Source organism: Candidatus Dormiibacterota bacterium (genome assembly GCA_035544955.1).
In the GTDB taxonomy this organism is placed as follows: Bacteria; Chloroflexota; Dormibacteria; order CF-121; family CF-121; genus CF-13.
On the sequence record DASZZN010000029.1, the window covers coordinates 111,867 to 169,041 of the forward strand.

The following is a 57,175-nucleotide window of genomic DNA, read 5'->3' on the forward strand; positions in this document are numbered from 1 at the left end:
TTGAGCGCCGCCGCGATCAGGTAGGAAAGGAGCTCCGGCTCCGTCGGTGGTTCGGCGTCGTCGGGCTGGCGGCCGACGAGCTCACGCAATAGGTTCGAATACTCGCGAAATGTGACGGCGGTTGTCTCGGTGAGTCGGACGCACGCGTCCAGGTCGTCGCCCGCCTCCGGAATGATGCGGATCTGGCCGCGCAGGTAGGGGCGATCGTTCGCGGTCTGCACGATCTCGAAGCGCGACGCTCCCGTGACGAGCAGGTTCATGCGGCCGTCATCCAGGCGATCGATGCGCACGATCTTTGCCAGGGTGCCCACGTCATACGGCGCTGCAGGGCCGGTCTCACTCCCCTCGCGGATCGCCACCACGCCGAAGCTATGCCCTTCTTCGAGGCAATCCCCGATCATCTGCCGGTAGCGCGGCTCGAAAACGTGGAGCGGCAGCGCCATGTGCGGGAACAGCACGACGTTCAAGGGGAACAGGGGCAACCACTGCGTGGGCATGGATCTAGCCCGGAGCGGGGGCGGGCGCGGGGGCCCGCTGGGCGGATGGGGTGCGACGGCCGATGATGGCGCTCGTCAGCACTGCGCCGAAGAGCAATACGCCGATCGGCACGGCGAGCGATGGTCGCATGGCGTTGATGAAGGCCTGGGCGAAGACCTCATGGGCGAGCTGCTGGACCTGATTGGCCTCGGCAGCCGGAATGCCGGCCGGGAGCGGCACACCGGACTGGCCGCGTCCCACCTCCAGCACCCCGCCGGCGGCTTTGGCAAAGCCCTGCAAGAACGGCAGTCGAAACGCGGGAGGCAAGCTGCCGGCTTGTGCCTGTGCCTGGCTGACCAGTTCGTTGGCGAGCCGGGTTTGCAAGATCGCGCCAACGACTGCGCTGCCGAACGCGCCCCCCAGCTGACGCGTGGTGTTGAGCAGGCCTGATGCGGCGCCGGCAAGCCGCGGATTCACCCGCTGCATGGTCACGGTTGTCATCGGGGCGAAGGTACAGCCGAGACCGACGCCGGCGAGGATCAGTGGCAACGTGAAGGTTGTCGGTCCGGCGTTGAGCGACGAGACCAACACCACGAGGCCCATGCCCGCGGCAAAGCACGTCAGACCGAACATCAGGATGTATTTGCCGCCGATGCGATCCGTCGCGCGACCCGACAGGGGAGCCATCACCATCGAGGTCAGCGGCATGGGAGCGAGCGTCAGTCCGGCCTTGAGCGCGCTGAAGCCGAGGACAGACTGCAGAAAGATCGTCAGGGGGAGGAAGAGCCCCATCATCCCGAACATGACAATGGCCGCCAGGCCGTTGCCGACGGTGAAGTTGCGGTCGCTGAAGAGCGACAGCGGCACCAGTGGTTGCTCCTGCGCCCGGTCCCAGAGCACGAAGAGCACCAGCAGGATCGCGCTGGCGATGAAAAGGCTCGGGATGCTGAACAGGCCCCAGTGGCCGCCGGCCGCATCGATCGACGCAACGTCCGTAAAGGTCCCCCAGTGGTAACGCTGCCCTTCGATTAGCCCAAAGACGACGGCGAACAGCGAGCCGCTGGCCAGTAGGACGCCAACCGGATCCAGGCTCTGCTCGCGGCCGAGGCGGATTCCGGGGAGCAACCAGATGCCCAGGACGAAGGCGACGATGCCGACCGGAACGTTGACCCAGAATACGGCTTGCCAGCTGAAGTTCGTCACGAGGAAGCCGCCCAGCGTCGGGCCCGTCACGGACGCCACCCCGGCGACCGCGCCCCAGATGCCGAACGCGGCGCCGCGCTTGTCGGCAGGAAAGATGTTGGTGAGAATGCTCAGCGTCTGCGGCGTCAGGATCGCGCCGCCGACGCCCTGGATCACGCGGGCAATAATCAGCTGGGCAGGGCTCTGCGCCAGGCTGCAGGCGATCGAGGCGAACGTGAAGACGGCGAGCCCGATGAGAAAGAGCCGCTTGGCCCCGAACATGTCGCCCAGCCGGCCGGCCGTGATCAGCAGGACGGCGTACGCCAGGATGTAGGCGTTCAGAACCCAGAGGATCTCGTCGAGGCCCGCGTGCAGGCCGTCGATGATGCTCGGGATCGCCACATTCACGATCGTCAGATCGAGCAGGATCATGAAAAAGCCAAGGCAGAGCACGAGCAGGATGACCCACGGACTCCGCTTGGTCTGGACCGCCGCCTGCATCTCGGTAAAAGTCTAGGGAAGCGCTCGCTGCATCGCTACTTGCAACGGGCTTAGCAGGCGGCCGCGATAAAGCGGGACGCGCGATGGGCCATCGCCATGATCGTGATCATGGGGTTGACGCCCGACGCACTGGGGAACGCGCTGCCATCGGCGACGAACAGGCCCTTGACCACGTGCGCCTGGTGATCGGGACCGACGACGGAGGTGGCCGGGTCAGTGCCCATCCGACAGGAGCCCATCTGGTGGAAGCTGAAGTAGCCCATCTGGCCCGGGCCGTAGCCGCCGCGGTCGACCTCGCTCATGAACGCCTCGATGCCGCCACGCTGGCCCGGCTTGAATGCGATATAGGCGCTCTGACCCGTAAAGATCTCCCGCGCGCCCCCGGCCTCCATGATCTGGACGGCCGCCTGGATGCCGCGTCGAATGTCCGCCAGGTCGTTGGCCCCCAGTCGATAATCGACGCGGGCGGCTCCGTCTTTCGCCGTGACGCGCCCACCGCCGTGGTCGCGGACCAGCGGCGCGAGCACGGACATGTTGGGCAGCAACCGCATCAGGCGGCGGTACTGGGTCGGATCCCGCCACGGAATCGCGTGCGCCAGGATCGCGGGGTGCATCGGACCGGACTCGAGCTTTACGCCGTGGTACCGACCATCGAGGTTGATCCACTCATCCGAATAGACCGCCTGGAGGCTGCCTTCCCACGGTCGCAGCGTCTCGTCGAACACACCCAGGACCGCGATGCCCGGATGGAGGCGGAGCCATCGCCCGATCGCGGGCGATCGCACGCCGGAGCGCTGCAGTAGGGCAGGGGTCTCGATCGCGCCCGCGGCCGCGACCACGGCGCGACTGCGCACGATCAAGGTCCAGGCCGGCATCTCGGGCTGGCGCACCGTTGCGCGCACGCCGACGGCCCGCCCGTCTTCGATCAAAACTCGGTCGACCTTGCAGTTGACGATGATGCGGGCCCTCCGCCGGTAAGCGTCGAGCAGATAGGTCTTGAGCGTCGATTGCTTGGCACCGCTCTGGCAGCCGTAGCCGCAGAAACCGCAGTTGGCATCCTGCGTGCACCCCTGGACATTGCGCGGCATGTAGGCAGCGTGCCAGCCGAGTTTCCGCATGCCGCGTTCCAGCACTCGCTCGCGCGCACTGACCCGGTTGTGCGCGGCGTTGACCCCGAGCCGCTCGAACACGGCGTCCATCGAGGCCGTGTACTCATCGGTGGCAAAAGCGGTGAGCCCATAGTGATTCGCCCATTCCTCACGTAGCCAGTCGGGACTGCGGAAGCTCGTCGTGTAATTGACGACGGTGCCACCGCCGAGGCAGCCGCCGGCGATCAGCGCGATCGCCGCGTCCGAGGTGGCGGCGAACCCGCCCTGGTAATAGAGCTTGCGCATCATGTCGAGTTCGAGCTGGTTGAAATCGGCCTCGTTGTAGTAGCCGCCCTCCTCCAACACGATCACGTCCTTCCCGGCCGCCGAGAGCTCCGCCGCCACCACGCCGCCCCCGGCACCGGATCCGATCACTACCGCATCGCAGTTGAGTGTCGTGTCGCCGTCGAGCGTGGTCGTCCGAATGCTCTTGGGCGTTGCGGGCGGCGCCGAGACCGGCCCCGGGTAGCCGATCTCCGGCCAGACCGGATTGGTGCCGTCGTCTTCCGTGTCGCCAAGGAAGGCCAGCAGCGAGAGGCGCTTGAAGACCTGAAAGAGCTGCCGGCGAAAGGCCAGCCGGCTGGTCGACCAGGCCGACATGACGCTAACGCGCTGCTCTCGCGACCAGTGATGAAACGGCACCGGGCGCCCGGTCAGAAGGAACGTGCCAGACCGACGGCCGAGGACGCCGACAATGAAGCGAAGCCGGCGCCGGTCGGATTCAGAGGGGAGGCGGCGGAAGGTCTCGTCCATCGAGGCGGCGACCCGGATGGGGGAACCCGGATGACCCATGCCTCCGATGAAGGTGTCGGCCATGGCGACGAGCACGGGCGACTGGCTGTCGCGGGCGGTGGTCGTCGGCGGCGCCTTGACGGCGGTGGACATCCTGTTACCCCCCAGGCGAACTGATCAGTCCTTCCATCATAAATCGAATTCGCACTCTCGTTTTATGGCGGGTTCAGCCGAGGCCCCTAGGCTCAAAACCGAGGCTCGACGGAGCCGGAAAGGCACCAGGAGGTGAATACACATGATGCTCAACAATCTCAAGCGAAAGCTGCTGCCAGTTCGACGGGGGCGAGTAAGGCGTTCCCCTCCCCAGGGACCGGGCGCGACGCGCGCCCGGTCTCCTCGTCCAGATCTCAGGGAGCCCGGTCCAGAGCGTGTCTCAGGCCGCAGAAGACTTGGTCACCAGGTTCGCCGCGACCTGACGCGTCTGGCTGAGTAGCCATGGGCCCGCAGTCCCTGGGGGCAATCCATCCGCGGCTGTCGGCCGGACGCGACCAAAGGTCCAGTCCTCGATGGTTTCTCGAACCAGTCGAGACGCTTCGATGGCCGCGCTCCGCGCCGAGTCCTCCACCGATGCCGAGCGGACGGTGATGACGTCCTGGTTCGGCTCGCACCGCGCATTGAGGACCTCAACGGATCGTACGGCCGTCGTGGGAACCACACGCTCTCGCCATACACCCGCCTGCCCGACCTGACGGCTCAGCTGTAGCCACGCCGCATCGGTCAGGCGTTCGCGTACCAGCTCGGGCGTCAGCTCGGTGCGGGCGCGCTGTACCTGGACAATGGTCTGGCTGGCCTGCTGGAGGAATCCGTCCCTCGTAAACGAGGCGTCGCGCTGGCGGATCTGCTCGAGGGCGGCCGCGACCGCATCAAGGGGTGGGCTCACCGACCGGGCGCTCGCCGCCTTCCCCCTGGCGATAAGCTCCCAGATGAACCCGGCGCCGTCGAGCAGGGCCTCCCGGAACGCCAATACGATGCCGATCAGGACGACGACCGTGACGGAGGCGATCAAGCGCGGTCCCGGAATAAAGACCAGATCGAGCGTCGCCGCGATCCGAGCGGTCAGCACGGGCGGTATGACGCGCCCGATCCGCGCTTCCCTTCACGTTCGATGACGACGCGGCAGCACACCGGGGCGGCACAATGGTCGCTATGTGCTACACAGACGAGGCCAGACCTCCGCTCCCACCGATCATGGGTGGCTTAACCGACGAAGGCGACCTGGTGCTGACCGCCGCCGATGGCAATCGCTTCAACGCCTATGCGGCCCGAGCCGCGACACCCGCCGGGGCCGGCGTCGTCGTCGTCCCCGATCCGCGCGGTGTGCACCCGTTTTACAAAGACCTGGTGCGCCGCTTCGCGCAGGCTGGCGTCGATGCGGTCGCTATCGATTACCTCGGCCGGACCGCCGGCATGTCCGATCGAGGGGACGATTTCGACTATCGCGCCCACATCGGCCAGACGAAGCCCGAAACGATCGCCGCCGACGTGGCCGCCGGCATCGACTATTTGCGCTCGAAGGCCGGGGGTTCGGTCGAGTCGGTGTTCACGGTCGGCTTTTGTTTTGGCGGCGCCCAGTCGTGGCGACAATCCGCGGCGCAGCCCGGACTTGCGGGTGCGATCGGCTTCTACGGGATCCCGTCCCGTGCCCGCGATGCCATCCCGCAAATGCGCGCGCCACTCTTGCTGCTCCTTGCCGGCAACGACCAGGCCACCACCCAGGAGGATTTCGCCCAGTTCGACCGAGAGCTCACCGATGCCGGCGTTCCTCACCAGATGGTGGTCTACGAGGGCGCGCCGCATTCGTTCTTCGACCGCAGCTTCGAACAGCACAAGGATGCCTCGGCAGACGCTTGGCGCAAGGTGCTGGCCTTCATCAAGGAGCACACACGACAACCGGCGCGGGCGTAGACGTCGGCCGCGCCGGCGCCTGGCTTGGCTCGATGGCGTTCCTGCGGGCGCCTGACCTACGACGCGCCGTGGCCGAGGTCGAAGAGATGGGTTTCGGCGCCATCTGGGTCGGCGAATCCTTCGCCCGTGAGGCCTTTGCGGCCTCGGCCATCATCCTCGCGGCGACCAGCCGAATCAAGGTTGCGACCGGCATCGCCAACATTTGGGCGCGCGACCCGACCGCCATGATGAATGGCGCCCGGGCGCTGGCTGAAGCCTGGCCGAATCGATTCGTGCTGGGTATCGGGGTCAGCCACGCTGGGCTCGTAACCGATCGCGGCCATCACTACCAACGGCCCTTGACGGCGATGCGGGCCAATCTCGACAAGATGGAGCAGGCCGCATACCGAGCGCCAGAACCAAATTCGCCCGTACCCATCGTGCTGGGCGCCCTGGGACCGAAAATGCTGCAGCTCGCGGGTGAGCGAACCGCCGGAGCGCATCCGTATTTCGTTCCGGTCGAGCACACGGGCCAGGCGCGCGGAATCCTCGGGCCGGACCCGTTGCTGGCTCCCGAACAGGCCGTCGTCTTCGCCAAAACCCGCGAGGCGGCCCGACCGACGGGTGACATCTATATGCGCACCTACCTGCTGCTTCCCAACTACCGCAACAACCTGGTTCGGTTGGGCTGGTCCGACGACGAGCTGACCCCGCCCGGCAGCGACCGGCTCTTCGACGCGATGGTCGCATGGGGCGACGACGAGGAAATCGCCCGCAAACTGCGGCGGCACCGCGACGCCGGCGCCGACCACGTCGCGTTGAGCGTCCTCATGCCGACGGTTAACCGCGCTCCCACCGCGGATCTTCGGCGTCTTGCACCCTTGCTTCTCTCCTGACGAGGGGCCGTGATAGACTCGGGGCCTCCAAATTTCGATCGGGAGGTGAGGTCTAAGTGGCTGCGATCCCTGTGCGTCGCGCCTGCGTGGCGCCCACCTTCCCGGGGCTGCTCTAGCCAAACCCGCGAATAGCCTCCCCGGCGAAGGGCTGACGCCGTTTGCCGTTACCCACACATTAGGGAGGTTCTCAGCTTGAATTCAGACGACCGCGCCGAGCTGGACGAGCTCGGCTGGAACGAACGATTCGCGTCGGCATTCGATGTCCTCGATGACGAGGGCATTGAGCCTGGGCGGCTGGCGGCCGATTACGGCACCAAATTCCTCGTGCAACTCGCCGGGTCCGCGCCGCTGGCCACGCTGGGGAGCGCACTCCGCGAGGCCCGCCTGGTCGCGGTTGGCGATTGGGTGGCTCTTCGAAACACACCCGACGCGGCCGAGATTCGTGCCGTGCTGCCGCGGCAGTCCGCGATCACCCGGGAGGCGCCCGGCTCAGAGACGGCCGCGCAGGTCATCGCCGCGAATGTGGACCTGGTCTTCATCGCCACCTCCGCGGACACCGATTTCAACCTGCGCCGCATCGAGCGGCTCTTGACCGTCGCCTACCAGAGCGGGGCGGCGCCGGTGATCGTGCTGACCAAGGTCGATATCAACAACCCTGACCCGTTCGAAGCGGAGCTCGAAACGATCGCGGCCGGAGTGCCCGTGGTCGCCGTCAGCGGGCTGACCGGCGCGGGGATCGAGGCCGTCCGCCTGTATCTGTCGCGAGGAAAGACGGCGGTGCTGGTGGGCTCGTCCGGCGTCGGCAAATCCACCCTGATCAACCGCCTGCTCGGCGAGGAGGTGCTGCGCACCGCCGATGTGCACAAAAGCGGCCAGGGGCGCCACACGACCAGTCATCGTCAACTACTGAAGGTGCCGGGCGGTGGCCTCGTCATCGACACGCCCGGCTTGCGAGAGATCCAGCTTTGGGCCGGGGCGGAGGCCCTCGCCGAGGTCTTCCTCGACATCGAGGAGCTGGCACTCCGCTGCCGGTTCACCGATTGCCGGCACGAGACCGAACCGGACTGTGCCGTTCTCGCGGCGCTGGAGGGAGGCACGCTCGACGCGAGCCGCTTTCGAAGTTACCGCAAGCTGCAGCGTGAGCTCCGCGCGATCGAGGTCAAGGCCGACGTGCGCTTACAGATCGAGGAGCGCCGGAAGTGGAAGCTGATCCACAAGAGCGTGAAACAGCACATGCAGGTCAAGCGCCGCTGGGACTAGTTCTTTCGTTTGGGACGCTCGAGCTGTCCGGAGCGATCGGGACCCGCGTAGCCGGCCCAGGGGTCATAGTCCACCTCGAGCGCTTCCTGTGGCGGCCGCTCGGACTCGGGGACGTTGCGCAGGTTGATCCGGATGCGCGTCCAGGTCGTGTTCCGCCCCCGCATCGAGTCAACCATGACGTCGGAGGGCGCGAGATGCGACCAGATTTCGCCGTGGCGCGCGCGCCAGCGCTGCAGCCCGGCGCGTGCTTCGGCCTCCGAGGCCGCGCGGGCGATCTCGATCAGCGGCATCGTCGTGCGGCGACGGCCGGTAGGGCCCACGGTTTTGCCGGGGGCCGGTGGCGGGACCTCGCCCTTATGAGTTTTCGGCCGATCCTCACGCCGGCGTCTGGACAGCTGGACACGCGCGGGCTCGCCCTCCTGCTTGGCGAAGTGCGGCGGCCAGGGCGCGTCGCCGAAGCCGGCTGCCTCGTGCCGCGCGGCGAGCTCGAGTAATGCCTCGAGCGACCCGACCGCTTCGTCGATGCCGTTCGAGGGATCGCCCAAGTCCGTAAACCGCCGCGGAACGGTCGCCAGCGTAAAGGCCTCGGGCTCGCAGGTGGGCACCTCGTCCCACCTCAATGGCGTGGACACGCGCGCGTCGGCCAGCGGGCGGACGGAGTAGGCGGAGGCGACGGTCCGGTCCTTGGCGTTCTGGTTGTAATCGAGGAACACGCCATGGCGTTCTTCTTTCCACCAGCGGCTGGTGGCGATCTTGGGGGCGCGCCGCTCGACCTCGCGCGCCAGCGCCACCGCCGCGCGGCGAACCTCGGGAAAAGTCCAGCGCGGCTCGATCCGGCAATAGATGTGGATGCCTCGCGACCCTGATGTTTTGGGCCAGCCGACGAGCCCGAAATCCTTGAGCACGTCGCGCGTCACCATCGCCACGTCGCGAATCTGGGCCCACGGCACGCCGGGCACCGGATCCAGGTCGACCCTCAGTTCGTCGGGGTGATCGAGGTCGCCGGCACGGACCGGGTGCGGATTGAGGTCGATGCATCCCAGGTTGATGATCCAGGCGAGCTGGGCGGCGTCGCGTACCACGATCTCTTCCGCCGTTCGGCCGGACGGAAACGAGAGCTCCACGGTCTCGATCCACTCGGGACGCGATGTCGGAGCGCGTTTCTGAAAGAAGGCCTCCCCCCCGGCCCCGTTGACGAACCGCTTGAGGGCCATGGGGCGGCCGCCAACGCCGCGAAGCGCCCCTTCGGCGACCGCCATGTAATAGCGAACGAGGTCGAGCTTCGTGTGACCCGTCTTCGGGAAGAAGATCTTGTCCGGATTGCTGATCGTGACCTCACGCCCGGCGACTTCGAGGATCTCTTCCTTCGGCGCTGACATACGGTCAGCCTACACAGGCCGCCGCCTCGGAAGGACGCCGCCGGCATCGCCGCGCCGCCAGAGCCAGATGAACGGGACCAGCCCGATAACCGACACGACGGCAACGCCCCAAATGCTGGTGAACGAGTCGAACGCGCCGTGGAGCGCGGACACGAAGAGGTAGGTTCCAAGGATTGCCCAGGTGAGGCGCAGCCCGCCGCGACGGGCGGCGGCGAAGATCGCGCCGCCAAGGATCGCCGACCACATTCCATGGCCAAACGGCGCCAGCACGCCGCGAACCAGTTCGGTGAAGATCACCGAGTTCAGGGACAGGATCAGCTGATTCCCCTGGACGACGAAGAGCGAGGCGAGTGCGTAGCCACTACTTTCGAGTGCGGCGAAACCAAAGCCAACAGTCGCCCCGAGGACCATGCCGTCACGGATATGAAACCGGCTGATGCCGAGGGCCACGACCACGATGAACACGCCTTTGACGAACTCCTCGATCAAGCCGACCTCGAACGCGCCGATGAGGCCAACCTTGACCAGCCAGTATTCGAGCAAGGATGCGCCAAGCACACCCATGGTGCCCCCGATGAGGAAGGCGGTGACGATCCGTCGAGGCGAAAGGGCTGGACTCGGATCGTGATCCAGGTACCAGACGACCGCGGTGATGGGCACCAGAAAGCTGCCGAGGAGGACGATCGTGGGAAGCAAAATGATGTTGTGGGTCGCGCGACCGACGGCGACGGTCGCGCCCCAGAGCAGGAGCCCCACCACGAAGACCGCCCACCATGGTGGTGCCCAACGCTCAGCGCTTTCTTCTGCTTGGATGCTCATGGCTCTTCCTTCACGCACCCGGCGCGGGTGACGCCTCCAGCCAGCGCGTCTCGCCGACGTTAACCACAATATGAGCCATCGGGCCGCTCCAGCCTGCCCCGTGCCAGTGCTCCTCGCGTGGCCCGGTTACGACCGCGTCGCCAACCCCGATCTGCTGGGCGGCCGTTCCTCGGGCCTGCACCCAGCCTTCCCCCTCGATGACGTAGATGAGTTGGCCACCCTCGTGCGAGTGCCAGTAGTTGCGGACGCCGGGATCGAATCGCACAACGTTGGCCGAGGTTGGCAGCGCTGGGCGCGGAGGCGGCAGCAGGTCGCGTGCACCCGCCGTACCCGTGAAGTGGCCAGCATCCAACGGCTTCAGGTCACCTAGCATCTGAGCTCGCGGCGTAATATTCATGCTTCAACGCTAGCGGGATCCACCGTCGGCGTGCCGAGGCGAACGATGCCGTCCGGCAAGCTGCGATATGATCGTCGCGACCTGAGGGAATGGCGGAATGATCCACAGAGGTCCCGCTGTCAATATCCCGGATAGCCCCCTCGTTCCGTTCGTCCTGCACCGGGCACACGACCTGAGCACCAAACCGGCACTGATCGACGGCCTGACCGGACGCGAACTCACGTACGGCGCTCTTGAGGACGGCGTCAAGCGGGTTGCCTCCGCGTTGCGGCGGCGCGGCTTCAAGAAGGGCGAGGTGTTCGCGATCTTCAGCCCGAACCTGATCGAGTACCCAATCGCATTCTTCGCCGTGGCCTCGTTGGGCGGTGCTGTCACGACCGTCAACTCCCTGTATACCGCGCGCGAGCTGGGCGATCAGCTCAAGAGCTCCGGTGCCCGCTTCCTGCTGACCGTGCCGGCCTTCATGGATCGGGCGAAAGAAGCGGTCAAGGACTTGGCCATCGAGGAGATCTTTGTCTTCGGCACCGCCGACGGGGCGACGCCATTCAGCGAGCTGCTGGCGCAGCCGGCCGACGACTTCACCGTCGAGATCAACCCGGCCGAAGACCTGGTCGCGCTTCCCTACTCGAGCGGCACGACCGGCGTCGCCAAGGGCGTCATGCTGACGCACCGCAACCTGGTGGCCAATGTCACCCAGTCCCAACAATGCTTTCACCTGCGCGAAGGCGAGCGGGTGCTGGGTGTCATGCCCTTCTACCACATCTATGGGATGACCGTGATCATGAACCTGGCCCTTTACGCGGGAGCCACGGTCGTCACCATGCCGCGCTTCGAGCTCGAGGCCTTCCTGCGGGTCCTCCAGGACCATCGCGTTTCGCGCGCGTACATCGCGCCGCCGATCGTGGTGGCGCTTGCCAAGCATCCCATGGTCGACCAGTTCGACCTCTCATCCGTGACGACCGTGTTCTCCGGCGCCGCGCCGCTCGACGAGGCGCTGGCCGCAGCTTGCGGCCGGCGTCTGAACTGCAAGGTCAACCAGGGCTACGGCATGACCGAAGCCAGCCCGGTCACCCACGCGGTGAGGCACGACGTGGAGTGGACAAAGGTCGGTTCCATCGGACCCGTGATTCCGGGCACCGAATGCCAGGTGGTCGACATCACGACTGGCGCGGCGCTCGGTCCCGGCGCGGACGGTGAGATCTGGATCCGGGGACCGCAGGTCATGAAGGGCTATCTGAACAATCGTGCCGCCACCGAGCAGATCCTCGACCGGGACGGCTGGCTGCACACGGGCGACATCGGCCATGCCGACCAGGACGGCGACTTCTACATCGTCGACCGCCTGAAGGAACTGATCAAGTACAAGGGCTACCAGGTCCCACCGGCTGAGCTGGAGGCCATCCTGCTGACGCACCCGGCGGTCTCCGACGCGGCCGTGATTCCCAGCCCGAATGAAGAGGCGGGTGAGGTGCCAAAGGCCTTCGTCGTGCTCAAGAGCCAGATCACGCCGGAAGCCCTGATGGCGTATGTCGCCGACCGGGTCGCGCCGTACAAGAAAATCCGGCTGGTCGAGATGATCGACGAGATCCCCAAGTCGGCCTCTGGGAAGATCCTCCGCCGCAAGCTCGTCGAACGGGAGCGCGCGAGAGCGACGGCCGACTCAGCGAAACCGGGCTGAGTTAGCCGCCGGCCATCGCCCCGACGATCAGAAACGGCTCATTGCCGGTTGCCACCGCCTCCGGCAGGGGGCGGTCGGGCGGGTCGAGCGAGAGATCCTGCTCGCAGGCGAAGAACCGCACCAGCGCTCGGCGCTGTTGCGTGGTCTGGTCGCGGATCGTCCCGCGCAGCACGGGGTAGCGCGATTCCAGGGCATCGAGGACGGATTTGGGCGTCGCCTCGCCCGGGACCTCGAGCTCCACCTCACCCTTGACCTGGGCGAGATTCCGCAGGTGAGGCGGCAGCACGACGCGAATCACTTCAGCGTTTGGACCTCGACCGATAAGACGGCGGGAAGATCACGCACGATGGGTTGCCAGCTGTCGCCGGCGTCCGCGGACGCATAGACCTGCCCACCGGTGGTGCCGAAGTACACGCCGCTCGAGTCGAGCGAGTCGACCGCCATCGCATCGCGCAACACGTTGACATAGCAATTGCTCTGCGGCAGGCCGTTCGTCAGCGCCTCCCACTCATTCCCGCCCGTCCGGCTCCGATAGACCCGCAATTTACCGTCGGGCGGAACGTGCTCGGAGTCGCTCTTGATCGGCACCACGTAGATCGTCTCGGGCTCGTGCGCGTGCACGTCGATCGGGAAGCCGAAGTCGCTCGGTAGGTTCCCGCTGACCTCGCGCCATGAGTCGCCGGCGTCGTCAGTGCGCAGCACATCCCAGTGCTTCTGCATGAAGAGCACGTTCGGGCGCGACGGGTGCATCGCGATGCGGTGCACGCAATGGCCGACCTCGGCGTTCGGGTCGGGGATGCCTTGCGACGTCAGACCCCGGTTGATCGGCCGCCAGCTCTTGCCGGCATCGTCACTGCGGAATGCGCCGGCCGCCGAGATCGCGACGAAGATTCGGTCCGCATTCTTGGGATCGAGGATGATCGTGTGGAGACACATGCCCCCGGCGCCCGGCATCCACTTAGGCGCGGTGGTGTGCTGGCGTAGGGCGGGGAGCTCGTGCCAGTTCTGGCCGCCGTCGGTCGAGCGGAAGAGGGCGGCATCTTCGGCGCCGGCATAGACCGTGTCCGGATCGGTGAGCGACGGCTCGAGGTGCCAGATTCGCTTGAACTCGAAGGGACGCGACGTTCCGTCGTACCACAGATGGGTGCCGGGTTCGCCGTCGTAAGCGAATTTGCCCTCCATCGCCTGCCAGGTCTTCCCGCCGTCGTTCGAGCGCTGGATCACTTGCCCGAACCAGCCGGTATTCTGCGACGCATACAGCCGGTTCGGATCGGCCGGCGATCCCTTGACGTGGTAGACCTCCCAGCCGGTGAAGTGCGGGCCGCTGATATCCCACTGCCTGCGCTTCGCGTCCGATGTCATGACGAACGCGCCCTTGTGCGTGCCGACCAGTACCCGAACCCCGCTCATCCCGTCCTCCTGTTGCGCTGCTAAACCACGCCACCCCTGAAAGCCGGCTGATGCCGACGCCACCCACGATAACTTATGCGGCTGACGGGAGCCTGTCCGAACGGCGGTTCTCTGGCTGCAGCCGGTGAGCGAGATAGTGCCCAGCGGCAATGCATGGAACCTCGATCACTCGGTACGTGACCGCTGAGACCAGCAGGGTCGCACCCAGCGCCAACAGCCAGATCTGCCAGATGGCCACGTGACCGTAGAGAACATGCGCGAGCGTGAGTAGGACCACAAAGTGATAGAGGTAGAAGCTGTAGGCGCCTTTGCCCAGCCGGCGCAGCGCCGTGGGGAGCAGGATCGAGGCCCTGGGGGAGGCTAGCGCCAGCACGATGAGAATCGCGGCGCCGATCGCCGTCGCCATGTCGTCGAGCGGCGGGACGTGCAGGCGCGACGCGGGGAGCAGCCAAAAGATCTGTGTGTACAGCAGAACAGCCGCCGCCAGCAGGCTCAGTTGAACCGCACCATCAAGCGACCGGCATCGACGGATCAGCGTCGCCCGGTGCTGAGCCAGGATGGCACCGGCGACAAAGAAGACCCCGTACTGCAGCGTGGCGTAGAGGTTGGTTTGCCCGTCGGATGGAATGGCGGCCACGAATCCCAACACGACGGCGCCCGCAAGCCCGCGCCGCCAGCCGAAGCGGAGCAGGAGAAACATGATGATCGGAAAGAGCAGCGAGGCGCGCATCTCGATGATGAGCGACCATGCCGTCGGGTTGAGCTGCGGGCCCTGCGTGTCGGCGAGCATGGTGACGGCCGGCCATAGCTGACTCGCCTTGAGCGGAGCCAACCAGAAGCCGTTGATCCAATAGCTCAATTCCCCGAGGAGCTGCATCGGCACCAACCAGCGCAGAATCACGACCACCACCAGGGCGCAGAGGTAGGGAGGGTACAGGCGAAATATCCGATTGACGAGGAACGGTGCCGCGCTGGTCCTGCCTTTGTAGAACCCTAGCGACAGGACGAAGCCGCTCAAGACAAAGAAGAAGATCACCGCCTGGTGGCCGGCGCTCGCGATCCGAAACGGTGAGTGCAGGTACCAGTCCACCGGGCCATGGCTGTAAGGCGTGGGCGACAGCATGCCGAGGCAGTGGCCAAGGAACACGGCGAGTGCCGCCAGGGCTCGGATGGCATCCAGCTGGCCGAATCGCTCGGGGGCCGATTCCGGTACAGCCACGACAATTCAACGGCGGATCGTCCGCCGTCCCTTTGGCTGGCTTGTTAGCTAGCGGCCGAGACTCGCGCCCTTTTCGAGGGCGTTACCGATCGCGGCGAAGTTGCGACCGATACTACGGAGCTGCGCGGAGCTGACCGAACCGGCGTGTACGCCTTTCACAAGGGTGCTATTGATGGCCGCGAACCGACGGGCGATCCGCTCCATCTCTGGATGGGCTCGCGCCCTGGCCTTCTGACGGGCGCTCGGCTTCGCCCGAGCCAGAGCATCGAGGAGGTCCGCAGTTCGCCGCATTTCGCGGGCAGTGCTGCCGGCAGCGTCGGCCTCGCCTCGCTTCATCAGGGGCATGGCATCAAATGTAGCACTCTCCGTGGAGTACTGTCATCCTCATGTCGGGGCTCCCTGAGGGCACCCTCACCTTCATGCTCACCGATCTGGTCGGCTCGACCCGGGCGTGGGAGTCCGCCCCTGCGGCCATGCGTGAGGCCATGGCCAGGCACGACCGTATCGTGGACCGCTGTCTGCAGCAACACCACGGTACCGAGGTCCCAAGCGGGCGGGCCGGAGATAGCATCCTGGCCGTCTTCTCGAGGGCGGCGAACGCGGCGACGGGTGCCCTCTCGCTGCAGCGCGACTTCGCCGCGGAGCGATGGCCAGCGGAAGTGACCCTGGAAATCCGGGTGGCGTTGCACAGCGGGGAGGCTGAGCTGCGGCAAGGCCAGTATCACGGTCAGGTTCTCAACCGCTGTGCGCGGCTGCTGGCGACCTGTCACGGCGGCCAGGTCCTGCTCACCGGTGCAACCGAGCAATTACTGGTGGACGAGTTGCCCCCGAGGGCCGAGCTCCGAAACCTCGGATTCCATCGCCTGAAAGACCTCACACGACCAGAGCATGTTTTCGAGCTCGTCGACGCCGACCATCCACGAGAGTTTCCGCCAATCCGTTCCCAGCGGCCGGCCACCAACCTCCCGACTCAGTTGACGGCCTTTATCGGCCGTGATGGCGAGCTGCGGCAACTCCGCGAACTCCACGCGCGGTCGCTCACCCTCACCGGACCAGGTGGGTCAGGAAAGACGCGGCTGGCTCTCGAGTTGGCGAGCGAGTTGGTGGCGGAGCACGCTGATGGCGTCTGGTTCATCGAGCTGGGACCGGTCTCGGGGCCGCACCTTGTGCCTCAGGCGGTCGCGGACACCCTGCACTTGAAGGAGCAGGCCAGCCGAAGGTTGGCGGACACGCTGGCAGACCATCTGCGAGAACGGAAGTCGCTCCTGGTCCTCGACAACTGTGAGCACCTCGTTGATGCCGTCGCGGAGTTGACCGTGGAGCTGCTCAAAGAATGCAAGCAACTCAACGTCCTGGCGACAAGTCGGGAGCCGCTGAGAGTGCCCGGAGAAATGACCTGGCGGGTGCCGCCCTTGGGACGCGACGAAGCGGTGCGTCTGTTTGCCGATCGCGCCACGGCCCACGAGGCGGGGTTTCGAATCAGCGACGACAATGTCGACGCGGTCGTCCGGATCTGTGAATGCGTCGATCGGATCCCACTGGCCATCGAGCTGGCCGCCGCCAGAGTTCCAGTCATGCCCCTGGACGAGATTCTCAGCCGGCTCGAGAAGAGCTTCGGACTACTGACGGCGGGGAGCCGGACGACCGTCAGCCGGCAGCAGACCCTGAGAGCAACCCTCGACTGGAGCTACGAGCTGCTTGCCGATCCCGAAAAGCTCTTGTTCCGACGTCTTTCGATTTTCGCCGGCCGCTTCATGCTGGACGCGGCAGAGGCCGTGTGCAGCGACGACCGCCTCACACCCGACGCCGTCCTCGATCTCCTCGGGCGGCTGGTTGACAAATCGATGGTCACGCTCGATTCCGGGCGCTATCGCTGCCTTGAAACGATTCGGAGTTACGGTCGCCAACGGCTCGAGGATACGGGCAAGCTGGATGCGTTGCAGGCGCAGCTGGGCACGTATTTGATTGGGCTTGCCCAGGCTCGCGAGCCAGGCCAGCTGGCCGATTGGCTCGATCGCGTCGAGGCTGCCTACGATGACGTGAGCGCCACTCTGGCGTGGAGTCAAACGGTCGATCCGGAGCTCGGGATGCGGCTGGCCGTCGCCCTCCATATCTACTGGCAGCTGCGCGGTCACGCGTCGGAACCCCGCCAGTTTGCGGAGGCCATCCTGGCGCGCACATCGTTGGACTTTCCCTTTCGCCCTGCCGCGCTGCATCTGGCTGGAGCGTTCGCCTACTTGCAAGGCGACTTCGCGTCGGCCCGGAAGCGGATCGATGAAGCGGTGACGGAGGCCCGAGCCGCCGGGGACTCGCTGACCGTGTTGCTCGCCCTCGAGAGGTCAGGGTTGATGGCAGCGGCGGCAGGCGACCTGACGACTTCGGAAGAAGCGCTCAATTCGGCGCTGGACCTTGCCCGCGAGCTTCGAGACCAGGCCAGTGAAGCCTCGATCCTTCACCAGCTGGGTCTACGCGCCAGCCAGAAACCAGATCTGCCCGCCGCCCGCACGCTTCTCGAACAGAGCCTTGCCGTGCGCCGGGCCCTCGGCAGAAGCGATGAAGCGTCGATGCCGCTCACCTTTCTCGCTGCCGTGGCCCTCCTTCAGTCCGACGCGGTGACCGCGCAGCGCTGCATCATCGAGAGCCTGGAGATTGGACGCGCCCTTCGAGACCGCCGTGCGGCCTGGTCACTTGACGTTCTCGCCTGCCTGACGACGCGCGAAGGCAACCTGGAGCGGGCGCTCCAACTGGGCGGTGCCGGTTCGGCCATGCACGAAGCGAGTGGGAACACACCGCCGGCGCCATGGGAGGCCTTCGTCTCGCCTCACATGCAGCTCGCGCGGAGCGGCCTGGATCCCGACGTGGCTCGCACGACGTGGGAGGCGGGGCGGGCCATGGCCTTCGACGAGGCGTTGGACTTCGCCCTGGCTGTAACGATCGCGCCCGTGGGAATTGGCGCCAACTGGCGCAGCTAAGCGCTGTTCCGCTCTAGGAAACGAGGGATTCCAACAAGTCCAGTGACGGCGCAAAGAATAGGTTGCCGGTGGCCGCCCGACTGAAGTCCAGCAATCGATCGTAGTTGCCAGGCGGTCGGCCGACGAACATGTTCTCCAGCATCTGCTCGATTGGGCGCGGGGAGCGAGCATAACCGATGAAATACGTCCCGAACTCGCCGCGCCCAACGTCACCGAATGGCATGTTGTCGCGGAGGATCTTGATCTCTTTCCCATTCTCCTCAATGATCGTCAGCGCAGTGTGCGCCGAGGTGGGCTTGACGCCATCCTGTAGTTCGACGTCGGACAGCTTGGTGCGACCGACGATGCGCTCCTGCGCTTCCGTCGACAGTGCGTTCCACGCGGGCATGTCGTGGAGATACTTCTGAACGATGACGTAGCTCCCGCCGGCGAAGCCAGCGTCCTCGTCGCCGATGATGGCGGCGTCTGCCGCCGCTTGGTTCGTCGGGTTCTCGGTGCCGTCGACAAAGCCGATGAGGTCGCGATCATCGAAGTACTGGAAGCCATGGACCTCATCGACAGCCGTAACTGCCCCGCCGAGCCGGGCCATGAACTGCGTGGCCAGCTCGAAGCAGAGGTCCATGCGCGCCGCGCGGATGTGAAGGAGGATGTCGCCGGGCGTCGACACGGCATGGCGCGATCCGGCGTGGAACTCTCGGAATCCGTGGAGCCCTGCCGGCCGGGCCGCGCCAAAGAGTTGGTCCCAGGCGGATGAGCCAAACCCGATGACGCAGGACAGGTAGCCCTCGAGGTCACGGAACGCGACCGCCCGTACCAGCGCCGGGAAATCCTGGCAGAAGGATCGGATGGTCGCGCGGTGGTCATCGCCCGGGTTGATCGTCACCACCAGAAAGATCGCGGCGCGAGTCAGCGGCGCGACCACCGGCTGAGGCTGGTGGTCCATGGCAGCATCTTAGGATGGCAGGAAGATGAAGGTCCGGGACGGAGCGAAGGCCGCCCCCGTACAGGCGAGGTGTGCGAGGTGATCGGCAGTCTCCTGCGCCCGCCCTACCTGGCGCAGGCACGCAGCCGGTCCGCCCCTGCGGTTTCCGGTGCTCCGCATCGACCAGGGTGGCGTCTACGAGTTCGCCACCATCACCGACATCATGATGGGCAACCGAAAAGACCTGCTCGTGTTTCGTCCGGCCTTCGATATCCATGGCCGGGACCTGCTGATACAACTCGTCGGCTCGGCGCGTGTCGTCTACCTCCAGGTCAAAGGCACGGCCATGCTTCGCCAGAGCGACCTCATCCGCTTTCACATCCGCCGCTCGACCTTCGCGGCGGCCGATGACTTCTGGTTGGCGATGCGCTTCTGGGACCGGCGCCGCGGGGAGCTTCACCCAGAGTATTGGCTGGTGTCGTCGCGCGAGATGGAGCGGCGAACCGCCCACGAGCGCGACGCGGACTATCTCACGGTGGATGTCCGGCTCGATCCAGGCACCGACCGCTGGGCCGACTGCCGCTATCCAGCCCGCGAACTCGTCAATGTCCTACGCGATGCGCTCGGCCAGGCTCGGTTAGCGGCGTGATGTGCCGCCGAAGCCAGGGAGCGGTTCAGTCCGGCGCGCGCGCCCGGAATACCTGAAGGTGTACACGGGCGGCGAGAACTGCGACCCTCCGCCGTTGTATGACATGAGTGAACGCCCCAACCGCCATGTGGAAAGTCGTTCTGCTCGGGATCATCGCCGCCCTCCTGATCGCGTTGGGGGCCGGTATGTCCTTATTGCCGGACCCATCGAATTCGGTCGCGGCCTACCAGCAGGCGACGCCCTGCACCGCCGCAAACGTCCTCTCGGACAACTGCTATTCCGTGGTGCCGGTCACCGTGGTCACAGCGTCCGCCAATCACCTTCGAAAGGGCGGGCCGGAGGAGCACGTCGTCGTCCAGGCGCCCAGCGGCCCCAGCGAGATCGTCCTTCCCTGGCAGAGCGAGCAGGATCAGGTTCTCCTGGCCGGCGCGACCGGAACGGTCGACGTCTATCGGGGAGCGCCCGTGCTGCTGGCAGTCGGCGGATACCAGTTCGCCACCCTGCAGAATCCGGTCGTTGCGACGGCGCAAACCCGATGGCTCGGCTGGATCTTCCTGGGTCTCGGTCTTGCCTTTGGCGGGGCGGTGGTCCTGACGCTCGTCGCTCGGCGGCGTCGAGCATTCGTCCCGGTACCATCGTCGGACGCCCTCCGCCAAGCGATCGTCCAGCTGCCTCCGGACGCGGATCCGCAGATCGTCGAGAAGATGAACGAGATCCAGCAGCGTCTCGCCACGATGCAAGTGCAGCAGCAGCGGGGCCAGATCACCAGGGGGCAGACGATCGGAATCGTTATCGGCTGCGCGGTCGCCGTGGTTGGGGCGCTGCTCCTGCGGGGTCTGCACTAAACGCGGTCTACTAGGAAACTGGCGGGGGCGCGACGGGAACGATCCGTCCGTCGACATCGCCAAGGATGCCGACCAGCGGTTTTGAAGTTCGACAAGGATATCGTTCAGTGCGTCCACGGGCGTTGCTGTCACGGTTGCTGTCACTGGGCGTATCTTTTTTTACGCCGCGGCCAGTCAGAGGCGATTCATCTCGCGCTTGTCTCGCGGAGGGATCGCAAGCTGACCTCGCGGCGCTGGAGTAACAACCATTCCAGCCAGCGACCGCCAGGAGGAGGTATCCCATGGCACTGTCTGACAAGCTAACGGATCTCGCCAGCCGGATCAAGGAGCTCGAGGACGCGGCCGCGGCAACCAAGGCAAAGAACCATGCCAAGCTCGAGCAGCAGCGTGAGCAGCTCAACTCCAAGATGAAGACGCAAGCGCAGAGCATCCAGTCCTCGGCCACCAAGGCCAAGGGGGAGGCTCGCTCGTGGTGGACCGATACGACGGCGCAGTTTGAGCAGCAACGGGCCAAGGTGCGAGCGAAGATGGACCAGCACAAGGCCGAGTTCAAAGGCGACCGTGCCGAGCTCGACGCCGAGGATGCGGAGAATTACGCGGCCGACATGGTCGACTGGGCCATCTATGCCGTCGACTCGGCAGAGTACGCCGTGATTGACGCGGTAATCGCCCGAGATAAGGCCGACAGCCTGGCCGCCCGCAGCTGACCTGGCTCGCGGAATCGGGGTCAGTGGGCACGCCGCACGTGCTCACTGGCCTCCGAGCTACAGAGGCGTGGTTCGAAATTTGAGCGCAGGAGCACATCCATGAATCTTGTCGTCCTCGGAGCCACCGGACGCACCGGACGGCTCGTCGTCGAGCAGGCACTCGCCGCCGGCCACACCGTAACGGCGCTCGTTCGCTCGCCAGAGAAGCTGGCGATTCGCAACTCCAACCTTCGCGTGGTCGCCGGCAAGGCGACAGACGCGGGCGACGTTGCGCGGGCGATGGTGGGTGCCGACGCCGTAATCAGCACTCTCGGCGGCAGTGGATCGGTGATCGCCGACTCAACTCGGGCGATAGTCGAAGCTGCGCACAAAACGGGAGTTAAGCGTGTCGTCCTTCTGTCATCGTTTCTCGTTGAGCGCGATCGGATGGGTGCGCTGTCTCGGCTGATCACGGGAGTCGCGAGGGGTTCGGTAATCAACGACAAGAACGCCGGCGAGCAGCTGCTCCGGCAGAGCGACCTCGATTGGACCATCAGCTACCCGGGCCGGCTCACCGACGCCCCCGCCACCGGTTGTGTGGAGGTGCTACCCGAGGGGGCAAAGCGCCGGATTTCGGAGAGAATCTCGCGCGCGGACGTCGCCGGATGGTTGGTCGAGGCGGCCACCAGTCATCAAACCAGCCGCCGCGGCATCGACATCACCGGCGGAGCGCGGACGACAGAAGCCTCCAAATGAACGCGGTCAGAGTTGACTGAAAAGCTCGTCCTCTAGGTTCAGTGGCTTCAGCTCCTCCCGGGCCGGAACTCGTCCGGGCGCGGACCGGCTCGCCGTCTTGTGAGGCCACGAGGGCCGCTGCAGGCTTCAGGGCTCACGCGTAGCGGCATCCGCGTCATCCATCATCAGGCTGGTGCACTCCGAACAGGCCACCCAGGCACGGTCCGGCTGCCCTGGCACATCGACTATGGCATGGAAGGTGGTGGCAGGCCGTCGCCTGCCACGGTGACGCACCGCTTCACAATACCTCGGCATCTCCACCCGCGGGCTCAGCCGCTCGGCCTGCGCAATGGGAAGGTGGATCCAGCGCGGCAGCGCATCGTCGGGGTGCTTGCCTCCCGCCCGCCAGGCCTCTCGAATTTCGCAGATTGCGTCAAGGATCACGGGGATTCCATTCAGCCGCGCGTTGAAACTGTGCGAGGCGACGCCGCTGCCTCCACTTTGTGCCCGCGCAGCTCCTCCAAGAGAAGTCGAAGGATCTCGGCGACGGGGATCGCAATCAGTGCCCCCAGTCCGCCGATCAAGGTCCCGCCGATCATGATGGCAAGAAAGACGGCCAGCCCAGGAAGATGCACGCTCCGTCCATAGACCAATGGGTTCAGCACGTGACTCTCAATTTGCTGGTAGATCACGATGTAGGCGAGGAGGATAAGACCTTTGACCGGCGAGATGGCGTAGGCGGCCAGGATCGGTGGAATCGCGCCCAGCGTCGCCCCGACCAGGGGAATCAAATCGAAGATCGCGAGCAGGACCGCGAGCGCGAGCGCATAGGGAACACCGAGCACTGTCATCCCGACAAATGCGCCGGCCCCGGCGATCGCGCTGATGGCCAGATTCCCACTGATGTAGCCGGACACCGCGCGTGCCGATCTTTGCAGCAGGCTCTGAAGCCGGGGCCGCTGCGTCTCGGGAGCGAGCCGGAGCAGGCCGCCGACCATCGTCTCGCCGTCACTCAGCATGAAGAAGGTCAGCACGAGCACTGCGCCGAAGGCGGCGACGCCGTTCACGGTGTTAGTGGTTACGGTCGTGAACGACCCTGCCGCGCTGCCAAGCTGTGCCGGCAGCGCTTCGATCTGGATGTGAAAACGTTGGACGATGCCGGAAAGCCCCAAGGGCGCGGCCAGTCGCTGGAGCTCGTGCGTCAGGCCCTCTGGCTGCTGCAGGATGGCGAGGATGGCTTTCGCTTGGGCGAGCAACGAGGGGAAGGCGAGGGCCGCGATGGCAAGCACGGACACGAGGAGGAGCAGGAATACCATGAGAATCGCTGGCACGCGCGGAAGCCGCCACCGACGGAGCGCATTCACCAAGGGATTCAGCGCGGCGGCGAGGAAGATCGACACGATGATCAACTCGATGATTCCGGCCAAGCGATAGCAGAGATAGGCGACAAAAAGCACCGCAATTGTCGTCAGCAAGATCACCAGGACTCGTTCTGCGGTGGTCCGTGCGTCGATCACGCTGGCACCGTCATCAGGCAGACCCTTCCCGCCCGTCAGGACTGAGCTCCGCACGCACGCGCAGCAGAAAGAGTTCGCGCGGATAGATGCTCTTCACGAGAGCGAGCGGAATGACGAGTGGCTCCTCGAAGAATGGATTCGTCTGCACTCGCATGGTGCCGGCGTTGAGGTCAACCATGTCGACAGTGCCGACCAGTTCGCCATCCGCGTCGTACACCTTGAGGCCAGCCGCCACTGCACTCATGATTTCCTGCCCGTTGTCGCCGCGCGCATGTCTCACAAGGGCCTCTGGGTAAGGTTGCGAGCGGGTTCGGATAGATAGACCCTGCCGTGCGCCACCTTGCGCACGAACCGCATCGGGATGAAGAGGCATGCACCCGCCTGCACCAGGCGAACGACGAAGCCGCCACCGGGGCGGTCGTAATCCGCCACCATGCCGAGTGGCTTTCGCGCGGCGTCATAGACCGCGAGCCCGTTGTCCACGTATTCGCGGACGAAAGCCTTTACAACCGTTTGGTCCTCCGCCGCAACTGTGCCAAGGGTGTTCACGGCTCAGATCCTTGCGCCAGCGAATGAGAGTTGAGGAATGAGGGTCTCGTCGGGCGGCTCGATCACCCAGCGGCTGTCGTTCAGCGCGCGAATCCGTAGCAGGCCTCCCTCGAATAGCCCGCGCAGCGTCTGGACGACCGGTCGCGGCTGCCCACCGGTCTGGTCGGCGAGCCAGCGACCGAAGCTCTCGACGGTCTGGTTGCTCCCGTCCTCAGTGCCCGCGAGAAGGGCGACCAAATGTGTGACGTCGGCCGCCGGAAGCGGGTCGAGCTTCAGCCGAAGCATGGCGGTCTCCGCCTCGAGCGCGCACAACCATTCCTCGAGACCGGTTTGCGGCGCGACGGGACGTCTGCAGAGGATGACGAGAAGCACACGTGAGTCGGTTTCGATCCAGCGCCGCATCGCATAACGGAGCAGGTCGCGAGTATCGGTGTCGGCCCACTGCGCGTCGTCGACAAGAATCGCGAGCGGCTTGCGCCGCGCGAGTGCCAGGCCGAGACGAGCCACCGCTTCAAAGACTCGGCTTCGAGTCAGGGTGTCCTCCGGCGAGATGCCGAGGTCGGGATAGCGCTCGCGCAACTCGGGAAGCACTCGGGCGAGCTCGGTAAGCCAGAGATCACTGAGGAGGTCCTCCGGCGCGTTCTCAGCCTCGAGCCGGGGACGGAGGCCTTCGATGAGGGCGCCATAGGGCAGGTGGTCGATGCCCTCGAACCCGCGCCCGGCGATCAGGTCAGCGCCCCTTCCCGTTATCGAGGCCATGAACTCTGAAGCCAGCCGGCTTTTTCCAACTCCCGCCACTCCCTCGATGAGGACGACTTCGCATCGGCCGGACTCAGCGCGCTGATAGGCCCGGGTCAATTGGGCCCATTCGCGTGCTCGGCCGACGAAGGGCGTCTGCCGGAAGTCGAGGTCCGCGATTCCGGCCGACTCGGTCATGCCTACCATTGCCGCTTGACCGGCAATTCGCTCGTACAGGCGACTCATGAGCTCGCTGGGGACCGCATCCAATTCCAGAAGCGAGCAACGGTAGCGGTCCCATGCGTGGCGTGCTCCGATCCAGTCCCCACGCATGAGGTTGAGCTCGATCAACCGCTGCCAGGCAAGCTCCTCATCAGGGTTCGTCCGCGTCCACTGCTGGAGCGCGGCGAAGGCCTGCTCGAGCTCCCCCGATTGCACATAGATAGTGGCCAGCCGGCTCAGCAGTTCGGCGACCACATTGCGCCAGTGGGTCCGCTGCGCTTCGATCCAGGTCTCGAATTCCGGAGCGTCCGGCAGGAAGAGCCCTGCCAGGAAAGGAGCGCGATAACACCGGACGGCTGCTTCGAGCTGGTGACCGAGCCGAGGTTCAAGATCCCGGTGGACCAAGCGCTCGGCCTCGCGCATGGCGTCGACATCCAGATCTAATGAGCCGGGCGCGACGGCTACGAGGTCCCTGCTCGCCACGAGGATGCTGTCCGCCGACTCGCCGAGCGCCTGGCGCAGGTAGTTGAGCGCCGTGCGAAGGTTGACGCGACCCTCCGATTCGTCGACTTGTGGCCAGAGCATCCCAGCGACAGCCGTGCGCGGCTGGGGACCAGGATTGAGTGCGAGGTACGCAACTAGAGCTAGGGTCTTGCGGGTCCGAAAGCTGACCGGTCGACCGTTAACTGACGCTCCTCCAACCCCGAGCAGCCGGAGTTCGACCCGCGGGGGCCGTCTTCCCACCTTTGTCTCTTTCATGAGGTAACAATGGGCCAGGCGCGGCTTGATCGAATCCGCGGAATCCCTAGTCCTTGATCCACAGTGCATCGAGTGGTGTGGTCGACACGAGCCGTGCGAAACCACCTGGCGGCAGCCTGCAGAGGAGGTTATGATCGTTTCCGGGGAGGGTTTGGTCATGACTCCGCCGGTGGCTGGCGGATTTGCCGGCGTTAGACCGCAGCTCATCGACCGCACCCCTGAAACTGCGGCCCTCAACGCCTTGCTCGACGCTGTCCGCCAGGGAATGAGCGGCAAGCTCCTGATTCGCGGCGAAGCCGGGATCGGCAAGACAGCACTCCTTGAACACCTGACCTCAACGGCCAGTGACTTTCGGGTGATCAAGGCCCTTGGGATCGAGTCTGAAATGTCACTCGGCTTTGCCAGCCTCCATCAACTGATCGTGCCGTTCGTGCCAAAGCTGGATCGGCTTCCTGTCCCTCAACGGGACGCCCTTGCGGTCGCGTTTGGGCTTGCTCCAGGGCCTGCCCCGGAACGGTTTCAGGTCGGCCTCGCGACGTTGACGCTCCTCGCCGCAGTCGCCGCGGAGAAGCCGCTTGTTGCCATTGTTGACGACGCGCAATGGCTAGACATCGAATCGGCTGAAGTCCTCGCGTTTGTCGCCCGACGGCTCCACGCCGAGGGGATCGCGATGATCTTCGGGCTCCGGGATCTGGTGGACCGGCCCATTAGCTTTGCCGGCATTCCGGAGCTGCGGCTTGGGCCGCTCGGAGACGAGGAGGCCCGCGAGCTGTTGGCGACCGCCGTCTCCCGCCCGCTGGACGAGCCGGCGTGGCGACGGTTGTTCCATGAGACCGGGGGGAACCCGTTGGCAATCCTCGAGCTCGGCGGCGACCTGGTGCGGACCCAAGTCGGCGATCCGACGCCGTTAGCCGAGCCACTCCCCGTTGGCCCCCGCCTGCAACAACACTTCCTGCGGCAGTTCGGTGAGCTAGGACCGGATGCCCAAACATTTCTCCGGCTTGCCTCGGGTGAATCGTCGTCGGACCCGGTCATACTCTGGCGAGCTGCCCGGGACCTGGGACTAGACAAGAATGTGTTCGTCGAGGCAGAGGCGAAGCGGCTGATCGTCGTCGGACCGCCGTTGTCGTTCCGCCATCCGATGATCCGCTCCGCGATCTACCATGGCATGGCGGCCACCGAGCGGCGCCGGATTCATGCGGCGCTCGCGAGAGTGACGGACTCGAAGTTCGATCCTGAGCGACATGCGGCGCATCGCGCGCTGGCTACGGTGGAGCCCGATGAAGAGGTGGCTGCCGAGCTGGCGCAGTGTGCCGAGCGTGCTCAGGAACGGGGAGCCTACGCCGCATGGGCGGCTTTCGCTTCGCGTGCCGCCGAGCTCACGCCGGATCGGCAGGTGAGGGCAGTGCGGCTGCTGTCCGCCTCCGAGGCTTCGATGACCGCCGGCCAACTCCTCAGGGCGCAAGGGTCATTGGATCAAGCGATGCCCGCACTCCGCGATCCGCTGCAGCAGGCACGGGCCCAGGCGCTCGCGGGCAGCATCCGCGTCGCCCGGGGAGAGGGTGGCGATACGCCGCGAATCCTCCTCGACGCCGCACGAACGATGGCGGCTCTCAATCCCGGGCTGGCTCGGCGAATCCTGACGAATGCGTTGCAAGCAGCAACCCATGCGCAACCGGACATGAAGGGCTCGCTGATGCAGGATATCGCGGCTGAGGCTCTCGCATCTGCCCCCCTTCCGCAATCGCCTCCAGCGTTGATGCTCCGAGGGTATGCCACCGTCATCATCTCCGGCTATAGGGCTGCCGCGCCAATCCTGAAGCCAGCCATCGCGGCGACCCTCCGCGACGCGATCGATCCAGACGCCCCTCATCGTCTCGCCTGTCTGGCGGCCTACAGTCTATTCGACGATCGTGCGGTTCATTTGCTCGCTACCGACTGGGTGCGGGTGACCCGCGAGCGTGCGGCGCTGATCGCTCTTCCGATCGCCCTCAATTTCCTGGCAAGCATCGAGTTGTACTTCGGACGCCTGGACGAGAGTGAAGCGCTGTTCAAGCAGTCGCTCGAGATTTCTGAGGCCACGGATAACCCCGGCATTTTCGGTTCCGCTTCGCGTGGCGATGTTCTCCTGATCGCGTGGCGAGGCAGTGAAGCGCAGGCTCGCGAGCGGGCAGCGGCGCATGTCGCGGAGGCGCGGAAGCGGGGGCTGCCTTATTGGGCGAATTTCGCGGGCTTCGCCCTGACGGCGCTGGAGCTGGCTTTGGGTCGCTACCGACCGGCCTTGGAAGCAGCGCTCCCCACGTATAACGATGATCCGCCCTTCACCGGCTCCTGGGTTGTTCCAGGCCTAATCGAGGCAGCTGTTCGGATCGGGGATGAAGACATTGCCGGCGCCGCGCTACGACGCCTGACGGAACGAGCCGAGGCAGGAGCCACCCCGCTTGGCCTCGGACTGCTGGCCCGCTGCCGAGCCTTGCTCGCCGGCGACTCGGAGGCGGAGTCACTCTACCGCCAAGCCATCGATGAGCTCGGCCGTTCGCCAACAAAGCCGGAGCTCGGGCGAACGCGCCTGCTCTATGGAGAGTGGCTCCGCCGTCAGAACCGGAGGCGGGAGGCAAGGGAGGAGCTTCGGATGGCATACGAGATGTTCTCCAGCATGGGCATCAACGCCTTTGCCGAGCGCGCCCGAGTCGAACTTCTCGCCACCGGTGAGCGGGTTCGACGTCGAACAGCCGAAACCCAGGACCAGCTATCAGCGCAGGAGATGCAGATCGCACGGCGGGCGGCGGTGGGCGTCCGCAACCAGGAAATCGCTTCGCAGCTGTTCATCAGCGAGAGGACAGTCGAGTACCACCTCGCCAAGGTGTTTCGGAAACTGGGCGTGAGCTCACGCACCGAGCTCGCGCACGCCCCTCAGGTAGTCGGCGCCCAGCTTCGTTAACGATCCCATCAACTCGCTCTCGCGCTCGACGCGGTTGTCTCGCGGTCCTTTCACGGAGCACCCTCAACCTGAGGCTACGGCACCGGAAGAAAGCATTCAACCGGTGACCGAAGGAGGTCCAAAATGGATCAGGCATTAACCCGCGGTTCTCGGCTACTCGCCCTCGGCGGCATTGCCGCCGTGCTTTTCGGAGTCGTCGCGCTCGTCTGGCCCGGCATCACGCTCGTAGCGCTCGTCGCCTTGTTCGGTTCGTTCGCCCTCGTTTTCGGCGTCCTCACGGTCGTCTATGGCATCGATATGGCCAGGCACCACGTCGGTCACTCGGTGCCGATGGTTTTCAGCGGCCTCTTCGGGATCGGCATCGGCGTCGTCACCTTCTTCCGCCCCGGGATTACCGCACTCGCGCTGCTCTACCTCATTGCCGTTTGGGCGATCCTCACCGGGACCCTCGAGATTGCCGCCGGCATTGAGTTCACTGGCGAGGTCAAGGGCGCCTGGGCGCTGTGGCTGGGCGGCCTGGCCTCGGTCGCCTTCGGTGTGCTCGTTGCCCTTCGTCCGGTCAGTGGCGCACTCGCGATTGTCTGGCTGATCGGGGTCTACGCAATCGCCCTCGGCGTCACGCGGCTGGTCTACGCGTACCGCATCCAGCAGGGCAAGGAAACGATCAAGTCCGCGATCAAGACTGTTCAACAGCCGACGCCGGCGGCGACCCGATAACCCCTCGCCCGAAGTGAGGCGCGCTCGCTTCGCGCGAGCCGCCTCGCTCAAAGGTAGGGAATCAGAAACGACCAGAAAGGAGACACCAGATGGAAGACACGAAGTTGACGATCACACAAGACGTCGCCAACAGCCTGATGCCGGAGCAGATCGTTTACGACATCACTGGCGAGAAAGTCGGGACGGTGGACGTCATCGACCGTGACACCGGTTGGTTCAAGACGCAGGTCAATCCGTTCTCCGATAAAGACCTGTACATCCCGTTCAATCTGATCACGAACATCGACCCGAAGGAGGTCTATCTCTCGCGGACCAAGGGAGACCTCCATCGCGAGTACGCCGATCCTCCGGCGCGGACGACGCAGGTCGAAACCGTCGCGGGCGAGGAGATCGCAACGACCCGCCAGGTCGGCGGTTACGACGGAACGCTCATCGTCGTCGAGGAAGCGAACCTCGCTAAGATTCGCAAACGCATTGGGGAGGGGTATGCGGTGACGACTTCGGACGATGTCGGCCTGGGCACCATCAAGCGCTACGACCCGGCGACCGGTTGGATCCTCATCGGCAAAACCGCCCCCACCAGGTACGACCTTGTCGTGCCGGTAACCGTCGTCAGCCGCGTGGACCGGCAGTTCGCAGAAGTGCATCTCGCCGTTTCCGACGCTGACGTCCGGGCCATGAAGCATTTGGAACCGGTCGACGTCGTGTTCGTCGGCACGCCACCGATCACGGGGTAGTCGATCGAGGAAAGAGGAAGAGAGTGATTCCCTACGGTCGCGACGAGCGACGACCCCGAGCCCATCTCCCCCTGGGTAAACATCGGGCTGATCGTCACCTGCTTCCTGGTCTTCTTCTACGAGCTGGCGCTCGGCTCCCAAGGAGACACCCCGCTCAACAATTTTCTGAACGGGTATTCGCTCGTGCCCTGCGAGTACACACAACATTGCGCCGTGTATGCCGGCACCCCCACGCCGTTCTGGCTCGCTCTCTTCACCTCCATGTTCGTGCACGCCGGCTGGGCGCACATCCTCCGCAAGGCGGCGGAACAACTGTTCATCACGCAGCCGGCGTTGAGTCATCAGGTTGCCCTGTTGGAGGCAACACTCGGCGTGCGACTGTTTGAGCGGGATCGGCGGCGAGTTGCGCTCACCTCGGAAGGCAAGGCACTGCTGGATGATGCCAGGGACCTGGTGGCAGACGGGAACGCGATCTTGACCAAGGCTCGCCGGATGGGAGCGGCCAACGCATCGACCCTCCGTGTCGGCTTTCCCGAGTACGCCAATCGGATTGAAATCGCCGAAATGGTTTGTTCAGCCTTCCAGAGTAGGCATCCTGAGGCGAAGATGACGGTCACTGAAGGCTACAGCCGGACGCTGCTGCCGGCGCTGCGGGATCGCCGCCTGGATGTGGCCTTCACGATCATTCCGCCCGCCCAAGACTTTGGCGGCTTCGAGGAGGACGTGGTGATCAACGAGAGGCCAGGCCTCTTGCTTCCGGCGAATCATCACCTGTCGACGCGAGCTGAAGTTCCTATCTCGGCGCTTGCCGGCGAGCAGCTGCTGCTGGCTGATCGCTGGGTCAATCCCGCGCTGTACGACCTTGTCGCCGGCTGGCTAATGCAGGCTGGGGCGCAACCGCGGTTCCTTAAAGTTGGTGGTTCCGGGGTTTACACGTTCGACACCGTTCTTCGAGTCGTACAGTCGGGGGAAGCCGTAAGTCTTGCGGCGGCCACGCTGACGAGGAACCTTCCGTCCGGCGTAGTGTTCCGGCCCATAACCGGATCGGCACCACACTTTCAAGTCGCTGCGGTCTGGTCGCCCACCAGCGCCTCTCCGCTCCTCACTGACTTTCTTGACATTGTTCGAGACCTGCGGGGTGCCAACAGGTCTCTGTCGATGATTAGCTGATAGAAACCAGGCATTGGACAGGCCTTCGAGGCTCGCTTAGGCTCAGCGAGTGGCGACCTCCCCAAAACGACTTCCGGTGCCCGTGCGGTTTTTCGTGAGAGTGGACAGTCTCGAGGAAGCGAGAGATAAGGTGCGCGAGGTCATCGAGCACGGAAGAGAGTGTCATAACGGCGACGTCGAGTGGGAGTGGAGCACAGGAAGCTGATAGGCTTCCACGCCGGCCAGGGATCTCACTACCACGGCGCGCATGACCAATACGTCCCCAGGGTCCGTTTCGGAACAACACCGGCCTGGTCTTCACGACGCCTATGGGCCGCTCGTGCGCTACTGGGGCACCGAGTACGACTTTCAGAGTTCGAGGCTAGGCTGAACACGCTGCCTCAGTTCATCACGGAGATCGACGGCCTCGACAACATCCACTTCATCCACGTCAAGTCGCCGCACAAGAACGCGTTGCCGCTCATCATCACGCACGGCTGGCCGGGCGAGGATCGCACCTTCGAGATCGAATTCCTCGACGCTGAGGCTGAAGCCTACTGCTTTACGTTCGGGTAAACCGCAGTCTTACGCTGCCGCCATGGGGGCACCCTCCTCGCTGGAGCGCTGCCCCGCGCGGAACGCAACATCCTTTACGGGAGAGCGCCGCCATGGCAGTCATAGGTGCAGGTGTCGTTAATCCATGGTAAGCCGCCAGGCGCATAGCTATGATTTCGGCGATGGCCACGACCCGACGTGCCGACATGTTCACCGCGGACGGAAAGCCGTCTGACGACGACGCGCGTGAGAACAGACCAACGTTAGGCGACGAGCGCACGACGCTGGTTGAAGCCCTGCGCTGTCAACGCCTCACATTGGAGATCAAATGCTCAGGTCTTGATGCAGAGGCTATGGCGCGGCGTTCCATCGAGCCGTCGACGATGTCGCTCCTAGGGCTGGTGCGACACCTGGCGGAAATAGAGCGTGCGACGTTCCGGGAGATGATGTCGGGACAGGACGTGCCCCGGCTGTTCTGCTCTGACACCGACCGTGACGGTGATTTCGATGGCGCTGTTCCCGACCCCCGGGTGGTTGCGGAGGCGTGGGACGCATGGCGAGCAGAGGTGGACTTCGCAACGCGGTTCGTGGCCGAGGCGCCCGGTCTCGACATCACCGGCAACGATCCCTTGAATCAGCATGGCAGCGGTGGAGGGTCGATGTCGCTGCGCGAGGTGCTGGTCGGAATGATCGAGGAGTACGCCCGCCACATGGGCCACGCCGATCTGTTGCGCGAGCGGATAGACGGACGCATAGGCCAGTAGACCAACCCAAGCGAATAGCCGACCAGACGTGGCGGGCGCATCGTCCGCCGACGTTCGCTAGGGTTCGCCAGCGTCCAGCTGACCGCGCCTTAGGTCTGGCGCTTCTGCTGCTCAAGCACAGGGGCGGGAGGTCGAAGGCACTGTTGACGACATCACAAGCAGGCGGATCACACATTTCTTAACGCATAGCAGCGGCTGGGCTTCACAGCCAGCTGCGGTCCGCCCCGAATCGCTTGAAAGCCACGAGCATTCCGGCCCTCGGCACCTAGCAAGCTCAATTCATTTAGGAGGGTCTCGTTGGTTTGGCGAGATAATCCTCGCATGTCGAACCCCGTCTACGAGGCAGTGCGCACCGTCATGGCCGTCCGCGACTATCAGGACAAGCCGATTCCAAGCGATGTCGTGGACCGCCTCATCGAGGCAGCTCGACTTACCGCCAGCGCTAGCAACCGTCAGCCCTGGCATTTCGTCCTCGTACGTGAGCGCGCGCACCTGCGCGAGTTGGGCGCGCTGGTAAGAACGGGCCCCTACACGGCACGGGCGGCTCTCGCGGTTGTCGTGGCCTACGTGAAGGAAAGCCCGATCGCTATTTCGGATGTCAGCCGTGCCATCCAGTCGATGATCTTGACGGCCTGGGCGGATGGCGTCGGCTCCAACTGGACAGGGTTCGGCGGCCTCGAGGGTGTCCGAAAGGCCGTGGGGTTGCCGGATGATTACGAAGTCCTGGCTGTCATCCCGTTCGGCTATCCTGCGCGGCCGGTCAAGGGAATCAAGAAGCGCAAGCCACTGAGTGAGGTTGCGTCCGCCGAAGGCTTTGGATCGCCCTTCTCCTGAGCGTCGAGTTCGCCGACCTTCGCCGGCGTTCGTCGCAGTTCGTCGGCGTTGCTGTCACGGTTGCTGTCAAAAAACGGCTCGACGGGGACCTCAGTGCGACTGGTAACCGGGAGCGTCATCGCGCGCGGTTCGAGGCCGGACTTGTCCCGATATGCGACTGACCGAGCGGTGCACGGCATCGCGTAACGCCTTCTCGCGCGGATCGTCGAAGAAACGGTATGCGAATCGGTTCGGCGCGTAGGCGTAGCCAAGCTCGAGGTCAGGATCAGCGTATGCGAACGCTCCTCCTGAACCAGGGAAGCCAAAGGCGCGCTCGCTGCTTCCAAAGCGGAGGACCTTCGTTGGCTTGGCGAATCCGATTGAGTAGGAGATGTCAATGTGGATGATCCGGTCTCTTAGGCCGGCCGATGGCGGCGCAGCCGGGGCCGTGACAGCGTCGAGCGTCTCCGGCCGGATCTTCAGTTCCTGACCTCCGGTCGCGAAGACGCCATACGCTTTGGCGATGCTTCGAACCAGGCCGATCCCGTTTACGGAAGGGTGCTCGATACGGTGGTAGCCCTTCGTGATGAATTCGGTGGGGCTGCTTACTTTCAGGTTGCCACGAAACGTCTGAGCGGTCAACGACCCGGGCCACATCATTCCGAGCACCAGTCCTTTTGGCATGGTGTTCATCGCCGTGAGCAGGCGCAGCATGCTAAACGACTGGATTTCGGCAACTCGCGACGTGGGAATCTCCGTCGGCAAGCCGATGTAGAACTCCAGCCCAAGTGGAGCGGCTACCTCGTCCTGGAAGAAGCGCCCAAGGGTACGGTGCTGCGGATCGACGCGACGAAGCAGCTCGCTCTCATAAAGACCGAGGCTGAAGGCATGATAGCCGTGGTAGGCTCCGGGTTTCCAGGCTGGTCGCTGCTGGGCAAGAGCTTGGGCCACGAAGTCCGGGTCGGCCAGCTGAGCCGCATCGAATCGCTGGCTCACCGGCAGTCCGGCCTGATGGCTTAGCAGCTGGCGCACCGTGATGTCCTGCTTGCCGTTCTGGGCAAACTCGGGCCAGTAGCTGGCAACCGTTCGCTCGTATTCCAGCAGGCCCTGCGAGTGCGCCACGGCCATCGCCATGGCGGAAAGGCCTTTGGTGACCGAGTAGACCAGCACCAAGGTGTCCTCTTCCCACGGTTCGCCCGCGGCATTGCGAGAACCGCCCCAGAGATCGACTACCTTGCGGCCTCGCTGATAGACGGCGCAGGCAGCGCCCAATTCCCCGCGGTCCGCGAAGTTCCGAGTAAATTCCTCGCGGACCTCTTCAAACCCGGGATCCACGCTACCGTGCACCATGGATTAAAGGTAGGACTTCCCAACTGACAGAGAGTCTGCTCGTGGAAGAATGGCGGGGGCGCGACGGGAACGATCGGTCCGTCGACATCGCCAAGGATGCCGGGCAGCGGTTTTGAAGGTGGTCACTAGAACGTCCGCAGCGTCCGCGTGCGTCCGCTACAGTCCGTTGTGAATTCAGCGAGGAAGCCTCGCAAGCCAGAACTATCCAGAGTCGTCCACGGGCGGCCGACGCCTATGCCGTCAGTGACGCCGTCACCTGGCTGAGGGGCGAGGCTCACGTGCTGGATTGTCCACCGACGTCCAGGGCCGTCCATCGGGGTTCCTGTCATCACCTGATCTTCCTGCCCGCGACGGCGGATTCCCTGGCTTGTGGCGAGACCGTTTCGAAGCGGCCGTCCTGGAGACGAACTTGGCCGGTCTCTAGCAACTCCTTCAGTTTGGCCAGATTCTGTCGGACGGCCGAGCTGACACGTCCCGCGCCAATTCCTCTAACCAGCCGGGCAAGCCCGTGCGGAGCTGCCATTCGTCCGTCAATCGGGTGCCCCTGCCGGCCGGCTCGAAGCTGAAACGCATCTCGAGATCAGCTGAGGGCGGGACCGTCCGGACCGCGACGCGGCGATCCTGCTCGTACTCCGTCACGACGTAATGCTGCTCATCGCTCTTCCGCCGCTGACGATAGGTCGTGCCCACCCCCTGGGCGGCGGCTGATTCGTTTGTCGTCTCGACGACGAAGTAATTCCACTTGGGCATGTTCTCGAAGTTGGAGACGAAGGCGAACACCTCCGAGACCGGCCGGTCGATTACCACGTGGTTCGTGAATTGCATCTTCATTACCTCTCGCGGACAGCCATTAACTTTCCAGCAGGCGATGCGCGGCGGTCGGGTCGTGGGCCGGCAGGACCACCAGGTCGGGCATGTGCTCTTTCAGCGCCAGCACCATCTCGCTGCTTGCCCGAAGCTGACGCTTGACACCGACCCCCGGAACGTCGCCCCGATCGAGAATGTCGGCGCCGTACGTGAGATCACCCACGAGCAGAAGCGGCGACTGCTTCCCGCGCCGAACGAGCATCGACATCGAGCCAGCCGTGTGGCCGGGTGTGGGCAGCAGGACAAGCGAGCCGTCGCCCATCACGTCAAGCGACTTCGCAAAGGGTGCCAGGGACGGATCGTCTGTCGAGTCAAAACCAATCTGGCGCCACTTCAATCCCGGGATTTCGATGTGCTTGCGGAGGAAGCCGCGGGCTTCGGGCGCCGCCTTCGAGAGTTCTTCCCATTCGGCCTTGGCAACCAGGAGGTCGGTCTTCGCCAGTTCTGGAAGCCCACCGATGTGATCCTCATGCAGGTGAGAAAGGATCGCCAGATTGACATCGCTGGTTGAGTACCCGAGCGTCCCGAGCTGGGCGACGAGCGTGTCCTCTTCGCCGATGTGAAACCGGGTAAGGCGGCCGTAGAGGTATCCCTCTACACCACCTGGGAAGTACGACTTGTCCGTCACCGAGGCGCGGTCCTGCCCGGTGTCGAAGAGGACGAGACCTTTGGAATGCTCGATCACGTAGGCGTTGATCGGTAGGGGCGCCGTCCATTTGCGTGACGTCAGCAGCCACCAGTACAGCGGCTTCCACGTCCCAACAGGCTGTTCTGGATGAATCTCGACAGTTCCGGTACTGACCACCGATACCGCTTTGACCGCGCCGGTCGTGGTCTGCTCCGGCCTGGATACTGCGGTTAACGTGCTCATCATGTGTTGCCTCCTGAAGTTCTGACTCGCCCAATCGATCAGGCGTTCCTAGTACCAGTCTCCCGCCTCATCGAGGTCCGCGTCAGTGACTTCGGTGGTGAAATCGCGTGACCGAAGTCACACGCCCAGAGCCTGGCCAGATTCAGCGTGAAGCCGAGCCGGATCGAGAATCAGGATCCGATCAGCCGAGGTCGCCACGATTCCTGCAAGCCGGAGATCGCGCAGGACTCGTGCGACCACCTCACGTACGGAGCCGACCGCGTCGGCCAGCTCTTGTTGAGAAACCCGAGCGGCGAGCCGGCCCGCCGGCCGCTGCTGCATGGAGGCGAGGTCGAGAAGCTGGACGGCAACCCGCTGCTTGACCGAGCCAAACGCATTGATCGCCGTCTGCTGGAGAGTCTCGCGGAGGCGCTGGTTGAGCTCATCCGCGATCGCCCACGCGACCCGCGCATCCGCCTGGGCGGCGGCCGTCAGTATTCGGGGATTGACGCGGAAGAGGCTAGACGCCTCGAGCGCTTGCGCGCTGAGGTTGACCGGTCCTCCCAAAATCACCGGCATGCCGAGGAAGTCGGCAGGCCGCCCATATCGAACCGTAACCTGCCGACCCTCGGGCGAGCTCATGTAGACCCGGACCAATCCAGCGATGACCAAGGCCGCTCTCGGGGTTGAACCTTCGTGGTAGACGAGGGTGCCAGCCGGATAGTCAACGCGCTCCCCCTCGGCTGTCAGGTCACGAACGACACCCGCAGGTAGCTTCCCCAGAAAGCTGCGAGCCACTGCAACTTGGACCTCTTCGTCAACCATCCTCTGAAGACTGGGAACCCTCGACCGGGTAACCACCTGTCGACTCGGCGTCGCTCGCCGCCGTGAGTCTACGCGCTGGTAGTGGTGGGCGTCAGGTCGACCCGAATCGATCGTCGACACCGCCAGGGCCGCAGATTTCCTAATCTGTCACGCCTGACCCCTCTAGGGCCGGGTGTGCCCATTGTCAGCTGACCGTCCCCAGCGTCACCTGAGCCGCCATCGTGCGTATTCGCGGGCTCGGCCCGACCCGCCCTCCACCGTCCCCTGACGCGTCTGAGCGTCCTTTTTCGGGCGGATGTCCGAAAACGGGCTGAAAACCGGCCTTTTATAGGTAGGAGGCAACTCGCGTTGCAACGCGGCTCTCCAAAAAAGGAGATGGAGCGTGGGGAACGACGAGAGGCAGATCAGGCCCGGGCGAAACTCATGCGCCGAAATCGCCGCCAAAACGGGGCTTTTACAGATGGGGAGGTAATGAGGGAGGTACTGCAACCCGGCGACCGCGCGGGGGGTGAAGGTGGACCGATCTCGCAAGTGCTCTGTGTTGTTGCCCCACGACCTGGAACGACCGATCAACCGCAAATCTAGCGCCGATGAAGGAGGACCTGCCATGGAACCGTTGCTGCTCAAGGCCGGGGAAGTCGCCAAGCTATTCGGGTTGGGGCGATCAAAGGTGTTTGCGATGCTGGCCGTCGGGGAGCTGCCGGTCATCCGGATTGGGCGATCGGTACGGGTACCGCGCGCGGCCCTCGAAGGCTGGATCGCCGAGCACACGGAGCACGCTAGCCGAAGCGGGGGTGTCGGTCCCCTCTTCGCGGAGGTTGAGGATCGGGATGACGTCCCTGGTGCCGGCCCTACCCCGCTTCCGCGAGGTGTTCACCGAGAGCCGATTGTGGGCCCCCGCCGGGCGTCACGCATGGCGTCGTCTGGAGCGTCGTCCTGAGAAGCGACGCACTTTTGAACGGGGGTCCACCGTGAAGTTTTCTCGCAAGTGCTCATCCATTTTTCTGATCAGCAATCGGCCCAGCGCGACGTCATCACTCGTCCGGACCAGGCCACCCCGTGGTCGAGCGGGGCGCTGGTCCGACGGTCCACATTGACGTCACGGACGTGTGGCCACACAAGGCCAGACTCTGGGCCGACGGCGGGTGTTGGCCACGCAGGCCGGAGTCTGGGCACGTGAGGCCACACGCGGGCACGTGGGCCCAAGAGCCGGCCAGGCGCTGGCCCGGCTACCGCCGGCGGCCCGGCATGCTGAGGCCACAGAACTCATGCGCACGGCACGCCAAAGCCTCGACCGATCGCACATCGCCGTCTTGCTCGAGTCGGAGTTCCACGCCTCAGACGTCTGGAATCTTCAACAGAGCATGGTTGGAGCGTCGCGAGACTACCTGGGCAACCTCCTGGAGGAGGGTGAAAAGCCTGGCTCGGTCTCAGATGACGCTCAGGAGGCCATCATCGACCGGATCTATGACCGCCGTTCAGCACCTATCAACGTGCCGGCGAAAGTGCATGGTGCTGACGACTTATTCCGCCAGGCGTGGCGGGTCCCATTCTGAACCACGCAATCGCCTGCTTTGAGATGCGCTTCTTTCCCATTGTCTAGCTCCAGCCAGATCTCCCCGGACAAGACCACGACGACATCAACCGTATCCGTTCGGTGCATGCCCGGATGCTGGAAGTCCATCCATTCCGCGGCGCCTGGGAGCTTCTCCTGCATCTCCGCCATCGCCGCCTCAGCATCGAAGTCCGGCGGCATGGTCGTCTGGTCCGGTCCAAGCGTCATCACCGCGAAGCGAAAGCCCGTAGCCGGAGGAAACAATGTTCGAAACGAGGGAACGTTCCCGGAGCTCGGCAGCTGGACACTGTCGTCGCTTCCCCAGAGCCGGTAGAACTCCGTGTTCGGCATCGCTGCCACGGTTACGGGATCAACTTTCCTGTCGCTTACGAAGACGGACTTGCCCTCGTCGGTCTCCCCAGTAACGACTAGACGCAACATACCCTTTCTCCCCTTTCCATTTGGATGTGTCGGCGAAGGCGTGCCTGAAGTCGAGCTTGTCTGGTGAATCGCCGCCGGTTCTTTCGCATCGATGAGCGCTCTCTCGATATCGCTTGTATGTTGCAGGGTGTGCTCAACGGTGAAGTGATGCAGCAGATCCGTTACGGACCTGGTCTGGCCGGCAGCATTCTGAGTTGTGACGTCGAGCTGCTCGTCGGTGAACTGACTGATTGCCTCGACCGACGCCTTCGCAGCCTCGCGTAGAGCCTGAATGGTTTCGGCTTGACGACAATCTGCGTGCGTCTTCGCCGCCTGGGCGTTCCACTCGTTGACGGCGTCCCAGGTCGGGAGCTTTCCCCCAGCGCTCACCGATCGGGCGATCTCGATAAAGACCGCAGGTGTATCGGCCAGGTGTCGCGCGAGGACCCCTACGGTTCGGGCATCGGATGGAACCGGAGCGCGCCACTCCTCGTCGCTCAGGCCTTCGAGGATGCCCGCGAGGAACTCCGTACTGGTCACGAACTGTTCGGCCACGGCCGTCGCTCGCCGCGAGTAGATCGTCCTCATCGTGCAGCTCCCCTCCTTGTTCGTGAATGGGTCGAAACGCTGCCAGACTACAACCAGATCGAAAACGAGACACCCGTAGAACTACGCGTTTTTCCTACCTGTTCCGCCGGAGATGCCCTCCCTCGAGACCCAGGTTGCGATCTGCGCTCGGCGTTGAAAGCCAAGCTTGTTAAGAATTTGCAGCACGTGACCTTCCGCCGTTCGGGGGGAGATGAACAGCCGATCCGCGATCTCACGGTTGGTCATGCCCTCCCCAATGAGCTGGGCGACTTGCCACTCACGCCGACTGAGGCCGCCAGAGACCTTAGGCTCTGTCGCCAGCATCTCCTCGGCCATCGTCAGAAAGCCGGGGAACTGAGCTTCATATCCTTTGTCGAGTGCCTTCCTGACTGCACGCGGGCCGATGGATCTTTCTGCTCGCTTGATCCAACTCTCGGTCAAGCCACGGCTTGCCTCAGTCTGCTGCAGATGTAGCCGCTTACGCTTAGATTCGGCCGCGCCCATCAGATGGAGGCCGACGATGGGGTCGCCTGTCGCAATGGTGATCATGCCCGCGTACTCCAGCAGCTGGACGAGTGTGAACGTGTCGTCTATTGGCCGCATGATCTCGAGACTCTCGAGGACCAGCGGAGCCGCCAATGCGCACTCACCCTGCCGGATTCGGAGCTCTGCCCAGTTTGCAAGCGTTAGGGCTAAGCTCCAGCGATCATCACTCTCGCGCTGCAGAGCGAGGGCTGTCCGAAATCCTTGCTCTGCGGCTTTCCAATCAGCAGCCAACATCGAAAGGACAGCAAGCTCTCCAACCAGGTTCGCTCGGACGGCATTCCCAACTCGCTCGTTGAAACGCAGACTTGCAGCGATCAGGACGCGAGCCCTAGCGAAATGGCCCAAGGAGCGTGCTGCTGCTCCCAGCACAAAGAGACTCCATGCCTCGCCGCTCTCATCCCCGAGCCGGCGGTACATCGGTAGGGCCGCCAGACCTAACTTTGCAGCCCTACGGTTGTCGCCTTCGCGGAGGGCGAGATGGCCCTCGAAGCGTACCGCTGCCGCCGTTAACGACGGATGCTCCGCGCTGGCTGCGAGGGCTCGCCGAAGCCACGTAGTGCCTTCCGCCAAATAGGCGCGGAACCACCAGAACCAGCCGAGGCGGGTCGCCAGCCCGGCTCCCTTTTCGGGCTCGATTGTGAATGCCCACGCGAGGGCAGCCCGCATGTCGGGCAGTTGACGATCCAGGCGATCTAGCCAGACAGGCTGCTCGGGGTCTGCCATCAGATGCGGCTCGGCACTGCGCGCCAGCGCCAGGTAGTGCTCAAGATGAGAGCGTCGAAGTTCGGCTTCTTCACCGCTGTCTTTCAATACCTTGAGCGCGTAGTGCCTGACGGGCTCGAGCATGCGATACTTTGCCGTCGCGCTGCTTGTATCAGCGATCAGAAGCGAGCGCTCGATGAGGTTCTCGAGCGCGTCGACCAGCTGAATGAACGAGATTTGAGCGAGACAGCATACGCCAACGGCGGCATCGATATCGAAGCTCCCCGCAAATACTCCTATGCGGCGAAACACGACCCGGTCGACGTCAGCAAGCAGGCCATAGCTCCAATCCAGGGTCGATTCAAGGGTGCGCTGCCTTTCCACCAGCCCTCTGTCCGATTTCAGCAGGGCCAAGGCATCATCGAGCATCGTCAGAATTTGGGCTGGTGCTAAGACGTTAGCGCGGGCTGCGGCCAGCTCGATTGCAAGAGGAATGCCTTCGAGGCGGCTACAGATCCCGGCTATGCCAGATGCGTTTGCATCAGTCAATCCGAAGTTCGGGTTCACGGCTGCGGCCCGGTCCACGAAGAGACGAACCGATTCGTACTGCTGGACGGTCGTAGCCGCAGAGTCGGATGACGGAAAAGAGAGAGACGGTACTACCCAAGCTTTCTCTCCGGGGACCTTGAGCGGTTGCCGGCTGGTGCAAAGGAGCTGGACTGTGTCGCTGGCCTTCAACAGCGAGGCGGCCAGGGCGGCGCAGCCGTCAGCCAGGTGCTCGCAGTTGTCCCATACGAGGAGGACTGGCTCTCGTACTACGTAATCGACCAGCCATCCGGTTGGATCCGCCCCGGCAGAATCCGGCGAGCCTAGAGCGCGGGCGACGACGCCGGCGACCAAGGTGGGGTCATTAACAGTGGCTAGCTCGACGAGTGTCGAATTGCGATCTGATAGGGAGCGGACCAGGCGATATGCCAGCCGGCTCTTGCCACAGCCCCCCGCTCCGGTGAGGGTAACCATGCGAAATCTCGACATGAGGTTCCGCAACTCTTCAAGCTCCCAGAGACGCCCGACGAAGGTTGTCTGTTCGGCCAGTTCGAAGAGTCCCGAGCCAGAGCGCCGCTGTGGGGTCCCAACTCGTGGAAAATCTGATGGGAGGCCGGGGGCGACCAGCTGGAAGAGGTGCTCCGGTCGATCCAGGTCACGGAGCCGGTGCTCGCCCAGGTCGCGAAGCGTAATTCCAGCCGGCAGGCCGTCCTGGGCTAGCTCGCGAGCCGACGCGGAGAGCAGCACTTGGCCGCCATGTGCCAGCGCTCGCAGCCTCGCGCAGCGGTTGACTGCCAGGCCGCGGTAGTCGTACGCCGACTCATCCTGGGCCTCACCTGCATGGACGGCGATGCGCACCCGGATGGGAAGTTGTCCTGGCCACGGTTCCCCGTAAGTGACCCGCTGAATTGCGCAGGCCGCCGCGACCGCGTCGGTAGCGCGGGCAAAAACGGCAAATACGCTGTCCCCTTCGCCGCGCTCCTTCAGGACCGTCCCGCCGTGCGCCTCGATGGTGGCAGCCAGAAGCTGATCGTGGCGATCAACTGCCTCCTTCATAGCGACGGGGTTCTCCTGCCATCGGCGGGTGGATCCCTCAATGTCCGTTAGGAGGAAGGTGACCGTCCCCGTCGGCAAGTCGGCGACTCGGCGCACCCGGTCGACCGCAGAGCTCACGGCGCATCAAGAATACGTCGCGGGAGCTCCTCTTGATTAGGCGGCGGCTGGTGGCCTCGCCGGACCAGCAAGTCGCCCACGCGTCGCCACTCGAGCGGTTGGACGTTCAAGGGTGCAGACTCCGGTAAGCCCTGACGGACGCGTCGTTGCTCGATTTCAGCGAGGATCTTCGCTGTTTCCAGAAGGTCTGGATGAAGGTCGGCCAAGCGGACGGGTCGCCGTTTTCTCCTCAGAGGCTGCCGCTGGGAGGCGCGGTTGATTTGGGATTTGGCCCGCGCGGTTGAGGCAGGCGCTCCGTCATCACCGTGGACTCCGGGTGGGTAGCAGATGGACGAGGGACGGCTCTAAGGCAACGACGCCAAGGCGGTCGAGTGAACGAACAGCTGCGTTCATGTCAGACCTCTGCCAGAAGCGAGACGCCGAATAAAGAACCGACTCGTTCTCGGCTTGGTTCCCCGCCGGGTTCGAGTCCTGTCTCCCGCTCACCCAACTGAAGGCATCTAGTCAACGCGTCGCCCATGTGCCGTCAGTTATGCCGTAGGAATGCCCGTTCGCTCGCAATCACCACTACCGTCAGTTACCACGGCCGCTTCCGGCACCACTTGCCCAATTGAAAATGGCGGGGGCGCGACGGGAACGATCCGTCCGGCGACATCGCCAAGGATGCCGCCCAGCGGTTTTGAAGACCGTGGAGCCCACCTGAGCCCATGCACCCCCGTGCCCGACGAAGGTTATAGGACGGCGTCGATCTTCTGTTTGAGGTAGGCCTTGGGTTTGTAGCCTACGATCCGTTCCGCGGGTTTGCCGCCCCGGAACAGAATCAGCGAAGGGATGCTGAGGACCTGGAACTTCGAGGCGGTGATGGGGTTCGCATCCACGTCCAGCTCGGCGATCACGACGCGACCCTCGTACTCGACGGCCAGCTCTTCAACCAGCGGTTTCAGCATCTTGCAGGGCGCGCACCACGTCGCCCAGAAGTCCACGAGGACAAGCTGTGCCGAGGCGCCGACGGTGGTTTCGAAGTTCTGATCGGTGACCTGGACGATATTCTTGGTCGTCATGCGGCTCCTTCTTCGCTGCTCGGTTTCTGGTCGGTTTTAGCAGGCGGTGGTGGCGCCGGCTTCGATCCTCCGGCATCCGGTGTGGTTTTTGCCTTCGTGTCGGACTCGGTCTTGGTGTCGGTCTTGGGCGCCTCCGCCGGGGTTACGCTGCCGTCGCTGCTCGCGCCTCGTGAATCGGTCTTGTAAAAGCCGCCGCCCTTGAAGATGATGCCAACGGGATAGAAGACGCGGGTCACCGGCGCGCCGCACTGCGGGCATACGGTAAGGGGCGTTTCAGTGATGCGCTGCTGGACCTCGAAGTGGTGACCATTGGTGCAGCGGTATCCATAGACGGGCATTGTCGACTTAACTTATACCCGGTTTGCGGCTTCGAGAAAACGGTGGGCTCCCGTCGGCGGTCAGTTGATCCAGAGCTTGCTTTTGGGCCTTGGTTCCTCGACCGCCGGATCGGTAAAATCTCCCGGCTGCAGCAGGCCGCTTTGCATCATCTCCGCCACCCGGTCGAAAAAGGCCTCGTCGGGGCTGGCGGACTCGACTGCTGCCCCGCCCGGCCCTTCGGCCAGGAACCGCTGAACGGCGGCGCAGATCAGCTCGCTGCGACTCTGCGGGGAGGCGGCCGTGACCCGATTGAGCGCATCGACCAGGGGGTCCGGCATGTAGATCACGATGCGCTTGGCGCCCATTAGCCCAGCATAGTAGCCAAGGCTCCTGCCGCGGGCAAGCCAAACCGGCTCACGAAAATGAAACAAAGCAACCGATCAAATGGATTATCCCCACCCTGCCCTCCCCCAGAGGGGGAGGGAAATTGGCCGCTCAGACCGGGCCGATCCGGATGCCCACCGCGAGCGGGTTGAAGACGATTCCGGAGGCCGGCTTGGGGAAAAAGTAGGTCGATTTCTGGGGCATCACCTGGCCCGCTCGAGCGACCTCGACCACGTCGGAAACAGCGGGGGGCCGAAGCAGGAAGGCCGCCTGGCCGGCTCCCGTCTCGACCCGATCGAGGACCGCGCCGACATCTCGTGAATAGCTCAGATAGCGCTCCGACTCCAACTCGGCCGGCTGCAGCCCGAGTTCCCGCTGCAGGATTGCCTGGTGCAGGACGGAAACGTCGAGCCGGGAGACCGGATCGTCGGCGGCGGCGCGTGCGATGTCGACGGTGAAGTAGGTGGCTGGAATTTGGGCGAGGGCGACGCCGATCCGGTGGCCTGCCGTAGGCTCTTGCATCGCCGCCAGCAGGGCCGCACGGTCGGGGAGCGGGGTCACGCGATGTCGGCTGCCGAGCCTGCTGACGAGGGCCGGGTCGAACCGCTCGAAGTCATGCAATAGCCGATGGGTGGGTAGGATCGTCAGGCCCGGGTCCGCCACATCGACGAGCAGCATCAGCACGAAGTTGAAGGCGGCATCGGGCGGCGCGTCCGGATGATCCTGCCGCTGCTTGTTCCGAAAGTTCAGCGCCGTCTCATAGCGATGATGGCCGTCGGCAATGTAGAGCCGGGAGGTGCGGAAGACCTCGGCAAGGTCGTGGAACCGCTCCGTGCCGCTGATCGACCAGACGGTATGGTGATCGCCGTCTTCGCCCGTGATCGATAGGCGAGGTGGTTCGGCCATCGCAGGGGCGATGAGCGGGCCTACCGCCGACGCTGGATCCTCGTAAAGCGCGAAGACCGGACTCAGGTTGGCCACGACTGCGCGCGTCAGCGACAGCCGGTCCGCCTTGGCGCGCGCATGCGTTTGCTCGTGGGGCAGAACGCCGCTGCCAAATGGTTCGAGCTCGACGACCCCCAGGAGGCCTCGCCGGACGCGTTCCTGGCCGTTGATCGGGTCGACGAATTGGTGACTGTAGACGTAAAGACCAGGCCTCGCCTCGCGGCGCAGGATGCCGTCCGCCAACCATTGCTGGAAGAAGCCGGCGGCGCGGGTGTACTTGTTGTCCTCCGTGGTGTCGCTCGGATGCACCTCGCCCGCGATCAGGCGCACGACGTTGTGCGGATCCTGCCGGTAGTAGCGCCGCTGGTCGGCAGGGCTGATGACGTCATACGGCGGCGCCACCACCTGGGAAAGATCGACCCGCTTTGGGTCATAGAGAATCCCCTGGAACGGCCGAACGGTCGCCACGAGGCTTAAAGGCTAACGGAGAGCACGTCAGCCATCCCGGGAATCCGGCGGATGTCCGCCAGGATCGATTCCGGGACCGGATCATCGACCGAGAGGATCATCACCGCGTCGCCACGCGGACGGTCGCGGCCCACTTGCATGCTGGCGATGTTGATGTTCTTCTCCCCCAGGAAGGTACCGATGGCGCCGACGATGCCCGGCCGATCGGCGTGCCAGCTCATCAAGAAGGTCCCGTGCGGTACCAGATCGATCCGGAAGTCGTCGAAGGTGACGATGTGCGGCTCGTTCAGCAGCAGGGTGCCACCGACCCGCGTCGTGCCGTGCTCGCCAACCGCTTGCAGACTGATGAGATTGGCGAATTCACTCGCGCGGGCGCCACGCTGTTCGACCACCGTGATGCCGTGCGCGGCCGCGACCGTCCGCGCATTGACGGGGTTCACGCGTTCGGCGCTGAACCGGCTCAGAAACGCGGTCAGTAGTGCGGCCGTGAGTACCGAGCAGTCGTAGCTCGCAATCTCGCCGGCGTAGTCGACATGGATCCGTGAGGCGGGCTGCCGGCCGACCTGCGCGTAGAAGCGACCAATGCCCTCGGCAACCGGGATGAACGGACGCAGGAAGGCCATTGCTTCGGGGAGTGCGACCGGTGCATTGAGGGAGAAGCGCGGCAGGCCGCCGTCGAGCACGGCGATCACTTGCTCGGTGATCTCGAGGGCGACGCTGATCTGCGCTTCCTCGGTCGAGGCCCCGAGATGCGGCGTCGTGACCACTTGCGTCATCGAGATCAGCGGATTCTCGCCCGGGGGTTCCTGTTCGAAGACATCGATGGCGGCGCCCGCAACCTGCCCGTCCCGCAGCGCGTCACGGAGGGCCGACTCGTCGACGATGCCGCCTCGGGCGACGTTGATCAGGCGAAGACCCGGCTTGGCAAGAGCGAGCGCGCGAGCATCAACCAGGTGATGCGTCTCGCGCGTCAGCGGCACGTGCAACGTGACGAGATCCGCCTCGGACATCAACTGGTCGAAGGACATCAACTTGACGTTGAGCTGGGAGGCCCGCTCCTCGGAGAGCACCGGATCGGTCGCGATCACCCGCATTCCGAACGCCTGGGCCCGGTGAGCGACTTCCCGTCCGATGCTGCCCAGGCCGACGACGCCGAGGACCTTGTCGCGAAGTTCGAACCCTAGGAAACGCGAGCGTTCCCAGCGCCCCGCCTTGACCGCCTGGTCGGCCTGCGGAATGTGGCGCGCAAGGGCCAGCATCATCGCCATCGTGTGCTCGGTCGCGGCGATCGTGTTTCCGGAGGGGGCGTTCACGACCAGCACGCCGGCCCGGGTGGCGGCGTCGACATCGATGTTGTCCACGCCCGCGCCGGCGCGGCCGATGACTTTGAGGCGGGTGCCGGCTTGAATCACGTTGGCATCGACCCTCGTCTCACTGCGCACGATGAGCGCGTCGTAATCCGGAATCCGAGCGAGGAGAGAGGCCGGGCTCTGCTTTAGCCGTACGTCAACCTCGGCGTGCTCGCGCAGCCGAGCGATCCCCGCCTCCGCGATCGGGTCGGCGACCAGGACGCGCGGCACCGAGCTCAGGCCACGAGGCTAGGCTCGGAGGACTGCAATGCGCGTCGGCCCGCGCTCAGCGCCGCGCCTCGTGTGACCGGGTGGCCATGCGCTTCAAAGCCACGTTCGAGGATTTCGATGGTGGCGACGACATCGGGCTCGTAGACGGCGCCAAGGTGGCCGATCCGGAAGATCTTGCCGGACAGCTTGCCCTGCCCCTCGCCAGCAACCAGGCCGAGCTCGCGCCAGGTCTTGAACACCGCCTCCGACTTCTCGCCGGTCAGCGCCTCTGGGAAGTACACAGCCGTCACGGTCGGCGACGCGACGTCGGGCGAACTCGCCAGCAAGCGCAAGCCGAGCGCGCCCGCGGCGGCACGGAAGGCGGCCGCCACGCGAAGGTGCCGCTGAAAGATGGCTTGGAGACCTTCCTCGCGCATCATCACTAACGACTCGCGTAGACCAAAGAGGATGCCGACAGCCGGCGTGGTGAAGGTCATGCCCTTGGATTGCATCTTCCTGGCACGGTCCCAATCGAAATAGAACCTCGGCGAGCGAGCGCTCGCCTGCCGCTGCCAGGCTGCCTTGCTGACGCTCAGCATGGTGACGCCCGGCGGGAGCATCCATCCCTTTTGCGACGCGGTGATCGCGACATCGACCTTCCATTGATCAACCGGCAACGCGATCGAGCCGATGGAGCTGACGCCGTCCACCACCAGCAGCCGGTGGTGCCGCGTGACCACCTCGGCCAGCGACTGCAGCGGGTTGGTTACGCCCGTCGAGGTCTCGTTGTGGGTGATCAGCACCGTAGCGATGTCAGGCTCGCGGCTGAGCAAGGCGTCGAGATCCTCCGGATCCGCCGCCTCACCCCACGGCAGGGTCAAGCGGGCGACGTCGGCGCCAAATGCTTCCGCCAGGTCGGCAAAGCGATCGCCGAACGCGCCGATCGTGACCGCGAGCACCCGCTCGCCGGGCGAAACGACGTTCGCGACCGCGCTCTCCAATCCGCCGGTCCCGCTGGCGGGAAAGATCAGCATGTCATTCTCCGTCTGGAACGCCCAGCGGAGGCCGGCTTCCAGCTCGGGAAGGAGGGCCCTGAACTCGGGGCCGCGGTGGTTGATCATCGGGGCGGCCATTGCCCGCTGCACGCGCTCGGGAACGGGGGTGGGGCCAGGAATCCGTAACTGAGGGGGCTGAGCCATGCGCCCTAGCTTACCGTCCGGCCCTCGTCCGACGGTCGATCACTATCGGCGTGAGACCGAGCGCCGCCGTCGGTAACTCCGCCGGCGATATGCGGGCGGCTCCGGTAGCCGCGCCTGGCGGCGGATCGCTGCCCGCATCACCAGGAAGAGCAACATCACCGCGCCGATGATCAGCCCCCACCGGGTCGCGGCGGCCGTGCGCGCCGCATCGGCGGATGCGGTCTGCGAGGCGAGGCGCTGGGCGTTGGCGGCCGCCTCCGCGTGCGCGAGCTGCACCTTCGTCTGCTCAATGATCGGATCGGCGGCAAGGATTCCCTGGAAGACGCCCGTCGCGATCGCATTGCGGAAGTCGTCCTGCAGGAGGAGGCTCCGCTCCCGCGGATTTGTCAGGTAGGCCGGTTCCACCGTGACGGTTGGGACATCGGAACGGACCCAGAGCTCGGGCTTGGCGGCGACGCCGTCGTCTGCAATCTGAAAGGGCTTGAGCGCCTGGGCGAGGCCCGCATCAATCGCCTGTGCGAACGAAAAGCTGTCCGGCTTTGGATAAAAAACGGCGAGACCGTTGATCGACGGATCGCCGTCATAGGCGTTGACGTGCAGGCTGACGAACATCTGGGCGCCCGCCGAGTGCGCGCGGTTCCAGCGCTCCGAGATCTCGACGTACTGATCGCCCGTGCGAGTGAGCACGACCTTCACACGCTCGCGTTGCAACAGGGTGCGTAGCCGCAGCGCAAGGTCGAGGGTGATGTCCTTCTCCATGACGGCGCCAACCACGACGCCAGGATCCCAGAGCTGGGTGGGGTCGCTGGTGGCGCTGCCACCGTGTCCCGGATCGATCGCGATCACATAGGGCGAGGGCGCAAATGAGGGTGCAACGAACGTAGGCTCCGCGGCCGCTGCCCGAGCCGTTGGCATGGACGTAAGCAAGACGACCCCGGTCGCGAGCACGACCGGGAGGCGCGGGAGACGCAACTACTAGGCAGTATACGGCGCGAAATTAAGAAGTCTCCGGAACCCGCACCATCAGTCCCCTCTGAGGGGCGCGAGTTTAGCGCTGGTCCGCGGTGTAGGGGAGGAGCGCGACGTGGCGTGCGCGCTTGAGGGCGACCGCCAGGCGGCGCTGATGACGCGCGCAGGTTCCGGTCACGCGACGCGGAAGGATCTTGCCTCGCTCGCTGACGAAGCGGCGGAGGCGAGAGACCTCCTTGTAGTCGATCAGGTGGACCTTCTCCACACAGAAGTTGCAGACCTTCTTGTGCGGCTTTCGGTCGCGCTTATCGGTCGGTGGTGGCATGGTGTCCTGTCAATCGCTCCTTAGAAGGGGATGTCTTCCGGATCGACGTCACGCGAGGGTTCATCGTGGTGCCCAGGCGCTGCGGCAACCGCGGTCTCGACCGGTTCGGTGGCCGCCGCCTGCGGCTGGGACTGGCTGCGCGGTTCGAGGAACTGGATTTCGGTCGCATTCACCTCGGTGGTCTTGCGCTTCTGGCCGTCCTGGCCTTCCCAGGAGCGGGTCTGTAGCCGGCCCTCGACGTACACCAGGCTTCCCTTGTGCAGGTACTGGCCGGCAATCTCCGCCAGGTTGCGCTTGCCGATGTTCCAAACCACCACGTTGTGGTAATCGGTGTATTCCTTCTTCTCACCATCCGTGCTCTGTCCGTAGCGGTTGGTCGCCAACGAGAAGCTGGTCACCGGAGATCCGCTCGGGGTGTAGCGCATTTCGGGATCGCGGGTCAGTCGGCCGATGAGCATCACTTTGTTCAGGTTCATGATTTCCCCTCATCTTGTCGAACCAGTAAATGGCGGAAGACGCTGTCGGAAATCTTCAGGACGCGGTCGACCTCCTGGACTTTCGCCTGATCGAGGTCGAACTCCGCGACGACGTAATGCCCTTCCCGATTGTCCTTGACGGTGTACGCGAGCCGACGCTTGCCCCACGGGGTAACTTTCTTGATCTGGCCCCCATTCGTCTGGATCAGCTGGCCGACCTTCTCGATCTCCTGCTGGACCGCTTGATCGTCAAGGTCCGGCTTGACGATGTACATGAGCTCGTACGCTGACAAACGCTATCTCCTTTCCTGTGGGATTTGCTCCGGCTATGGCCTCGCGGCGGCAGCGGAGCAGGAAGGCGCTCGTAAGTCTACCAAAGATGGGGTCGCCCCAAGGGAAAAAGCGGCCGCCCGAGGGCGACCGCTCGCGGAGGGAAACCGACGATTCATTACTTCCTGACGACCTGGCCGGAGCCGATCTCTTCGGACCACCTACCGGTCGATACTGGATGCCGCAGTTTATACCACCGTACTCACGTCTTGAAACATCAAAACTTACACATGAGTCGACCTTGGGGGTCCTGGTGGTCGGCGGGGGACTCGAACCCTCGACCTCTTGGATGTGAACCAAGCGCTCTAACCAGCTGAGCTAGCCGACCGGTGCGGCAATTGTAAATCTATCTTCGCGCGGCTTTTGCGAGTGCTCGAGTGACGGCCTCGGCGGCCTCCATCGGCAAGTACTGGATCGCTTCTTTCACCACCCGGTCAGCCTCCTCGGGCGGCAACTTCCGGCGCACGACTTCGAGCTGCTGATCGACCAGGTCGGCCATGACCTGCGACATCTCCTGCCGGCGGCGGCGACGGAAGAGCTCCTGCTGTGCCGGGTACCCGTTGCCGAAGGCGACCGGAAACCCGAGTCGCTGCAGCTCGGCCAGGTCGCGGAAGACGGTCCGAGAACTGACCATGAGGGTCGCTGCCAGGTCGACCGCACGGATGCCCGGGCGGGCGGTCGCCATTGACAGGATGACCAGGAGGCGATGCAAGCGCGCCGCCTTATTCACGTTCCTGACCGTAGCACTGCTCCCATGGGTCTGCAATTCAGCGAGCGTCCGTCACGGCGCTGGCCAAGGAGACGTTTCTATTCACGATGGAACGGGTAAAAGCTAGGCGCGAGGCAGCACGCCTGAGTGTGTCCGCCTGAGTTCGATCCAGTGGTAAGGTGAAACATCCCATGGCCAAAGAGACCAAAGACGGAAGGGCGAAAGCCACCAAGGAGCCTCAGGCGGAGGTCCCTTCGGAGGTCGCTGCCGAAAACGGCGCCGGGGGGGCTACCAAGGCGCGGACCGCGATCGATGACGTGATCGCCGCCATCGAGGCGGCGCGCGACAAGGTCATGGCCGACGAGGTCAAGGCCCTCACCAAGCTCGGAATCCCGCGTGCGATGGCCTACCAGATGGTCGCTGCCCGTTTCCACCAGAACGTCGTCACCGACGGCGAAGGCGGCGGGCCCGAGTTCGAAAACAGTCACTGGAACGATCGGTAACCCCAAGCAGCCTGCGCTCCTGACGGTCGCCCAGGCGCGCGACCGGATCCTCGCCCGCATCACCGTGCTCGACGCCCAGGACACCCCCCTAGTGGATGCCCGTGGCCGCGTGCTCGCCGAGGACGTGCGCTCGGACCGCGACGTCCCACCATTTACGAACTCCGCCATGGACGGCTATGCCGTGCGGGCGGGCGACACGAGCCCGGCATCGGCCGCGGGCCCCGTGCGCCTGGAGGTCCTCGGCGAGATCCGCGCCGGCGTCGCACCCCCGACCTCGGTACGCCCCTCGACCGCCCTACGGATCATGACGGGCGCGGTGATGCCGGAGGGCGCGGACGCCGTCGTGCGGGTCGAGGACACCGCGGAACGCGACGGGCGCGTCGACATCCGCGTTGCGGTCGAGCCGGGCACCAGCGTCCGGCACGCTGGCAGCGATCTCCGCCGCGGCGACCGTGTCGCCGAACGGGGCCGAATCGTTACCCCGGGGCTGATCGGCGTGCTGGCATCGACCGGGCGCACCACCGTCCGAACGATCCGACGGCCACGCGTCACGGTTCTGACGACCGGCGACGAGTTGCGCGACGCCGGGGAGTCGCTGGGGCCCGGGCAGATCACCAACACCAACCGCTACACCCTGCGGGCGGCGCTTGAAGAGGCTGGTGCCGAGGTCGTCGATGCCGGGGTGGCGCGCGACGACCGGGAGGAACTCGTCGCCCGGCTCCAGTTCGCGGCCCGCACCGACCTGATCGTCAGCACGGGTGGCGTGTCGATGGGCGCCTACGACCTCGTCCGCGCCCTCCTGCAAGAGCAAGGGGCCGTCGACTTCTGGCAGGTAGCGCTTCGGCCCGGGAAGCCGCTCATGGTGGGAACCGTCGGGGGCCGGCCACTGATCGGATTGCCGGGCAACCCCGTTTCGTCGCTCGTCGGCGTCGAGCTGTTCGTGCGTCCCGCCATCCTGAAGATGCAAGGACGCGCCGACCTCGAGCGGCCACGAATCACCGCGATCACCGATGTGGCGCTCTCCAACCCGCCGCACCTGGAACAGTACTTCCGAGGCATCGCACGCCGCGACGGCGATCGGATCAGCGTCCGGTTGACCGGCGACCAGGGCTCGCACGTGCTCCGCTCGATGGCCGATGCCAATTGCCTGATCGTCGTCCCGCTCGGGACCAGCGAGGTGGCGGCGGGAAAGCCCGTCGAGATCATTCCGCTCGCACCAATCGACTAAAAGCCCCACCCTCCCTTCCCCAGAGGGGGAGGGACGTAGTTTCGATTTACACTCTCCTTGGAAGGGACAAGCGGTGGCCAGAGTCGACCCGGAGAAGATCCGTAACGTCGCCCTGCTCGGGCATAGCCATGATGGCAAGACCAGCCTGGCCGAGGCGATGCTCTACGCGGGCGGAGCGGTCGAGCGGTTGGGACGCCCGGACGCCGGCAACACCACGTTCGACTTCGAGCCCGAAGAGATCAAGCGAAAGATCTCGATCGGCACTGCCATTGCGCACCTTACCTGGCAGGACCACAAAATCAACCTGCTCGATACGCCCGGATTCCAGGACTTCGCCGGCGATGTGTGCGGCGCCCTACGCGCGGCCGAGGGTGCCCTGCTTGTGGTCGGGGCGAGCACCGGAATCGTCGTTGGCACCGAGCTTGCCTGGCAGCAGCTGCGAGCCCGTGACCTCCCCACCCTGATCGTGGTGAACAAGATGGACAAGGAGAACTCCGACTACTGGAAGGTGGTCGACGGCTTCAAGGAGTTTTCTCCGCGTCCGGTGTCGATCCAGGCCCCCATCGGCCACGAGGCCGCGTTCAAGGGCGTAGTGGACCTGTTGACCCGCAAGGCGTACGAGTTCGATCAGCAAGGGCGAGCCAAGGAGGTCCCCTTACCGAGCGACCTGGCTGCCGAGGTCGAGTCCCGGCGGTCGCCGCTGGTGGAGGCCGCGGCCGAGACGGACGACGCGCTGCTGGAGAAATACCTGGAAAGCGGCGAGTTGAGTGATGCCGAGGTCACGGGGGCGCTCGCCAAAGGTGTGGCGGCCGCAGCGATCGTCCCGGTCCTCTGTACCGCCGCGGGCAAATCGATCGGCATCGGCACCTTGCTCGATGCCATGGTGGCGCTCCTGCCTTCGCCCAGGCAGGCCGCGCCAGTGGTGGCCGTGAATCCCCGCACCGACCAAGCCGAGACCCTGACGCGCGAGCCGGCGGGGCCGTTAGGCGCGATCGTCTTCAAGACGACCGCCGACCCCTTCGTGGGTCGCATCAGCTATGTGAAGGTGGTGTCCGGCGTTCTGACATCGAGCACCCCGCTGTTGAATGCGGCGAAGGACCAACCGGAGCGCGCCGGCACGATCGGCTATCCGAAAGGCAAGACGCTGGAAGCGGCGACCGAGGTGGTCGCCGGCGACATCGCGGGCATCAGCAAGCTGTCGGTCACGGCGACTGGCGACACGCTCGCCAGCCGGGACCATCCCTTGCGGCTTCCGCCGATCGAGTACCCGGAGCAGACGTTCAGCGCCGCCGTCGGCGCCAAGAACAAGGCCGACGAGGAAAAGGTGAACGCGGCGCTGGTCAAGCTGGTCGACGAAGACCCGACCCTGACGCTGGAGCATGAGCCGATCACGAAGGAGACGATCGTGCACGGCATGGGCGATATCCATCTCGATGTCGTGCTCGAGAAGATGAAGCGCAAGTACGGGGTGGAGGGCACGCTGGCCGTGCCGCGCGTGCCATACCAGGAAACGATCACCAGCAGCGCCAAGGCGGAGAAGAAATACAAGAAGCAGTCCGGCGGCGCCGGCCTCTACGGCCATTGCGTGATCGACATTGCGCCGGTCCCGCGCGGCACCGGGTTCGTCTGGGAAGACAAGATCTTCGGTGGCTCGATCCCGCAGAACTTCCGACCCTCGGTCGAGAGGGGCGTGCGAGAAACGATGGAGCAAGGGGTGCTGACCGGCAACCCGCTGGTGGACATCAAGGTCCGCCTGCTGGACGGATCCACGCACCAGGTCGACGGCAAGGACATCGCCTTCAAGCTGGCGGGCGCGATGGCGATGCGCCAGGCGGTCATGGATGCCAAGCCAGTGCTGCTCGAACCGATCATGGAGGTTGAGGTGCTGGTCCCCGAGCGGAACATGGGCGACGTCATCAGCGACCTGAACGGGAAGCGCGGCAAGATCGCAGGCATGGAGCCGTCCGGCGATCACATGGAAAAAGTGAAAGCCCAGGTCCCCCTGTCGTCGATGTACCGGTTCCCCATCGACCTACGATCGATCACCCAGGGTCGGGGGAAGTACACGATGAAGTTTTCACACTACGAAGAGGTCCCCGCGCACGCGGCGCAGATGGTGATCGCGGCGTATCAGAAGTCGAAGGGCGGCGAGGAAGAGGAAGAGTAGGTCAGCGGCGGCTCGGGGCGGCCCAGAGCGGCACACCGGCCCAGGCCAGCCCGAGCAGTGTTTTCGCGTCCAGCAGCTCGCCGCTCTGGCGCAGCACCTGCAGGTCGTGCCAATCGAAGGGATTGACCTTGAACGACTCGTCGAGCTCGGGATGGGATTCCGTCGGCGAGAGGTCCTCGGCGAGGAAGAACGTCATTCGCTCATCGCAATACCCCGGCATCAAGTAAGCAGTGCCGAGCATCGTCCAGCGCTCGGCCTTGAAGCCGGCTTCCTCGGCGAGCTCCCGTCGCGCCGCCGTCGGGATGTCCTCGCCTGGCTTGTCGAGCGTACCCGCGGGGATCTCCCACAGCTCGCGACCGGCCACGTAGCGGAACTGGCGAACCAGAACGATGCGGCCGTCAGCAGCGCGCGGGATGATGCCGACCGAGCCGGGGTGCCGCACGATTTCCCTAATGGTCAGCTGCCCGCTCGGCAAGCGCACCCGGTCCCTGTAGACCCTGATGAGTTTGCCCGCATAAACTTCCTGACTTTCGACCCGTTCCTCCATACCGGGATTATCATGGCTGCTTAGGTCATGATCGAGCGCACCGTTCTCGAGATCGCACAGCATCGTTTCTGGTCCTGGCAGCGCCGCCACGCCCCGACACCGCGCAGCCAGCTGCGCGAAACCGATCAGCTGCTCGGTGCCATCGAGGAATGCCGAGTCCAGGAGCTGAAGTTGATCCCGACCCACATCTGGCGGCGGATCGTCCATCTGCTGGGCCAGCTGGATGGCGGCTATACGGAAAGGCTCGGTATCGACCGCTCGCTCGACCGGACCGCGGAAGTGTTGTTCGAGGCCCAGGAGGCGCTCATGGTGGCTGCACGAAGCCGCTGGCGCGGCCGGCCCGGCAACGTGGTCCCGCTCTTCCGCCGCCCATAAGCGCCTACGAACATATGTTTGCTTTTCTGGAAAGTTTGTGCTAGCCTGCTCCCATGGGCGAGATGGCAACACTGGTCGAAGGCACCCCCGGAAGCCGGGCGGTGGCGGACGTGGCGACCGTACCGCTGCTTCGCCGAGTGGTCGAGAGCCTGGCGACGATGCGGCCCGGCCGTTATACCGTCTATCTCGGCCGGCCTGACCCGGCGGCGGTCCGCGCCGAATGGGACCAGGAAGTGGCGCTGCTGCGGAGCGCGCGGCGCGCGGTCGTGACTACACCGGACACCACGCCCCTCCCCCAGGAGGCCGACCGTCGCGATCCCGGCCTCGGCTGGCTGGCCCACGTCTGGTTCAGCGCCGTCATGGGAGACGATACGGCGATGGCCGTGATCTGCCGGCCCGACGCCGCCCATCCCGAGGAAGCCTGGCTGCTCACCGATCCGACCGCGGTGCGCCGATTCGTCGCCGCCGTCGAAGGTGAGCTCGCTCGACCCGACCCGCAGCTGCTCGCGGTGTAGACCTCCGTAGAATTGGGGCCGCGTGACGCCCCCCAACAAGCCCTGGCCCGTGCTCGTCGCCGGCACTATTACCCGCGACGATGTCCGCACGCCAATGGGCGTCAACACGGACGGCCTCGGTGGATCGGCCACGTACTTCACGCTCGCGGCGCGCTTGTTCGCTCCCGTGTGGGTCGTTGGGACGGCCGGCCCCGACTTCATGCATGCGTTCCAGGCCGCGATGAAAGGCACCGGTGCTGACCTCCGGAGCACGGTGACCTCCGAGCTCCCCACCTATCGATGGTTTGCCGAGCATGACTATGAGACCGGCACCACCCGCAACGAGCGCTCTGATCAGGGCGCGTACCGCGGCTTCACCCCGGT

58 protein-coding genes, 2 tRNA genes and 1 pseudogene (2 of these 61 only partly in view) are annotated in these 57,175 nt (G+C 64.9%); 24 read left to right on the forward strand and 37 right to left on the reverse strand.

What is annotated here, in order from left to right; translation table 11 throughout:
* The 4 genes from VHK65_10075 to VHK65_10090 form a co-directional block, all read right to left on the reverse strand.
* Positions 1-497: the 5' portion of an LON peptidase substrate-binding domain-containing protein gene (locus tag VHK65_10075; protein HVS06496.1), read on the reverse strand. 157 nt of this gene lie to the left of the window's left edge; 497 of the gene's 654 nt are visible here — the first part of the coding sequence; its start codon is at positions 495-497; its stop codon lies beyond the left edge, outside the window.
* A gap of 4 nt (positions 498-501) precedes the next feature.
* The gene (locus VHK65_10080) at positions 502-2,160 is read right to left on the reverse strand and encodes a DHA2 family efflux MFS transporter permease subunit (GenBank protein HVS06497.1); all 1,659 of its coding nucleotides are present in this window, start codon (positions 2,158-2,160) and stop codon (positions 502-504) included.
* A 50-nt stretch (positions 2,161-2,210) separates the two neighbouring features.
* A complete protein-coding gene (locus VHK65_10085) occupies positions 2,211-4,193 on the reverse strand; it encodes a GMC family oxidoreductase (GenBank protein ID HVS06498.1) in 1,983 nt (660 codons plus the stop codon).
* Between the two features lie 280 nt (positions 4,194-4,473).
* On the reverse strand, positions 4,474-5,163 hold the full coding sequence (locus VHK65_10090) for a TIM44-like domain-containing protein (GenBank protein HVS06499.1): 690 nt from the start codon (positions 5,161-5,163) through the stop codon (positions 4,474-4,476).
* 125 nt (positions 5,164-5,288) lie between these two features.
* Here VHK65_10090 and VHK65_10095 point away from each other — a divergent pair, with 125 nt between their 5' ends.
* From VHK65_10095 to rsgA, 3 genes are all read left to right on the forward strand, one after another.
* Positions 5,289-6,005: a dienelactone hydrolase family protein gene (locus VHK65_10095; protein ID HVS06500.1), complete on the forward strand. Its 717-nt coding sequence runs from the start codon at positions 5,289-5,291 to the stop codon at positions 6,003-6,005.
* Positions 5,948-6,880 (forward strand): TIGR03620 family F420-dependent LLM class oxidoreductase, encoded by a 933-nt coding sequence (locus VHK65_10100; protein HVS06501.1) that lies wholly within the window; start codon positions 5,948-5,950, stop codon positions 6,878-6,880. Before VHK65_10095 ends, VHK65_10100 begins: the two co-directional genes overlap by 58 nt.
* Before the next feature lie 192 nt (positions 6,881-7,072).
* Positions 7,073-8,140, forward strand: coding sequence for a ribosome small subunit-dependent GTPase A (gene rsgA / locus VHK65_10105; protein HVS06502.1), 1,068 nt, complete (start codon positions 7,073-7,075; stop codon positions 8,138-8,140).
* Here the strand turns inward: rsgA and VHK65_10110 are convergent.
* Genes VHK65_10110 through VHK65_10120 form a run of 3 tightly spaced genes read right to left on the reverse strand, consistent with a single transcriptional unit; the run spans position 8,137 to position 10,735 of the window.
* On the reverse strand, positions 8,137-9,519 hold the full coding sequence (locus tag VHK65_10110) for a DNA polymerase domain-containing protein (protein HVS06503.1): 1,383 nt from the start codon (positions 9,517-9,519) through the stop codon (positions 8,137-8,139). The genes rsgA and VHK65_10110 overlap by 4 nt on opposite strands.
* Before the next feature lie 9 nt (positions 9,520-9,528).
* Complete coding sequence (locus VHK65_10115) at positions 9,529-10,338, reverse strand: PrsW family glutamic-type intramembrane protease (protein HVS06504.1); 810 nt, start codon at positions 10,336-10,338, stop codon at positions 9,529-9,531.
* A 10-nt stretch (positions 10,339-10,348) separates the two neighbouring features.
* Positions 10,349-10,735: a cupin domain-containing protein gene (locus VHK65_10120; protein HVS06505.1), complete on the reverse strand. Its 387-nt coding sequence runs from the start codon at positions 10,733-10,735 to the stop codon at positions 10,349-10,351.
* A 97-nt stretch (positions 10,736-10,832) separates the two neighbouring features.
* Here VHK65_10120 and VHK65_10125 point away from each other — a divergent pair, with 97 nt between their 5' ends.
* Entirely contained in the window at positions 10,833-12,413 is a 1,581-nt protein-coding gene (locus VHK65_10125; protein ID HVS06506.1) for a 4-coumarate--CoA ligase family protein, read from the forward strand.
* A 1-nt stretch (position 12,414) separates the two neighbouring features.
* Here the strand turns inward: VHK65_10125 and VHK65_10130 are convergent, their stop codons facing one another.
* From VHK65_10130 to VHK65_10145, 4 genes are all read right to left on the reverse strand, one after another.
* A complete protein-coding gene (locus VHK65_10130) occupies positions 12,415-12,711 on the reverse strand; it encodes a MoaD/ThiS family protein (protein ID HVS06507.1) in 297 nt (98 codons plus the stop codon).
* Positions 12,708-13,823: an exo-alpha-sialidase gene (locus VHK65_10135; GenBank protein HVS06508.1), complete on the reverse strand. Its 1,116-nt coding sequence runs from the start codon at positions 13,821-13,823 to the stop codon at positions 12,708-12,710. The genes VHK65_10130 and VHK65_10135 overlap by 4 nt, the downstream gene beginning before the upstream one ends.
* Positions 13,824-13,896: 73 nt before the next feature.
* Positions 13,897-15,042, reverse strand: coding sequence for an acyltransferase (locus VHK65_10140; protein ID HVS06509.1), 1,146 nt, complete (start codon positions 15,040-15,042; stop codon positions 13,897-13,899).
* Between the two features lie 48 nt (positions 15,043-15,090).
* On the reverse strand, positions 15,091-15,378 hold the full coding sequence (locus tag VHK65_10145; protein HVS06510.1) for a hypothetical protein: 288 nt from the start codon (positions 15,376-15,378) through the stop codon (positions 15,091-15,093).
* A gap of 50 nt (positions 15,379-15,428) precedes the next feature.
* Between VHK65_10145 and VHK65_10150 the strand changes: the two genes are divergently transcribed.
* Positions 15,429-18,014: an AAA family ATPase gene (locus tag VHK65_10150; protein HVS06511.1), complete on the forward strand. Its 2,586-nt coding sequence runs from the start codon at positions 15,429-15,431 to the stop codon at positions 18,012-18,014.
* Between the two features lie 13 nt (positions 18,015-18,027).
* Here VHK65_10150 and VHK65_10155 read toward each other — a convergent pair whose 3' ends face one another.
* Complete coding sequence (locus tag VHK65_10155) at positions 18,028-18,957, reverse strand: Dyp-type peroxidase (GenBank protein HVS06512.1); 930 nt, start codon at positions 18,955-18,957, stop codon at positions 18,028-18,030.
* Between the two features lie 148 nt (positions 18,958-19,105).
* On the opposite strand from VHK65_10155, the gene VHK65_10160 reads away from it, so the two are divergent.
* The 4 genes from VHK65_10160 to VHK65_10175 all read left to right on the forward strand — a co-directional run bounded on the left by VHK65_10160 (position 19,106) and on the right by VHK65_10175 (position 21,872).
* Positions 19,106-19,585 carry a hypothetical protein gene (locus tag VHK65_10160; GenBank protein HVS06513.1) on the forward strand — a complete coding sequence of 160 codons (480 nt, stop codon included), beginning with the start codon at positions 19,106-19,108 and terminating at the stop codon, positions 19,583-19,585.
* Positions 19,586-19,692: 107 nt separating this feature from the next.
* Positions 19,693-20,430, forward strand: coding sequence for a hypothetical protein (locus tag VHK65_10165; GenBank protein HVS06514.1), 738 nt, complete (start codon positions 19,693-19,695; stop codon positions 20,428-20,430).
* A gap of 281 nt (positions 20,431-20,711) precedes the next feature.
* Complete coding sequence (locus VHK65_10170; GenBank protein HVS06515.1) at positions 20,712-21,137, forward strand: hypothetical protein; 426 nt, start codon at positions 20,712-20,714, stop codon at positions 21,135-21,137.
* Between the two features lie 99 nt (positions 21,138-21,236).
* Complete coding sequence (locus tag VHK65_10175; protein ID HVS06516.1) at positions 21,237-21,872, forward strand: NAD(P)-binding oxidoreductase; 636 nt, start codon at positions 21,237-21,239, stop codon at positions 21,870-21,872.
* A gap of 126 nt (positions 21,873-21,998) precedes the next feature.
* On the opposite strand, the gene VHK65_10180 is transcribed toward VHK65_10175, so the two are convergent.
* From VHK65_10180 to VHK65_10200, 5 genes are read right to left on the reverse strand one after another with little or no spacing between them, the layout of a single operon-like run.
* The gene (locus VHK65_10180; GenBank protein ID HVS06517.1) at positions 21,999-22,295 is read right to left on the reverse strand and encodes a hypothetical protein; all 297 of its coding nucleotides are present in this window, start codon (positions 22,293-22,295) and stop codon (positions 21,999-22,001) included.
* 11 nt (positions 22,296-22,306) lie between these two features.
* Positions 22,307-23,368 carry an AI-2E family transporter gene (locus VHK65_10185; GenBank protein HVS06518.1) on the reverse strand — a complete coding sequence of 354 codons (1,062 nt, stop codon included), beginning with the start codon at positions 23,366-23,368 and terminating at the stop codon, positions 22,307-22,309.
* 13 nt (positions 23,369-23,381) lie between these two features.
* Positions 23,382-23,648, reverse strand: a complete 267-nt coding sequence (locus tag VHK65_10190) for a PRC-barrel domain-containing protein (GenBank protein ID HVS06519.1) — start codon at positions 23,646-23,648, stop codon at positions 23,382-23,384.
* Positions 23,645-23,917, reverse strand: coding sequence for a hypothetical protein (locus VHK65_10195; GenBank protein ID HVS06520.1), 273 nt, complete (start codon positions 23,915-23,917; stop codon positions 23,645-23,647). The genes VHK65_10190 and VHK65_10195 overlap by 4 nt, the downstream gene beginning before the upstream one ends.
* Positions 23,918-23,920: 3 nt before the next feature.
* A complete protein-coding gene (locus VHK65_10200; protein HVS06521.1) occupies positions 23,921-25,462 on the reverse strand; it encodes an AAA family ATPase in 1,542 nt (513 codons plus the stop codon).
* Positions 25,463-25,766: 304 nt separating this feature from the next.
* Here VHK65_10200 and VHK65_10205 point away from each other — a divergent pair, with 304 nt between their 5' ends.
* From VHK65_10205 to VHK65_10235, 7 genes and pseudogenes are all read left to right on the forward strand, one after another.
* On the forward strand, positions 25,767-28,577 hold the full coding sequence (locus VHK65_10205) for a LuxR C-terminal-related transcriptional regulator (GenBank protein HVS06522.1): 2,811 nt from the start codon (positions 25,767-25,769) through the stop codon (positions 28,575-28,577).
* A 123-nt stretch (positions 28,578-28,700) separates the two neighbouring features.
* Positions 28,701-29,294 carry an HdeD family acid-resistance protein gene (locus tag VHK65_10210; protein HVS06523.1) on the forward strand — a complete coding sequence of 198 codons (594 nt, stop codon included), beginning with the start codon at positions 28,701-28,703 and terminating at the stop codon, positions 29,292-29,294.
* Between the two features lie 89 nt (positions 29,295-29,383).
* The gene (locus VHK65_10215; protein HVS06524.1) at positions 29,384-30,031 is read left to right on the forward strand and encodes a DUF2171 domain-containing protein; all 648 of its coding nucleotides are present in this window, start codon (positions 29,384-29,386) and stop codon (positions 30,029-30,031) included.
* Positions 30,032-30,244: 213 nt separating this feature from the next.
* The gene (locus VHK65_10220) at positions 30,245-31,201 is read left to right on the forward strand and encodes a LysR substrate-binding domain-containing protein (protein ID HVS06525.1); all 957 of its coding nucleotides are present in this window, start codon (positions 30,245-30,247) and stop codon (positions 31,199-31,201) included.
* A gap of 316 nt (positions 31,202-31,517) precedes the next feature.
* Positions 31,518-31,687: pseudogene (locus VHK65_10225) on the forward strand (epoxide hydrolase N-terminal domain-containing protein).
* A gap of 230 nt (positions 31,688-31,917) precedes the next feature.
* The gene (locus VHK65_10230) at positions 31,918-32,499 is read left to right on the forward strand and encodes a DinB family protein (GenBank protein ID HVS06526.1); all 582 of its coding nucleotides are present in this window, start codon (positions 31,918-31,920) and stop codon (positions 32,497-32,499) included.
* Positions 32,500-32,820: 321 nt separating this feature from the next.
* Entirely contained in the window at positions 32,821-33,333 is a 513-nt protein-coding gene (locus VHK65_10235) for a nitroreductase family protein (protein HVS06527.1), read from the forward strand.
* Positions 33,334-33,423: 90 nt separating this feature from the next.
* Here VHK65_10235 and VHK65_10240 read toward each other — a convergent pair whose 3' ends face one another.
* From VHK65_10240 to VHK65_10255, 4 genes are all read right to left on the reverse strand, one after another.
* On the reverse strand, positions 33,424-34,662 hold the full coding sequence (locus tag VHK65_10240) for a serine hydrolase domain-containing protein (GenBank protein HVS06528.1): 1,239 nt from the start codon (positions 34,660-34,662) through the stop codon (positions 33,424-33,426).
* Positions 34,663-35,094: 432 nt separating this feature from the next.
* Positions 35,095-35,487 carry an SRPBCC family protein gene (locus VHK65_10245; GenBank protein ID HVS06529.1) on the reverse strand — a complete coding sequence of 131 codons (393 nt, stop codon included), beginning with the start codon at positions 35,485-35,487 and terminating at the stop codon, positions 35,095-35,097.
* Positions 35,488-35,512: 25 nt separating this feature from the next.
* Positions 35,513-36,403, reverse strand: coding sequence for an N-acyl homoserine lactonase family protein (locus VHK65_10250; GenBank protein ID HVS06530.1), 891 nt, complete (start codon positions 36,401-36,403; stop codon positions 35,513-35,515).
* A 114-nt stretch (positions 36,404-36,517) separates the two neighbouring features.
* Entirely contained in the window at positions 36,518-37,177 is a 660-nt protein-coding gene (locus VHK65_10255) for a Crp/Fnr family transcriptional regulator (GenBank protein ID HVS06531.1), read from the reverse strand.
* Positions 37,178-37,883: 706 nt separating this feature from the next.
* Here VHK65_10255 and VHK65_10260 point away from each other — a divergent pair.
* Positions 37,884-38,144: a hypothetical protein gene (locus VHK65_10260; GenBank protein HVS06532.1), complete on the forward strand. Its 261-nt coding sequence runs from the start codon at positions 37,884-37,886 to the stop codon at positions 38,142-38,144.
* A gap of 525 nt (positions 38,145-38,669) precedes the next feature.
* Here the strand turns inward: VHK65_10260 and VHK65_10265 are convergent.
* Together VHK65_10265 and VHK65_10270 are read right to left on the reverse strand one after the other, a co-directional pair.
* Positions 38,670-39,767 (reverse strand): DinB family protein, encoded by a 1,098-nt coding sequence (locus VHK65_10265; protein HVS06533.1) that lies wholly within the window; start codon positions 39,765-39,767, stop codon positions 38,670-38,672.
* Between the two features lie 81 nt (positions 39,768-39,848).
* A complete protein-coding gene (locus tag VHK65_10270; GenBank protein HVS06534.1) occupies positions 39,849-41,915 on the reverse strand; it encodes a LuxR C-terminal-related transcriptional regulator in 2,067 nt (688 codons plus the stop codon).
* A gap of 516 nt (positions 41,916-42,431) precedes the next feature.
* Here VHK65_10270 and VHK65_10275 point away from each other — a divergent pair.
* Positions 42,432-42,668, forward strand: coding sequence for a hypothetical protein (locus VHK65_10275; protein ID HVS06535.1), 237 nt, complete (start codon positions 42,432-42,434; stop codon positions 42,666-42,668).
* Positions 42,669-43,351: 683 nt separating this feature from the next.
* On the opposite strand, the gene VHK65_10280 is transcribed toward VHK65_10275, so the two are convergent.
* From VHK65_10280 to VHK65_10340, 13 genes are all read right to left on the reverse strand, one after another.
* Positions 43,352-43,451 (reverse strand) — tRNA-Sec (locus VHK65_10280).
* A gap of 14 nt (positions 43,452-43,465) precedes the next feature.
* Positions 43,466-43,795 (reverse strand): thioredoxin, encoded by a 330-nt coding sequence (gene trxA, locus VHK65_10285; GenBank protein HVS06536.1) that lies wholly within the window; start codon positions 43,793-43,795, stop codon positions 43,466-43,468.
* Positions 43,792-44,133: an FmdB family zinc ribbon protein gene (locus tag VHK65_10290; protein ID HVS06537.1), complete on the reverse strand. Its 342-nt coding sequence runs from the start codon at positions 44,131-44,133 to the stop codon at positions 43,792-43,794. Before VHK65_10290 ends, trxA begins: the two co-directional genes overlap by 4 nt.
* A 60-nt stretch (positions 44,134-44,193) precedes the next feature.
* Positions 44,194-44,478 carry a ribbon-helix-helix domain-containing protein gene (locus VHK65_10295; protein HVS06538.1) on the reverse strand — a complete coding sequence of 95 codons (285 nt, stop codon included), beginning with the start codon at positions 44,476-44,478 and terminating at the stop codon, positions 44,194-44,196.
* Positions 44,479-44,608: 130 nt separating this feature from the next.
* The gene (locus tag VHK65_10300; GenBank protein HVS06539.1) at positions 44,609-45,910 is read right to left on the reverse strand and encodes a DUF1015 domain-containing protein; all 1,302 of its coding nucleotides are present in this window, start codon (positions 45,908-45,910) and stop codon (positions 44,609-44,611) included.
* Between the two features lie 5 nt (positions 45,911-45,915).
* Positions 45,916-47,490, reverse strand: coding sequence for a phosphoglycerate dehydrogenase (gene serA / locus VHK65_10305; protein ID HVS06540.1), 1,575 nt, complete (start codon positions 47,488-47,490; stop codon positions 45,916-45,918).
* A 5-nt stretch (positions 47,491-47,495) separates the two neighbouring features.
* Positions 47,496-48,668, reverse strand: coding sequence for an alanine--glyoxylate aminotransferase family protein (locus VHK65_10310; protein ID HVS06541.1), 1,173 nt, complete (start codon positions 48,666-48,668; stop codon positions 47,496-47,498).
* Between the two features lie 42 nt (positions 48,669-48,710).
* Positions 48,711-49,640: an N-acetylmuramoyl-L-alanine amidase gene (locus VHK65_10315; GenBank protein ID HVS06542.1), complete on the reverse strand. Its 930-nt coding sequence runs from the start codon at positions 49,638-49,640 to the stop codon at positions 48,711-48,713.
* Between the two features lie 76 nt (positions 49,641-49,716).
* The gene (rpsR, locus tag VHK65_10320; GenBank protein ID HVS06543.1) at positions 49,717-49,962 is read right to left on the reverse strand and encodes a 30S ribosomal protein S18; all 246 of its coding nucleotides are present in this window, start codon (positions 49,960-49,962) and stop codon (positions 49,717-49,719) included.
* A gap of 20 nt (positions 49,963-49,982) precedes the next feature.
* Positions 49,983-50,438 (reverse strand): single-stranded DNA-binding protein, encoded by a 456-nt coding sequence (locus VHK65_10325; GenBank protein HVS06544.1) that lies wholly within the window; start codon positions 50,436-50,438, stop codon positions 49,983-49,985.
* A complete protein-coding gene (gene rpsF / locus VHK65_10330) occupies positions 50,435-50,731 on the reverse strand; it encodes a 30S ribosomal protein S6 (GenBank protein ID HVS06545.1) in 297 nt (98 codons plus the stop codon). The genes VHK65_10325 and rpsF overlap by 4 nt, the downstream gene beginning before the upstream one ends.
* A gap of 288 nt (positions 50,732-51,019) precedes the next feature.
* Positions 51,020-51,096, reverse strand: a tRNA-Val gene (locus VHK65_10335).
* Between the two features lie 18 nt (positions 51,097-51,114).
* Positions 51,115-51,498 carry an HTH domain-containing protein gene (locus VHK65_10340; protein HVS06546.1) on the reverse strand — a complete coding sequence of 128 codons (384 nt, stop codon included), beginning with the start codon at positions 51,496-51,498 and terminating at the stop codon, positions 51,115-51,117.
* A gap of 170 nt (positions 51,499-51,668) precedes the next feature.
* Between VHK65_10340 and VHK65_10345 the strand changes: the two genes are divergently transcribed.
* The 3 genes from VHK65_10345 (at position 51,669) to fusA (ending at position 55,375) form a co-directional block, all read left to right on the forward strand.
* Positions 51,669-51,980, forward strand: a complete 312-nt coding sequence (locus VHK65_10345; protein HVS06547.1) for a hypothetical protein — start codon at positions 51,669-51,671, stop codon at positions 51,978-51,980.
* Complete coding sequence (gene glp / locus VHK65_10350; protein ID HVS06548.1) at positions 51,874-53,208, forward strand: gephyrin-like molybdotransferase Glp; 1,335 nt, start codon at positions 51,874-51,876, stop codon at positions 53,206-53,208. The genes VHK65_10345 and glp overlap by 107 nt, the downstream gene beginning before the upstream one ends.
* A 73-nt stretch (positions 53,209-53,281) precedes the next feature.
* On the forward strand, positions 53,282-55,375 hold the full coding sequence (gene fusA, locus VHK65_10355; GenBank protein HVS06549.1) for an elongation factor G: 2,094 nt from the start codon (positions 53,282-53,284) through the stop codon (positions 55,373-55,375).
* Between the two features lies 1 nt (position 55,376).
* Here the strand turns inward: fusA and VHK65_10360 are convergent, their stop codons facing one another.
* Positions 55,377-55,922, reverse strand: a complete 546-nt coding sequence (locus VHK65_10360) for an NUDIX hydrolase (GenBank protein HVS06550.1) — start codon at positions 55,920-55,922, stop codon at positions 55,377-55,379.
* A gap of 27 nt (positions 55,923-55,949) precedes the next feature.
* Here VHK65_10360 and VHK65_10365 point away from each other — a divergent pair, with 27 nt between their 5' ends.
* The 3 genes in view from VHK65_10365 to VHK65_10375 are tightly spaced (at most 53 nt apart) and all read left to right on the forward strand, a layout consistent with a single transcriptional unit that may run on beyond the window.
* A complete protein-coding gene (locus VHK65_10365; GenBank protein HVS06551.1) occupies positions 55,950-56,297 on the forward strand; it encodes a hypothetical protein in 348 nt (115 codons plus the stop codon).
* Positions 56,298-56,350: 53 nt separating this feature from the next.
* Entirely contained in the window at positions 56,351-56,812 is a 462-nt protein-coding gene (locus tag VHK65_10370) for a hypothetical protein (GenBank protein ID HVS06552.1), read from the forward strand.
* Positions 56,813-56,834: 22 nt separating this feature from the next.
* Positions 56,835-57,175: the 5' end (the start) of a PfkB family carbohydrate kinase gene (locus VHK65_10375; GenBank protein ID HVS06553.1), read on the forward strand. The gene runs 592 nt beyond the window's last position; only the first 341 of its 933 coding nucleotides appear in the window; the start codon lies at positions 56,835-56,837; its stop codon lies off the right edge, out of view.

Coding starts and splice junctions, on each gene's coding strand:
- VHK65_10080 (HVS06497.1), bottom strand. CDS start 2,160: ATGCAGGCGGCGGTCCAGACCAAGCGGAGTCCGTGGGTCATCCTGCTC.
- VHK65_10095 (HVS06500.1), top strand. CDS start 5,289: ATGGGTGGCTTAACCGACGAAGGCGACCTGGTGCTGACCGCCGCCGAT.
- VHK65_10150 (HVS06511.1), top strand. CDS start 15,429: ATGTCGGGGCTCCCTGAGGGCACCCTCACCTTCATGCTCACCGATCTG.
- VHK65_10325 (HVS06544.1), bottom strand. CDS start 50,438: ATGAACCTGAACAAAGTGATGCTCATCGGCCGACTGACCCGCGATCCC.
- VHK65_10110 (HVS06503.1), bottom strand. CDS start 9,519: ATGTCAGCGCCGAAGGAAGAGATCCTCGAAGTCGCCGGGCGTGAGGTC.
- VHK65_10215 (HVS06524.1), top strand. CDS start 29,384: ATGGAAGACACGAAGTTGACGATCACACAAGACGTCGCCAACAGCCTG.
- VHK65_10230 (HVS06526.1), top strand. CDS start 31,918: ATGGCCACGACCCGACGTGCCGACATGTTCACCGCGGACGGAAAGCCG.
- VHK65_10295 (HVS06538.1), bottom strand. CDS start 44,478: ATGGGCGCCAAGCGCATCGTGATCTACATGCCGGACCCCCTGGTCGAT.
- VHK65_10370 (HVS06552.1), top strand. CDS start 56,351: ATGGGCGAGATGGCAACACTGGTCGAAGGCACCCCCGGAAGCCGGGCG.
- VHK65_10135 (HVS06508.1), bottom strand. CDS start 13,823: ATGAGCGGGGTTCGGGTACTGGTCGGCACGCACAAGGGCGCGTTCGTC.
- VHK65_10310 (HVS06541.1), bottom strand. CDS start 48,668: ATGGCTCAGCCCCCTCAGTTACGGATTCCTGGCCCCACCCCCGTTCCC.
- VHK65_10170 (HVS06515.1), top strand. CDS start 20,712: ATGGCACTGTCTGACAAGCTAACGGATCTCGCCAGCCGGATCAAGGAG.
- VHK65_10265 (HVS06533.1), bottom strand. CDS start 39,767: ATGAGGACGATCTACTCGCGGCGAGCGACGGCCGTGGCCGAACAGTTC.
- VHK65_10115 (HVS06504.1), bottom strand. CDS start 10,338: ATGAGCATCCAAGCAGAAGAAAGCGCTGAGCGTTGGGCACCACCATGG.
- VHK65_10250 (HVS06530.1), bottom strand. CDS start 36,403: ATGATGAGCACGTTAACCGCAGTATCCAGGCCGGAGCAGACCACGACC.
- VHK65_10175 (HVS06516.1), top strand. CDS start 21,237: ATGAATCTTGTCGTCCTCGGAGCCACCGGACGCACCGGACGGCTCGTC.
- trxA (HVS06536.1), bottom strand. CDS start 43,795: ATGACGACCAAGAATATCGTCCAGGTCACCGATCAGAACTTCGAAACC.
- VHK65_10240 (HVS06528.1), bottom strand. CDS start 34,662: ATGGTGCACGGTAGCGTGGATCCCGGGTTTGAAGAGGTCCGCGAGGAA.
- VHK65_10155 (HVS06512.1), bottom strand. CDS start 18,957: ATGGACCACCAGCCTCAGCCGGTGGTCGCGCCGCTGACTCGCGCCGCG.
- VHK65_10365 (HVS06551.1), top strand. CDS start 55,950: ATGATCGAGCGCACCGTTCTCGAGATCGCACAGCATCGTTTCTGGTCC.
- VHK65_10360 (HVS06550.1), bottom strand. CDS start 55,922: ATGGAGGAACGGGTCGAAAGTCAGGAAGTTTATGCGGGCAAACTCATC.
- VHK65_10120 (HVS06505.1), bottom strand. CDS start 10,735: ATGAATATTACGCCGCGAGCTCAGATGCTAGGTGACCTGAAGCCGTTG.
- VHK65_10210 (HVS06523.1), top strand. CDS start 28,701: ATGGATCAGGCATTAACCCGCGGTTCTCGGCTACTCGCCCTCGGCGGC.
- VHK65_10290 (HVS06537.1), bottom strand. CDS start 44,133: ATGCCCGTCTATGGATACCGCTGCACCAATGGTCACCACTTCGAGGTC.
- VHK65_10125 (HVS06506.1), top strand. CDS start 10,833: ATGATCCACAGAGGTCCCGCTGTCAATATCCCGGATAGCCCCCTCGTT.
- VHK65_10205 (HVS06522.1), top strand. CDS start 25,767: ATGATCGTTTCCGGGGAGGGTTTGGTCATGACTCCGCCGGTGGCTGGC.
- VHK65_10345 (HVS06547.1), top strand. CDS start 51,669: ATGGCCAAAGAGACCAAAGACGGAAGGGCGAAAGCCACCAAGGAGCCT.
- VHK65_10085 (HVS06498.1), bottom strand. CDS start 4,193: ATGTCCACCGCCGTCAAGGCGCCGCCGACGACCACCGCCCGCGACAGC.
- VHK65_10235 (HVS06527.1), top strand. CDS start 32,821: ATGTCGAACCCCGTCTACGAGGCAGTGCGCACCGTCATGGCCGTCCGC.
- VHK65_10145 (HVS06510.1), bottom strand. CDS start 15,378: ATGAAGCGAGGCGAGGCCGACGCTGCCGGCAGCACTGCCCGCGAAATG.
- VHK65_10200 (HVS06521.1), bottom strand. CDS start 25,462: ATGCTCTGGCCACAAGTCGACGAATCGGAGGGTCGCGTCAACCTTCGC.
- rpsR (HVS06543.1), bottom strand. CDS start 49,962: ATGCCACCACCGACCGATAAGCGCGACCGAAAGCCGCACAAGAAGGTC.
- VHK65_10260 (HVS06532.1), top strand. CDS start 37,884: ATGCTGGCCGTCGGGGAGCTGCCGGTCATCCGGATTGGGCGATCGGTA.
- VHK65_10245 (HVS06529.1), bottom strand. CDS start 35,487: ATGCAATTCACGAACCACGTGGTAATCGACCGGCCGGTCTCGGAGGTG.